This is a genomic window from Pseudomonas abyssi (assembly GCF_003444685.1).
GTDB classification, from domain to species: domain Bacteria; phylum Pseudomonadota; class Gammaproteobacteria; order Pseudomonadales; family Pseudomonadaceae; genus Halopseudomonas; species Halopseudomonas abyssi.
Genome location: NZ_LMAZ01000007.1, coordinates 1 through 56,152, shown reverse-complemented (window position 1 = coordinate 56,152; position 56,152 = coordinate 1). Strand labels below are relative to the sequence as shown.

General features: G+C 62.8%; 53 protein-coding genes. 28 read left to right on the top strand and 25 right to left on the bottom strand.

All coding sequences use genetic code 11. The annotated features are described in order from the left end of the window. Positions 1–252: 252 nt before the first annotated feature. The gene (locus ASB58_RS20085; protein ID WP_165771323.1) at positions 253–402 is read right to left on the bottom strand and encodes a hypothetical protein; all 150 of its coding nucleotides are present in this window, start codon (positions 400–402) and stop codon (positions 253–255) included. 184 nt (positions 403–586) lie between these two features. Between ASB58_RS20085 and ASB58_RS16675 the strand changes: the two genes are divergently transcribed. Both ASB58_RS16675 and ASB58_RS16670 read left to right on the top strand, forming a co-directional pair. Continuing rightward, entirely contained in the window at positions 587–1,507 is a 921-nt protein-coding gene (locus tag ASB58_RS16675; RefSeq protein ID WP_118131702.1) for a LysR family transcriptional regulator, read from the top strand. Next, positions 1,504–2,106 carry a GNAT family N-acetyltransferase gene (locus tag ASB58_RS16670; RefSeq protein WP_118131701.1) on the top strand — a complete coding sequence of 201 codons (603 nt, stop codon included), beginning with the start codon at positions 1,504–1,506 and terminating at the stop codon, positions 2,104–2,106. The genes ASB58_RS16675 and ASB58_RS16670 overlap by 4 nt, the downstream gene beginning before the upstream one ends. Here ASB58_RS16670 and ASB58_RS16665 read toward each other — a convergent pair. The 3 genes from ASB58_RS16665 to ASB58_RS16655 form a co-directional block, all read right to left on the bottom strand. Next, positions 2,091–2,846, bottom strand: a complete 756-nt coding sequence (locus ASB58_RS16665; RefSeq protein WP_118131700.1) for a siderophore-interacting protein — start codon at positions 2,844–2,846, stop codon at positions 2,091–2,093. The two genes, ASB58_RS16670 and ASB58_RS16665, sit on opposite strands and share 16 nt — an antisense overlap. 14 nt (positions 2,847–2,860) lie before the next feature. Next, positions 2,861–3,304 (bottom strand): MarR family winged helix-turn-helix transcriptional regulator, encoded by a 444-nt coding sequence (locus ASB58_RS16660; RefSeq protein WP_181977962.1) that lies wholly within the window; start codon positions 3,302–3,304, stop codon positions 2,861–2,863. A 101-nt stretch (positions 3,305–3,405) separates the two neighbouring features. Further along, positions 3,406–3,867, bottom strand: coding sequence for a carboxymuconolactone decarboxylase family protein (locus ASB58_RS16655; RefSeq protein ID WP_118131698.1), 462 nt, complete (start codon positions 3,865–3,867; stop codon positions 3,406–3,408). A gap of 105 nt (positions 3,868–3,972) precedes the next feature. Here ASB58_RS16655 and ASB58_RS16650 point away from each other — a divergent pair, with 105 nt between their 5' ends. The 3 genes from ASB58_RS16650 to ASB58_RS16640 are packed head-to-tail and all read left to right on the top strand — an operon-like array spanning position 3,973 to position 5,742. Then, complete coding sequence (locus ASB58_RS16650; RefSeq protein WP_118131697.1) at positions 3,973–4,866, top strand: AraC family transcriptional regulator; 894 nt, start codon at positions 3,973–3,975, stop codon at positions 4,864–4,866. Next, positions 4,841–5,374, top strand: coding sequence for an RNA 2',3'-cyclic phosphodiesterase (thpR, locus tag ASB58_RS16645; RefSeq protein ID WP_181977961.1), 534 nt, complete (start codon positions 4,841–4,843; stop codon positions 5,372–5,374). Before ASB58_RS16650 ends, thpR begins: the two co-directional genes overlap by 26 nt. Beyond that, positions 5,374–5,742, top strand: a complete 369-nt coding sequence (locus ASB58_RS16640; protein ID WP_096006094.1) for a cupin domain-containing protein — start codon at positions 5,374–5,376, stop codon at positions 5,740–5,742. Before thpR ends, ASB58_RS16640 begins: the two co-directional genes overlap by 1 nt. Here the strand turns inward: ASB58_RS16640 and ASB58_RS16635 are convergent. Both ASB58_RS16635 and ASB58_RS16630 read right to left on the bottom strand, forming a co-directional pair. After that, positions 5,721–6,431 carry a pseudouridine synthase gene (locus ASB58_RS16635; RefSeq protein WP_118131695.1) on the bottom strand — a complete coding sequence of 237 codons (711 nt, stop codon included), beginning with the start codon at positions 6,429–6,431 and terminating at the stop codon, positions 5,721–5,723. The two genes, ASB58_RS16640 and ASB58_RS16635, sit on opposite strands and share 22 nt — an antisense overlap. 26 nt (positions 6,432–6,457) lie before the next feature. Beyond that, on the bottom strand, positions 6,458–7,390 hold the full coding sequence (locus ASB58_RS16630; protein ID WP_118131694.1) for a sterol desaturase family protein: 933 nt from the start codon (positions 7,388–7,390) through the stop codon (positions 6,458–6,460). Between the two features lie 108 nt (positions 7,391–7,498). Between ASB58_RS16630 and ASB58_RS16625 the strand changes: the two genes are divergently transcribed. The 6 genes from ASB58_RS16625 (at position 7,499) to ASB58_RS16600 (ending at position 12,620) form a co-directional block, all read left to right on the top strand. Beyond that, a complete protein-coding gene (locus tag ASB58_RS16625) occupies positions 7,499–8,512 on the top strand; it encodes an AraC family transcriptional regulator (protein WP_118131693.1) in 1,014 nt (337 codons plus the stop codon). A 54-nt stretch (positions 8,513–8,566) separates the two neighbouring features. Continuing rightward, a complete protein-coding gene (locus tag ASB58_RS16620) occupies positions 8,567–10,138 on the top strand; it encodes a sensor histidine kinase (protein ID WP_118131692.1) in 1,572 nt (523 codons plus the stop codon). Positions 10,139–10,148: 10 nt separating this feature from the next. Beyond that, positions 10,149–10,520, top strand: coding sequence for an MmcQ/YjbR family DNA-binding protein (locus ASB58_RS16615; protein WP_118131691.1), 372 nt, complete (start codon positions 10,149–10,151; stop codon positions 10,518–10,520). A 263-nt stretch (positions 10,521–10,783) separates the two neighbouring features. Beyond that, positions 10,784–11,353, top strand: coding sequence for a CPCC family cysteine-rich protein (locus ASB58_RS20310; protein ID WP_235827324.1), 570 nt, complete (start codon positions 10,784–10,786; stop codon positions 11,351–11,353). A 97-nt stretch (positions 11,354–11,450) separates the two neighbouring features. Beyond that, entirely contained in the window at positions 11,451–11,879 is a 429-nt protein-coding gene (locus tag ASB58_RS16605) for a hypothetical protein (protein ID WP_118131690.1), read from the top strand. A gap of 60 nt (positions 11,880–11,939) precedes the next feature. Then, the gene (locus ASB58_RS16600) at positions 11,940–12,620 is read left to right on the top strand and encodes an MOSC domain-containing protein (RefSeq protein ID WP_118131689.1); all 681 of its coding nucleotides are present in this window, start codon (positions 11,940–11,942) and stop codon (positions 12,618–12,620) included. On the opposite strand, the gene ASB58_RS16595 is transcribed toward ASB58_RS16600, so the two are convergent. From ASB58_RS16595 to dksA, 13 genes are all read right to left on the bottom strand, one after another. After that, a complete protein-coding gene (locus ASB58_RS16595; protein ID WP_118131688.1) occupies positions 12,600–14,678 on the bottom strand; it encodes an enoyl-CoA hydratase-related protein in 2,079 nt (692 codons plus the stop codon). The genes ASB58_RS16600 and ASB58_RS16595 overlap by 21 nt on opposite strands. Next, on the bottom strand, positions 14,675–15,766 hold the full coding sequence (locus tag ASB58_RS16590) for an acetyl-CoA C-acetyltransferase (protein ID WP_147336852.1): 1,092 nt from the start codon (positions 15,764–15,766) through the stop codon (positions 14,675–14,677). The genes ASB58_RS16595 and ASB58_RS16590 overlap by 4 nt, the downstream gene beginning before the upstream one ends. Before the next feature lie 137 nt (positions 15,767–15,903). Further along, on the bottom strand, positions 15,904–17,085 hold the full coding sequence (locus tag ASB58_RS16585) for an acetyl-CoA C-acetyltransferase (protein WP_118131686.1): 1,182 nt from the start codon (positions 17,083–17,085) through the stop codon (positions 15,904–15,906). 117 nt (positions 17,086–17,202) lie between these two features. Further along, a complete protein-coding gene (gene acs, locus ASB58_RS16580) occupies positions 17,203–19,143 on the bottom strand; it encodes an acetate--CoA ligase (protein WP_118131685.1) in 1,941 nt (646 codons plus the stop codon). A gap of 362 nt (positions 19,144–19,505) precedes the next feature. Continuing rightward, on the bottom strand, positions 19,506–20,357 hold the full coding sequence (gene panC, locus ASB58_RS16575) for a pantoate--beta-alanine ligase (protein ID WP_096006083.1): 852 nt from the start codon (positions 20,355–20,357) through the stop codon (positions 19,506–19,508). A 4-nt stretch (positions 20,358–20,361) separates the two neighbouring features. Then, positions 20,362–21,156, bottom strand: a complete 795-nt coding sequence (panB, locus tag ASB58_RS16570; RefSeq protein ID WP_096006082.1) for a 3-methyl-2-oxobutanoate hydroxymethyltransferase — start codon at positions 21,154–21,156, stop codon at positions 20,362–20,364. A 162-nt stretch (positions 21,157–21,318) separates the two neighbouring features. Beyond that, positions 21,319–21,849: a 2-amino-4-hydroxy-6-hydroxymethyldihydropteridine diphosphokinase gene (folK, locus tag ASB58_RS16565; RefSeq protein WP_118131684.1), complete on the bottom strand. Its 531-nt coding sequence runs from the start codon at positions 21,847–21,849 to the stop codon at positions 21,319–21,321. Continuing rightward, entirely contained in the window at positions 21,849–23,219 is a 1,371-nt protein-coding gene (locus ASB58_RS16560; RefSeq protein WP_096006080.1) for a polynucleotide adenylyltransferase PcnB, read from the bottom strand. The genes folK and ASB58_RS16560 overlap by 1 nt, the downstream gene beginning before the upstream one ends. A gap of 812 nt (positions 23,220–24,031) precedes the next feature. Beyond that, on the bottom strand, positions 24,032–25,459 hold the full coding sequence (locus ASB58_RS16555; protein ID WP_118131683.1) for a sigma-54-dependent transcriptional regulator: 1,428 nt from the start codon (positions 25,457–25,459) through the stop codon (positions 24,032–24,034). Between the two features lie 34 nt (positions 25,460–25,493). Continuing rightward, positions 25,494–28,445, bottom strand: coding sequence for a sensor histidine kinase (locus ASB58_RS16550; RefSeq protein WP_118131682.1), 2,952 nt, complete (start codon positions 28,443–28,445; stop codon positions 25,494–25,496). After that, positions 28,429–28,605 (bottom strand): hypothetical protein, encoded by a 177-nt coding sequence (locus ASB58_RS16545; protein WP_090475058.1) that lies wholly within the window; start codon positions 28,603–28,605, stop codon positions 28,429–28,431. The genes ASB58_RS16550 and ASB58_RS16545 overlap by 17 nt, the downstream gene beginning before the upstream one ends. Positions 28,606–28,751: 146 nt before the next feature. Continuing rightward, positions 28,752–29,642 (bottom strand): tRNA glutamyl-Q(34) synthetase GluQRS, encoded by an 891-nt coding sequence (gluQRS, locus tag ASB58_RS16540; RefSeq protein ID WP_118131681.1) that lies wholly within the window; start codon positions 29,640–29,642, stop codon positions 28,752–28,754. Between the two features lie 54 nt (positions 29,643–29,696). Continuing rightward, a complete protein-coding gene (dksA, locus tag ASB58_RS16535) occupies positions 29,697–30,140 on the bottom strand; it encodes an RNA polymerase-binding protein DksA (protein WP_083726794.1) in 444 nt (147 codons plus the stop codon). Between the two features lie 219 nt (positions 30,141–30,359). Here dksA and ASB58_RS16530 point away from each other — a divergent pair, with 219 nt between their 5' ends. Together ASB58_RS16530 and sfsA are read left to right on the top strand one after the other, a co-directional pair. Then, positions 30,360–31,541, top strand: coding sequence for a pyridoxal phosphate-dependent aminotransferase (locus ASB58_RS16530; protein ID WP_118131680.1), 1,182 nt, complete (start codon positions 30,360–30,362; stop codon positions 31,539–31,541). Beyond that, positions 31,541–32,248, top strand: a complete 708-nt coding sequence (gene sfsA, locus ASB58_RS16525; RefSeq protein WP_202974651.1) for a DNA/RNA nuclease SfsA — start codon at positions 31,541–31,543, stop codon at positions 32,246–32,248. Before ASB58_RS16530 ends, sfsA begins: the two co-directional genes overlap by 1 nt. On the opposite strand, the gene ASB58_RS16520 is transcribed toward sfsA, so the two are convergent. After that, positions 32,238–32,579, bottom strand: a complete 342-nt coding sequence (locus ASB58_RS16520; RefSeq protein WP_096006074.1) for a Rieske (2Fe-2S) protein — start codon at positions 32,577–32,579, stop codon at positions 32,238–32,240. The genes sfsA and ASB58_RS16520 overlap by 11 nt on opposite strands. 258 nt (positions 32,580–32,837) lie before the next feature. Here ASB58_RS16520 and ASB58_RS16515 point away from each other — a divergent pair, with 258 nt between their 5' ends. The 5 genes from ASB58_RS16515 to ASB58_RS16495 all read left to right on the top strand — a co-directional run bounded on the left by ASB58_RS16515 (position 32,838) and on the right by ASB58_RS16495 (position 37,528). Then, positions 32,838–33,899 (top strand): hemin-degrading factor, encoded by a 1,062-nt coding sequence (locus ASB58_RS16515; RefSeq protein WP_407920686.1) that lies wholly within the window; start codon positions 32,838–32,840, stop codon positions 33,897–33,899. A 20-nt stretch (positions 33,900–33,919) separates the two neighbouring features. Then, on the top strand, positions 33,920–34,762 hold the full coding sequence (locus ASB58_RS16510; protein WP_118131677.1) for a heme/hemin ABC transporter substrate-binding protein: 843 nt from the start codon (positions 33,920–33,922) through the stop codon (positions 34,760–34,762). Positions 34,763–34,849: 87 nt separating this feature from the next. Further along, complete coding sequence (locus ASB58_RS16505) at positions 34,850–35,893, top strand: FecCD family ABC transporter permease (protein WP_118131676.1); 1,044 nt, start codon at positions 34,850–34,852, stop codon at positions 35,891–35,893. Further along, positions 35,893–36,657: a heme ABC transporter ATP-binding protein gene (locus ASB58_RS16500; protein ID WP_118131675.1), complete on the top strand. Its 765-nt coding sequence runs from the start codon at positions 35,893–35,895 to the stop codon at positions 36,655–36,657. The genes ASB58_RS16505 and ASB58_RS16500 overlap by 1 nt, the downstream gene beginning before the upstream one ends. Before the next feature lie 7 nt (positions 36,658–36,664). Then, on the top strand, positions 36,665–37,528 hold the full coding sequence (locus ASB58_RS16495; RefSeq protein ID WP_118131674.1) for a ChaN family lipoprotein: 864 nt from the start codon (positions 36,665–36,667) through the stop codon (positions 37,526–37,528). Here ASB58_RS16495 and ASB58_RS16490 read toward each other — a convergent pair. Beyond that, positions 37,501–38,160, bottom strand: coding sequence for a TetR family transcriptional regulator (locus ASB58_RS16490; protein ID WP_096006068.1), 660 nt, complete (start codon positions 38,158–38,160; stop codon positions 37,501–37,503). The two genes, ASB58_RS16495 and ASB58_RS16490, sit on opposite strands and share 28 nt — an antisense overlap. A 197-nt stretch (positions 38,161–38,357) precedes the next feature. Here ASB58_RS16490 and ASB58_RS16485 point away from each other — a divergent pair, with 197 nt between their 5' ends. The 3 genes from ASB58_RS16485 to ASB58_RS16475 are packed head-to-tail and all read left to right on the top strand — an operon-like array spanning position 38,358 to position 44,053. After that, a complete protein-coding gene (locus ASB58_RS16485; RefSeq protein ID WP_118131673.1) occupies positions 38,358–39,485 on the top strand; it encodes an efflux RND transporter periplasmic adaptor subunit in 1,128 nt (375 codons plus the stop codon). A 12-nt stretch (positions 39,486–39,497) separates the two neighbouring features. Continuing rightward, positions 39,498–42,635 (top strand): efflux RND transporter permease subunit, encoded by a 3,138-nt coding sequence (locus ASB58_RS16480; RefSeq protein WP_118131672.1) that lies wholly within the window; start codon positions 39,498–39,500, stop codon positions 42,633–42,635. Beyond that, complete coding sequence (locus tag ASB58_RS16475; protein WP_118131671.1) at positions 42,632–44,053, top strand: efflux transporter outer membrane subunit; 1,422 nt, start codon at positions 42,632–42,634, stop codon at positions 44,051–44,053. Before ASB58_RS16480 ends, ASB58_RS16475 begins: the two co-directional genes overlap by 4 nt. Positions 44,054–44,530: 477 nt before the next feature. Here the strand turns inward: ASB58_RS16475 and ASB58_RS16470 are convergent, their stop codons facing one another. From ASB58_RS16470 to ASB58_RS16460, 3 genes are all read right to left on the bottom strand, one after another. Next, entirely contained in the window at positions 44,531–45,328 is a 798-nt protein-coding gene (locus ASB58_RS16470; RefSeq protein ID WP_096006064.1) for a cyclic nucleotide-binding domain-containing protein, read from the bottom strand. Positions 45,329–45,503: 175 nt separating this feature from the next. Continuing rightward, positions 45,504–45,773 (bottom strand): TfoX/Sxy family protein, encoded by a 270-nt coding sequence (locus tag ASB58_RS16465; protein WP_096006063.1) that lies wholly within the window; start codon positions 45,771–45,773, stop codon positions 45,504–45,506. A gap of 186 nt (positions 45,774–45,959) precedes the next feature. Next, positions 45,960–47,504: a bifunctional aminoglycoside phosphotransferase/ATP-binding protein gene (locus ASB58_RS16460; protein ID WP_118131670.1), complete on the bottom strand. Its 1,545-nt coding sequence runs from the start codon at positions 47,502–47,504 to the stop codon at positions 45,960–45,962. Positions 47,505–47,626: 122 nt separating this feature from the next. Here ASB58_RS16460 and mrcB point away from each other — a divergent pair, with 122 nt between their 5' ends. From mrcB to ASB58_RS16445, 3 genes are read left to right on the top strand one after another with little or no spacing between them, the layout of a single operon-like run. Beyond that, positions 47,627–49,954 carry a penicillin-binding protein 1B gene (gene mrcB, locus ASB58_RS16455; RefSeq protein ID WP_096006061.1) on the top strand — a complete coding sequence of 776 codons (2,328 nt, stop codon included), beginning with the start codon at positions 47,627–47,629 and terminating at the stop codon, positions 49,952–49,954. Positions 49,955–50,011: 57 nt separating this feature from the next. Next, entirely contained in the window at positions 50,012–50,680 is a 669-nt protein-coding gene (locus tag ASB58_RS16450; RefSeq protein ID WP_118131669.1) for a tetratricopeptide repeat protein, read from the top strand. After that, positions 50,677–51,006 carry a YqcC family protein gene (locus ASB58_RS16445; protein WP_118131668.1) on the top strand — a complete coding sequence of 110 codons (330 nt, stop codon included), beginning with the start codon at positions 50,677–50,679 and terminating at the stop codon, positions 51,004–51,006. Before ASB58_RS16450 ends, ASB58_RS16445 begins: the two co-directional genes overlap by 4 nt. Before the next feature lie 27 nt (positions 51,007–51,033). Here the strand turns inward: ASB58_RS16445 and ASB58_RS16440 are convergent, their stop codons facing one another. Next, on the bottom strand, positions 51,034–51,468 hold the full coding sequence (locus ASB58_RS16440; RefSeq protein ID WP_118131667.1) for a DUF4124 domain-containing protein: 435 nt from the start codon (positions 51,466–51,468) through the stop codon (positions 51,034–51,036). 411 nt (positions 51,469–51,879) lie between these two features. Here ASB58_RS16440 and ASB58_RS16435 point away from each other — a divergent pair, with 411 nt between their 5' ends. The 4 genes from ASB58_RS16435 to pssA all read left to right on the top strand — a co-directional run bounded on the left by ASB58_RS16435 (position 51,880) and on the right by pssA (position 56,121). After that, complete coding sequence (locus ASB58_RS16435) at positions 51,880–53,610, top strand: acetolactate synthase 3 large subunit (RefSeq protein ID WP_118131666.1); 1,731 nt, start codon at positions 51,880–51,882, stop codon at positions 53,608–53,610. 1 nt (position 53,611) lies between these two features. Beyond that, complete coding sequence (gene ilvN / locus ASB58_RS16430; protein ID WP_096006057.1) at positions 53,612–54,103, top strand: acetolactate synthase small subunit; 492 nt, start codon at positions 53,612–53,614, stop codon at positions 54,101–54,103. Positions 54,104–54,108: 5 nt separating this feature from the next. Further along, on the top strand, positions 54,109–55,170 hold the full coding sequence (gene ilvC, locus ASB58_RS16425; protein WP_268877919.1) for a ketol-acid reductoisomerase: 1,062 nt from the start codon (positions 54,109–54,111) through the stop codon (positions 55,168–55,170). Positions 55,171–55,296: 126 nt separating this feature from the next. Then, entirely contained in the window at positions 55,297–56,121 is an 825-nt protein-coding gene (gene pssA / locus ASB58_RS16420; RefSeq protein ID WP_083726749.1) for a CDP-diacylglycerol--serine O-phosphatidyltransferase, read from the top strand. The last annotated feature ends 31 nt before the right edge of the window (positions 56,122–56,152 follow it).

The window sequence follows — 56,152 nt, the reverse complement described above, 5'->3', positions numbered from 1 at the left end:
GAAACATCCTGAAACTGTTTCCGGTTGGGCGAACAGACTGGTCGCATGTTTTCCGGAGGCAGTCGGTATTAGGCCGTTGTGTTCACTATATGGGGGTGACAAACTGTCGCAGTAGCGCCTTTTTTGATGATGCAGTATTTCTTTTTTGGAAACAGATGAGAGGGCTGCGACGCGATGCGGCGGAGAGACGGGGCGGGAGTCGCTTGCCCTGCCTTGCGGGTGCAAGCAGGGCGAAGCTCAGACGGGTTCGGTTTATTGCCTGTGGGGTGTACTGAGGTCTTGTTGCAGCTTGCCATGCTGCTGTTCCAGCATGTCGCTGAAGCGCTTGCTCCCATCTTCGGCCTGGGCCAGTGGTGCGGTCAGCGCGCTCAGTGCGATCAGTAACGGGAGCAGGTATTTCATGAAGGTATCTCCGAGGTGGGTGGCGGTTGTCTGCCTGAAATCACTGTTTCCTTATTGGGCTATGGTTTGCAGGGGTTTCTGTCCGCCTGGTTGATCTGTATTTATATTAGTCCCCGTTTCATAAGGCTTGTAGCCATAATGTTGGTTATTAATTGTTTCTTTTTGGAAACTATTGGCGGATGCGATGCAGGATTTGAATGACCTTTTGTGTTTTGCCCGCGTGGTGCGTTACGGCGGGTTTGCGGCGGCTGAGCGCGCCACTGGTGAGCGCAAGTCGAAGCTGAGCAAGCGCGTCGCGCGGCTCGAGAGTGACTTCGGTGCGCGATTGATTGAACGTTCGACGCGCAGTTTTCGGGTGACCGACATCGGCCGCGAGCTATACCGCGAATGCGAAGTCATTCTGCAGCGGCTGGAGGCGTCGGAGGCGCTGGCGATGACCGCGCGAGATGAGGTGCGTGGTACGGTGCGGGTGGCCATGTCCGCCGGGATGCTGGAGTACCTGGGCCGCACGACGCTGGTGGACTTTATGGCGCGCTACCCGGAGGTTCGGCTGCAGCTGCGGCTGTCGAGCCAGCGGGTAGACCTGATCAATGAGCGCATTGACGTGGCCTTTCGGGTCGCGACCCGGTTTGATACCGATCAGTCGCTGGCGATGCGCTCGCTTGGCGTCGGTGCTCGTATTCTGGCTGCCAGCCCGGCGTTGCTGCAGCGCCTGGGGGGCGCGCCTGAGATGCTGGATGATCTGGCGCGATTTCCTACGCTGTCGGTAGGCGAGATGCTGGAGCGTGACCGCTGGGAGTTTGCCAATGATCACGGCGAGACCTGTGACCACCACCATGTGCCGCATTTCAGTAGCGGCGATCTGCAGTTGATTTGTGAGGCGGCAGTGGCCGGACGAGGCGTGGTGCTGTTGCCTGAGCATATCTGCGAGGCAGAAATACGTGCTGGTCGGCTGGTGCATATCCTGCCGCAATGGCATGCGCTGGAGGGGCAGATTCACATGGTATTCACCACCCCCCGAGGCATGCTGCCGCCGGTGCGAGCCTTCATTGATCACTGCGTCGAAACCCTGGCGCAACGCGGTGGACGCGGGAGTTGGACATGACCCAATGGTTGCATGAGATCACCCTGGAGAGCGAGCTCGCGGAGCTAAGGCCCTTGCGCCGTGAGGACGCTGAGGCGCTGGTGGCTGCGGCCAGCGATGGCCGGCTGTGGGAGTTGTGGTTTACCCAGGTGCCGGATGCGCAGGGTGTCGCAGAGTACATCGACTACGCCCTGAGCGAACAAGCCGCCGGCCGCGCGCTACCCTTTGTGGTTGTTGAGCGCGAGAGCGGTGAGGTCGTTGGAACCACGCGGCTGTGTAACGCCGATAGCGCCCACCGTCGGCTGGAGATTGGCTACACCTGGTACGCCGAGCGCTGTCAGCGCTCGGCGCTCAATACCCAATGCAAGCTGGCCCTGCTGCAGCATGCTTTTGATCAGTTGGAGTGCATCGCTGTCGAGCTTCGTACCCATTGGCACAATCATCGCTCGCGTGCGGCGATCGCCCGCCTCGGTGCCAAGCAGGATGGGGTACTACGCAATCACCGCATCGAAGCCGACGGCGCGCGGCGCGACACCGTGGTGTTTTCCATTCTCGATAGCGAATGGCCGTCGGTGCGCAAGGCGCTGCTACACCGCTTGGCGCGTCATGCTGCGGGCTGATCGGCCTGTTCGGCGTCGGCGCGCTTGGCCAGCTTGTGCTGATCCTCGCTGACCCCGTTTTTCCAGTAGCTGGAAATATAGAGGTCGCCGCGCGCTACGTTGCGTTCTTCACGCAGAAACTGCCGCAGCGCGCGCATGCTGCCGAATTCGCAGGCAGCCCAGACCTGAACCCGTCCTTCTGACCAGTCCAGTTGGCGAATGCGCTCGACCAGCGGGTGGTCGTCACTGCCGGGGTGCGGATTCACCAGCCAGATCAGTTCGATACCGGCGGGTAGCCGCAGTGGTTGGATATCGGCCTCGTCGAGTATTTCCAGCACGGCCACTCCGCGGGCCTCTTGCGGCAGGTTCTCCAGGTTGACGCTGATGGCGGGCAACGCGGTCATGTCACCGGCGATGAGATACCAGTCTGGCCCCTCGTGCAGCGCCTTGCGTGGGCCCGGGCCGCCGACCTGTACGCTGTCGCCAGGCTGGCAATCGCTGGCCCAGCGCGATGCAGGGCCGCCATCATCATGCAGGACAAAATCCACATCGATCTCGTGCTCGCGTTGCGCGCGCACCGTGTAGGTGCGCATCAACTGCGGTTGCTCGGCGGTGGCCGGGAAAATCAGTTTGATATAGGCCCCGGCCTGGTCATCCGGGAAGGCGTGCATGCCGTCGCCGCCGAGGGTCACGCGCAACATGTTGCGACTGACCGGCTGTTTGCCGATGACGTGCAGGGTGCGTGGTGTAGGTCTGGCCATGGTTCAGTCTCCAATCAGTTGTCTGGTGGCAGGTCGCCTTCCAGGTTCTGGGTCATATGCCAGGCAATGCGGATAAAGTGCTCGACCTCTTCTTGGGTCAGGTCACGGGTCATACGTGTCAGCGTCTGCTGCTCAAGCCCCTGAACGCGCTGCATCATCGCCTCGCCTGCGGACGTCGGATGCAGTATCTGGCTGCGTTTGTCGGCCGGGTTACACGCCTTGAGAATCAGACCGCTGTCGAGCAGGTCGTTCAGCACGCGGGTGATCTGCGCCTTGTCGCGGCGCATGCGCTGGGCAATGCGCTGGGCGGTGCAGCCTTCCATGTAGCAGACGGCCTTGAGTGCGCGAACATGGGTGCCGGGTAGAGGCAAGTCGGCTTGGCGAATGGTTTGCGCCATGTGGCCGCGGTAGGCGTGAGCGACTTGCTGCAGGGCATGGCTGAGGGAAGGGCGCTGCATTGGTGAGGGCTCTAATAAGTTGACAGTGTCAACCATAAGTTGTTTTGGTTGACACTGTCAATCAGTTTGCCCGCAGGCGCAGGCGCAGGCGCAGGCGCAGGTCAGGTAGGGGAATAGCTGCCCACTTCTGGCTCGAAGGCAACGCCGAAGCGGTTCCAGGCATTGATGGCGCAGATGGCCAGGGTCAGGTCGCTGAGTTCGCGATCATTGAATTGGGCATGCACCTGCTCGAACAGGGCCTCTGTCACCGTGCCAGGTTCCAGCCGGGTCAGCGCCTCGGTCCAGCACAAAGCGGCGCGCTCGCGCGGATCAAAGAACGGGGTTTCGCGCCAGGCGCTGAGGGCGTAGAGGCGTTGCTCTGTTTCGCCGAGCGCGCGTGCGTCCTTGGTGTGCATGTCCAGGCAATAGGCGCACTGATTGAGTTGGGAGGCGCGGATCTTGACCAGTTCAAGCAAGCGTTTGGGCAATTTGTCGTCGCCCGTGGCTTCCTTGTTCAGGTAGCCTTCCAGGCCGATCATGGCGCGGGCTACGCCTGGTGCAGCGGTGAAGTAGTCGACTCGCATTGTGTCTCTCCAGCGGTTGAATGGGAGTCCAATCTATCCGTGTCCGCGCGGACGGTATTGTAGATTTCCGACCTGTGCCGGGCGGCGCTTTGCTATTCTGCGGGGATGACTCCCCTTTCTCTTCAGCCGCCCGGCCCGCCCGCCTGGCAACGCAGTCTGCTGGGCTTCGGCTATCGGCAACTGCCGCCTGCTCCGGCACTGGCACCCTATGTGCAGCACTACTGGGAGCTGTCGTTGCCGGCCGCCCATGGTTCGGAGCACCGGGAGTTGTTGCACCCGGACGGTGGCTCCTCCCTGCTGTTCCAGCTGCAAGGACGCTTGAGCGTCGATGCGCAGCCGGCGCGGCAAGGGGTTATCTTCAACCCGGCGGCCGCGCAGTCCGGCGCATTGGCGTTGGAGCCTGGCGTGCAGGTGTTTGCAGCGCGCTTTCGCCCGGGCATGGGCGCCGCGTTCTGGCGTGCTGCCGCCAGTGAGTTTGCTGGCGAGCTGATGGGGCTCGAATGCGCTCAATACCTGCGTTTCGACTTGGCGGCAGTGACTGAGCAACTGCTGGCGGCGGGGGACATGTCCGAGCGCGTGCGCCTGCTGGAGGTGGCGCTGGGCAAGGCGTTGGCAACCGGTGGCGGGGTTGCCGATGCCCTGCCGAGGGCGCTGGAGCTGCTGCGCGTAAGCCGGGGGATGCAGCCGCTGCCCGAGGTGTTGGCCCAGAGCGGGCTGGGCCAGCGTCAACTGGAGCGGCTTTGCAAGCGCTATCTCGGGCTGACCGCCAAACAGTACAGTCGCCTGCACCGGGTCGCTTACAGTCGTGAGCTGTTGAAGCAGTGTGAACCCGATCCGCTGGTCGAGATCGCGTATCTGGCGGGCTATGCCGATCAGGCGCACTTCAGTCATGATTTCAAAGCGGTAGTCGGTGTGCCCCCTGGCCAGTACCTGCGCCGTGCGCAGGCCCGCTATCACGATGCAGAGAGGGGCGATGCCAAGACTGTTTATCGGGCTTGAACTGCCTGCTGCGCAAGCTCGGGCTTTGCTGGCACTTGCTGAGCCGGGTCCGGGTCTGCGCTGGCAATCTGCGGCGCAGTTGCACCTGACCGTGCGCTTTATCGGCGAGTTGGGTGAGGAGCAGGCCGAGCACCTGGCCGCGGCGCTATCGGCGCTGCAGGCACCCGCGTTCGAGCTGCAGATAGGTGGCGTGGGGTATTTTGGCTCCCCGCAAAGACCCCGCATTCTGTGGGCCGGCGTTGTGGCACCGGCGCCGTTGCAGGCACTGCGTGAGCAGGTTGACCCGCTGATTCTGCCCTGGTGCGCGGTGGATCCACAGCCGTTTGTCCCCCATGTCACGCTCGCCCGCTGTGGCTCGGAGTGCGCCTCGTTGCAGCCGTTTCTGTTGGCCCAGCGCGGCCTGCGACTGGCGCCCTGGCTGGTTTCAGCGGTGTGCCTGTTTACCAGCGAGGCGGGGCCGGGCGGCTCCCGTTACTCGGTGCTGGCGCGTTATCCGTTGGAGATTTGATGAATCCGTTGATTCGCCGATTTGACCCGTCTGAAGAGTATTACTTTGAAGAGGGCTGCTATATCCACGAGTTATCCAATGACATGGACGACCCGCTGATGTCGGTTGCCCGGGCGCGCCTGCCGCTGGGTGGCCAGACGCGCTGGCATCGGCTGCACAAGGTCGTCGAGCGCTACCTGATTGAGGCGGGCGAGGGGCTGGTGGAGCTGGCTCGGCAGGCGCCGCAACGGGTCGCGGCGGGGGACGTGGTCGTGATCCCGGCCGGATGCGCGCAGCGTATTCGATGTATCGGGACGGAGCCGCTGGTGTTTCTGGCGATCTGCACGCCGCGCTTTGAGCCCGACTGCTACGAGGATCTGGAAACCTGATCAACCGAGGCAATCTCGGCAGCGGTCAGCGCGCGGTATTGCCCCGGTGCTAAAGCCGGGTCAAGCTGAATTGCGCCCATGCTTTCGCGGTGCAGTGACACCACCTGATTGCCGACGGCGTGGAACATGCGCTTGATCTGGTGATAGCGGCCTTCGTAGATGGTCAGCCGGCACGTGCATTCACCCAGTTGCAGCAGCTGCGCGGGTGAGGTGGTCAGCTGCTCGGTGGTCATATATATCCCGGCGGCAAAACGTTCGGCTGTCTCACTGCTGATCGGCCGCAGGGTGGTTACCTGGTAGGTCTTGGGTAGCTTGATCTTCGGCTCGGTCAGGCGCCGCGACCAGCTGCCGTCGTTGGTCAGCATCAGCAAACCGCTGGAGCCGCGGTCCAGGCGGCCGCCGATGTGCAGCTGCTCACGCAATTCGGGCGCAAACAGCTCAAGCACCGTGCGGTGCTGCAGATCCCTGGTCGCACTCAGAAAGCCGACAGGCTTGTGCAGCATGTAGAACAGCGCGGGTCGATCTTGCAGCAGTGCCCCGTCCAGACGGATGGCGACGAACTGATCGACGTCAAAGCGCGGATCGCAAACGCGCTCCCCGGCAACGGTTACCCGGCCGCTGGCGACCAGCAGGCGCGCTGTCTGCCGACTGTGGGGCGTGTGGTTGGCAATGAAGCGGTCGAGTTTCATGGCCGCGGAGTATACCGCGTCTGCGGTCAGTCCTTGTCGTGCGGGCGCTCCCATTCCGGTGGTCGCCACAGATGCTGCAATCTCTGGCCGAGGGGCCCCGGTTGGCGCATGTCGCGGGCAATGTCGCGATATTCGTGCAGCCAGTTCAGCAGCAGGCTATTGCTGTAGACCGGGCGGGTGATGCCATAGTCGATCGGTTGATCGGCGCGCTCGCTGGTAAAGGTGCCGAACAGTCGATCAAAGACAATAAAAACGCCGCCGTAGTTGGTGTCGATGTAGCCCGGGTTGCGGGCGTGGTGAACCCGGTGGTGGTTTGGCGTATTGAACAGGTACTCGATCGCCGGGTGCAGCTTGCCGACCAGTGTGGTGTGGATGAAAAACTGATAGACCAGTGACAGGGCGTAGCACACGCCAATCCATACCGGGTTGAAGCCCAGCAGCGACAGCGGCACATAGAACAGCCAGCCGCCGTTGAAGATGTTGGTGGCGTTCTGGCGCATGGCGGTCGAGAAGTTCATGCGCTCACTGGAGTGGTGGGTCACATGGGCGGCCCAGAACCAGCGCACCCGATGCGAGCTGCGATGCATCCAGTAGAAACACAGATCGGTCAGCACCCAGAGCGCCAGCGCGCTCGTCAGTGTCAGCGGGATGTCGAACAGCCGGTGTTGATAGGCCAGCGCATGCAGCGGAAACGCGATCAGCCCGGCAAACAGCAGCTCGGTGGTCTGATAGCCCGCGCCCAGCATGAAGTTGCGCAGCGACTCGCGGGTATCTACCAGGCGGTGGTCATGGCGGATCTTCAGATACTCCCAGATGAATACGCCGATAAACACGGGTGTCGCCAGCACGAAGATCAGCTGGCGCTCATCCAGCGCCAACCAGGCGGGCAGGCTGTCAGTCAATGTGTGCAATCCGCTGTCGGCAATCACGCGAGAGAACAGGTTGCTCAGGCTGTCCATGGTCTGCTCCGTTGTTGTTATGACGGCTATCCTGCCCCAGCTCTGGGGCTTGCCTATTGACAGTAGATGCCGCATTTTTGACCAAATACGCCAATTAGTGAGGATGCGATGGCTACTCCTGTACGGGTGACCGGTGCCTGGACCCAGTTGCTGAGTGACTGGCTGGACCAGCGTCAGCTGGTTGCGCCGGACTTGCGTTTGCGGCTGGACAGTCGCCGCCCGGATGAACCCGTGCCCATGCTGCTCTGGCAGCAAATGCTGGCCGAAGCCTTACAGCTGGTCCCGCAGGAGGTCGCCCCCGCGCTGCAGATCGGCGCCTGCGCGCAGCCACGACACGCCGGCCTGCTCGGGTATCTCAGCCTGGCGAGCGCGACGCTCGCCGAGGCGCTGCAGGCCTATCAGCGCTACGAGCAACTGCTCTACGGTGAGCAACTGGTCAGCGTGACGCTGGAGGATTCGCTGCTGGTCATGCGCTGGCCGGGGACGGCCTCCACCGGTCCGTTGGCCGATACGGTGGCGATTGCTGCGCTTTGGAGCATGTTGCAGCGCTTGCTGCCGCAGGCCCGCTTGCAGCAGGTGTGTTTTGCCTTTGCGGCGAACGCTGCGCAGCAGCAGGCTGCCGCCGCGCACTTCGGTTGTGCGGTCGCCTTCGCGCAGCGCTGCACCGCTGTGATGTTGCCGGCGGCGCTGCTGGCGTTGCCGTTGGCACACACCGATCTGGCCATGCGCGCCCTGCTGGAACAGCAGGCCAAGGCGCTGTTGCTGGCGTTGCCAGCGGCTGATGCGCTGGATCGCGCCCTGCAGCAGGCACTGGTGCGACGTCTGCCGGAGGGCGAGGTCAACCTGGTGCAGCTGGCCGCTGACCTGCACCTGTCGGTACGCAGCGTGCAACGACGCTTGCAGCGACGTGGACTAAGCTGGCGGCAGCTACTCGAGCGCACCCGCCAGCAGCTGGCGCAGACGTATCTGGCCGATAGCGGCCTGCAGCTGGGTGAAATTGCCCTGTTACTCGGTTATAGCGAGCAGAGCGCCTTCAATCGCGCCTGGCGACGCTGGTCTGGAACGACGCCACTGCAATGGCGGCGCCTGCATGGGAAGGCGCCCGCTTTGGGTATAGAGTAGGGGCGATCAGGTCATGCCTTGACTGATAGGGCTGTCGCGACGGGGAGGGAGTGAATGAATCGGGAGTTGCTGCGTGCATGTCGTGGCCTGTTGCTGACCCTGGCGGTGTTACTGCTGCTGGGCGCGGCGGCGATTGAGGTCGCCGTACGCGAGCTGGCGCGGATTGAGCGACAGGGCATAGAGCACGCGCTGGTGACCCGCGCTGCCGACGTGCGCAGCAGCCTGGAAACGCGGCTCAACCAGAGCATTTATCTGAGTCGAGGGCTGGTTTCCTATCTGCAGAGCCAGCATGGGCTGGACGACCCTCGGCGCATACGCTTGTGGATGGCCAGCATGCTGACGGGTACCAGCGATGTGCGCAACATCGGTGTGGCGCCGGACAACCGCATTGAGCTTATCTACCCGCTGCAGGGCAACGAGGCCGCGCTCGGCTTTGACTACACCAGCTCGCCACCGCAGTGGGCTGCGGTCGAGCGCATGATGGCGTCGGCACAGCCGGTGCTGGATGGTCCGTTGACGCTGCTGCAGGGTGGAAATGGCCTGATCTATCGTGAGCCCGTCTATATCAACCGGCGTTACTGGGGGCTGGTCAGTACCGTCATGGATGCAGACCGGCTGCTGGGCATGCTGGATAGCGAGCAACGCTGGCAGGATTTGCGTATCCGGCTGCTGCGCGTCCAGGCAGGGGGCGAGCCTCGGGTTATCTGGGGGACACCGCCGGTGCCTGAGCGACCCGCAGCGGTGCTGGACATTGAGTTGCCTGGCGTGGTCTGGCAGCTGCAGGTGCAATACCGCACGCCTCAGGCCGGCAGTGGTGCGCCTCGCGGCGTGCTCTACGGGGCGCTGCTGGTGGTGCTGTTGTTGATCGGTTACACCCGGAGTAACGCCATTCGCCAGCAGCGCGACCGCGACGCCGCGCGGGCCGAGAACGAGCGCCTGAAGAGCGAGTTTGTCTCGACGATCAGCCATGAGCTGCGCACACCGCTGACCAGCATTTTGGGGACCCTAGGCCTGCTGCGCGGGGGCGCCCTTGGGCCGCTGCCCGATCGCGGACAGCATCTGGTGGAGGTGGCGATGCGTAACGCTGAACACCTGCTCCGACTGATCAATGACCTGCTGGATATCGACAAGCTGGTCGCCGGTCAGATGCAGCTCAATGTGCAGCCGGAGAACCTCGACACGCTGCTGCATGCCGCCATGCAGGAAAACCAGGGCTACGCAGAGCAGCGTCAGGTGCGCTGGCGCTACCTCAACCCGCACCCGCAGGCACGCATCATGGCTGACCCGACCCGCTTCAAGCAGGTCATGGACAATCTGCTGTCCAACGCCGTCAAATTCTCTCCGCAGGGTGGTGACGTCGGTATCAGCGTGGTGGCCGACGAGCAGCAGGATCTCTGGTGTATCAGCGTCACCGATCAGGGCGAGGGTATCCCGCCTGCCTTTTACGATCGGGTCTTCGACCGTTTCACCCAGGCCGACGGCTCCAGCCGGCGGCGCAGCGGTGGTACCGGCCTGGGTCTGGCAATCACGCGGGGGTTGGTTGAGCAGATGGGCGGGCAGATTGGCTTTGTTTCCTCTGATCAGGGCACACGCTTTTTCGTCAACATGCCGCGTTTGGCAGAGTAGGAGCGGACAGGTGAAAGACAGACTATTGGCCAAACCCGAGGCGGAACTTGATTACCCCTTCGGTCCCGATGCCGCCGTGTTCAAGGTGCAGGGCAAGATGTTTGCCTTGCTGTATCAGCGCGGCGGCAGTGATTGCGTCAATCTCAAATGCGATCCACATGAGGCTGTTGGCTTGCGCGACCTGTTTGCCGCAGTAACGCCCGGCTATCACATGAACAAGCGACACTGGAATAGCGTACGGCTTGACGGTTCGGTGCCTGACGGCGAGTTGCAGAGGATGATCGACCAGTCTTACACCTTGGTAGTGAGGGGCCTGCCGGCCGCTATTCGGCGCGGCCTTGAGGCGCGCCATGGGCGTGCCCTGCTGTACGCCGAGCGATGAGTCGCTGCGCGCGCCCCGCAGTCAATGCGCCAGGGTGTTGCCAGCCAGCTTTACCTGGCTGCAGAGCCGCGTTTGCGTGGCGCGGGGTACCGCGCGTGTGGATCGAGGCGAGTCTGGCGGCATTGCTTTTTTTCAGGCCCAGGGGTTTCGTCTGATCGCCCCGTCAGATGGTGCAGCGTGATGGTGTCAGCCTGCTACGCTGTGACATGGACAAGGTGCTCATTGGCTGAGCGCTGGCGAACTGGCGCAGGGGAGGGCGTGGCATGCAAAGGGAACAGGCAAAGCAGGAATTGGCCGGCTGGTTATTGAAAGAGCTTGATGAACAGGCGCGGCGTGAGCGCATCGCCTTCTGGTTTTTTTGTGGATTCAGTGAGGCCGATCCCCAGCTCGCCGCGTTGCCGGCCGAGCTGCGCATGGCGGTGATGCGCGGTGTGGAGCCGGAGGACACCGCTGACCCGCGCCTGGACCCGCTGGTAACGGTTAGCCTGGTCGAAGACCTGTACGGGGTCACCAACGCCTACCTGGTGCAGGCGCTGAACCAGCGTGGTGTCGCGCTGGAGGAAATAGAAGGCAACCCCGAGCCGATGTTTGCCTGCCCGTGCTGCGGTTATTTCAGCCTGAGCAGCAGTGCCAGCTACGAGATCTGCTCGGTATGTTTCTGGGAAGACGACGGCGTGCGTGACGCCGACACGGTTAGCGGGCCCAACCAGCTGACCCTGGCGGCTGCGCGGCGGCATTTCGTGGAATTTGGCGCCTGCGACCTGACCTCCGTCGACCGGGTGGACAGGCAGGCGCGCGAGCGTTACCGTGCTCCTGAGGTCTCTGGAGACTGATTTCTGCCCGCAACACCGCCTGACGAAGGTAAGTCATGAACGCATCTGCACCCTGTCTGTCCGTCGTGTGCCACGTCCCTGCGTCGAGCCCCGTCGCGTGAGCGAAAGCCCGCTGCGTCGTTTGCTGCGCTCGCCGCGCCGAGTCTATCTGCTGGAGGCGGTGGTGTGCTTTGGTCCTCTGGTCGTGCTGCTTGGCTTGGGGTTGGTGCAGTTGCCCCTGGTCTTTGCCGCCGGTGAACCGCAGGCCTTCGCCTGGCTGTTTACCGGGCTGCTGGTCGGTGGCTTTTGTGGCCTCTGGGCGCTGACCAAGTTGCTGCTGATACTGACCCGGCCGCAGCGCCAGGGGGTGTCACCCAAAGCCGTTGTGCTGATGCTGCTGATCGGGCTGGGGTGTTTGCTCGGGTTCTTCTGGCGCTGGCAGCTGACCCCGTCGGCCGCGTTCATGCTGGTTTTTCTGCCGCTGGTGGGCAGTGCGCATTTTCTCTTTCTGGCGCGGCGCTATCTGACCGGTCGCCCGCCGGCTTGACAGACGGCCGCCGCTTCCGGTCGACTGCTGTCTCTCCTACCCTTTGCGAGGAGTATACCCATGAGCCAGCTCCGTCCCCCTTGTCTGCTGTCGATTAACGCCGCTCAGGCGCAAAACCTGGAGGTGGGGGTGCGCACTGCGCGTACCGGTCATTTCAAGCAGCCTCTGGATGGCCCGGTGATGGTTGAGCAGGCTGGTGTGCCAGGTGACTTTATTGGTGACCTGAAGCATCACGGGGGCCCGGACCAGGCCATCTATCTTTACAGTCAGCAGGACATCGACTGGTGGAGTGCGCAGCTGCAGCGTCCGTTGGCCGCCGGCTTCTTTGGCGAAAACCTGACTCTGTCACACTGGTGGCCTGCCTTGCGCATTGGTGATCGGCTACGCATAGGCGAACTGCTGCTGGAAATTACTGCGCCGCGTATTCCCTGCTCCACGCTGGCCGCGCGGGTAGGTGACAGCCGCTTTGCCAAGGCCTTTGTACGGGCCGAGCGTTGTGGCGCCTACGCCCGTGTACTGACCTCGGGCGAGGTCAGGGCGGGCGATGAGGTCACCGTACTGGCCGGTGACGCGGTCTTTCCGACCATCAACGAGGTGTTCCGGTACTATCACAGCAAGGGGGCGAACCCGACCTTTCTGCGCCAGCTGCTGGCCTCGCCCCTCGCCGAGAAGATGCGCGCCGAGATGCAGGCCAAGCTGAGTAAGGCCGAGCAGCAGACCTCACCCTTGCCCGGTTTCTGAGTCCTCTGCCGGCGTCCAGCCCGGGTCTGGCGCAAAGCGCGGGCCCTGGCTTTGGCTGAGGCCCTGCAGGCGGGTAATCAGCGCCGCATGTCCGCAGCTGCGCGCGTAGCGCAGTGGGCCGCCGCGAAACGCCGGGAAGTGGCCAGACAGCGTCATGGCGGCGTCGAGCATTTCATCGTCGGCCACGATGCCCTGGCGACAGGCACGCACCGCGCTGTTGAGCAAGGCCAGCAGCATGCGGTCGCCTTCTTCGGCGGGCAGGCGTGGCTGCTTGCGTCCCGGTAGCGCCCAGCGCCCCGCCTGACTCGGGCGGATACGCTCACGACCCTGTTCCACCCAATTGCGCAGCAACGCTGGCGGCTCTATCGGTGGCGTGTCTCGTTCGCTATGCAGTTGCTCGAACAGCTGCAGGCTGTCGGCCAACCCCCAGTCATCGAGTAACGCCAACGGGCCCTTGTCGAAGCCAAAGTCCAGTGCCGCCTGGTCGATGGCGCTGGCCTCGTGGCCTTCTTCGAGCAGCAGCAGGGCTTCGAGCAGCATGGGCGCCAGCACCCGGCGCAGCAGCAGACCGGGTTGGCTGCTTACCGCAACCGGCAGGCAGCCCAGCTGGCCGAGTAATTGCCGTGCGTGCTGTTGGCTGATGGTGCGCCCGGTGCTATGGCTGGCCAGCTCTGCCAGCGCGCCGCGTTGTGCCGGCCCGGCAAAGCGCACACCCAGCAGGCGACCGGCGTCGCCGAGTGCGCTGCGTAACGGCTCCAGCGCATCGTGCAGGCTGAGCAGCAGGGCCTGTGGTCGCATCTGCGGCTCCAGCCGGGCCAGCGTGGCACGACGCGCCTGCAGATCACCGGTCTGGGCGTCGATCAGCACGTCAGCGAGGGCGGCGCCATGGTGCTGTGGGTCAAAAACAAGTCGGTCCAGGTTGGCCTGCAGGTCCTCTGTACCGGCCAGTTGGCGAATGCACTGCGTCATCGCCTGCTGGTCGCCGATGCTTACTCGCAGGCCGCGTTGCGCCGCGAGTGCCGCCAGCTCCACCCCCACCTGACTGGCGCCCAGCAGATGCAGATGGTTGGCGCGGCGACGAGGGTCGGGGGCGCCTTGGGCCTTCAGTCGCTGGCGCAGGAAGAACAGGTGAATCAGGTTGCCGCTGGTGCCGCTCGCCAGCAGGCGGGCGAAGGAATATATCTCGCGGTGCAGCATCAGGTCCGGTTTGCCGCCGTGTCTGCGCCAGAGGTCGATCAGCGCGCTGGGGGCGGGGTAATGCGCCGGGTCCACCAGCGCGTCGGCGCGGCGCTGCAGGCCAAGAGCGGCCAGTCGGCGCACCCAGTCGAGGCGGTAGGGGCGGGCGCGCAGATTGCGGCGCTGCAGGGTAAGGCGACCATTGACGGCGTCATCGATCAGCGCCGGCAAAGCGTGCTCGGGGGCTACCTTGTCGACCAGTCCGGCCTGTGTCGCCGCCTCGGCCTTCAGCGGCTTGCCGCTGAGCATCATGCGCATCGCCAGCAGTGGGTCGATCAGATCGGGCAGGCGTGCGGTGGCACCAAGGCCGGGGTGCAGGCCAACCAGTACTTCCGGCAGGCCCAGCCGGGCGTCCGGGGTGGCCAGGCGCATGTCGCAACACAAGGCCAGCTCCAGACCTCCGCCGAGGGTCTCGCCATGCAGCACGGCCAACGTCGGGCAGGGCAGGTCGACCAGCTGCTGGGCCAGCAGATGCGCGTCGACCAGCTGGCGGACGGCGTCCGCTTCGTTGTCGACAGCAGCAAAGTCATGCAGGTCGGCGCCCAGACAGAAGCTGGCCGCCTTGGCCGAGCGCAAGACCAGTGCGCGGGGCATTTCGCGGCGCAGGCTGGCGAGCACATCACCCAGCTCCTGCAGGGCGGCGCGGCCCAGCAGATTGGCCGATTGTCCTTGCTGGTCAAACAGCAGCCAGGCGACATCGCTGTCGTCGCGGCGCAGACGCCAGTGCTGCCATGGCCCTTCGTTCGGCTGCTCGAGGTCTTGCTGGCAAAAGGGGCCGTTGCAGCGCTCGCGCTGCATCAGGTCGTCAAGCGCGTCCATCATGCCGGCGTCTCCTCTGCGCGGGTCAACAGCCAGGCCTGGGCCTGATCTGCAGCTTGTTGCTCACACACCAGCGCCCGGCCAAGGGCGTGACGATGCAAGGTGTCGGCCTGTTGCAGTAGCTGGCGGCAGCCGCCACTGACCGGCAGGGCGCCTAGCGCCAGACTGCCGCCCAGTGGGTTGAGGCTGGTCGGGTCCAGGCGGCCCATGGGGTGTTCCAGCGCCAGCTGCCGCTCGCAAAAGCGCGCATCCTGCCAGGCGGCCAGGTTGGCGAGCAGTGCCAGGGCTGGTGCGTCGGGTAATTCCCAGAGATCGATATCGTTCAGGCCAAGCTGCTCGGCTTGTAGCAGTCGGGTGCTGGCCAGTAGCGGAGCCAGGCTGGGATAGTCTGACGGCGCGCGCGCCAGTGCCTGCCTGCTGAGCCGGGCCAGTGGGTGTCGTTTTAGCTGTGCGCAACCGCTGGCAGATGCCAGCAGCAGGGCGCAGGCGCCACTGTCGGGGGTATGCTGGTCGGTGTCGTATGCCTCGCCGTGGCGATCAAACAGGGTAATGCGGTAGGGGCTGAACAGGCCGCTCTGCTCTGCCTCGCTGCTGCGCTGGCGGCAGGCTTGCTCGTAGGCCTCGGCGTCCTCCTCGTCCACCTCGAACAGCGCCGCCAGGCGCTTGGCTGATTCGCTCATGGCGGTCGAGTCAGGCTGGGTAGCTGCGTCGCTGGCGATCACCAGCAGCAGATCGGCGTCGCCGCTGCGGATCTGCTGGCTGGCGCGGGTGATCGCATCCAGCCCCTGCGAACACTGCTGCAGCGGGGTGAGTGAACCGAGCTGCAGACGCTGGCGTACCTGGTCTGCTGCCTGGCTGGCGCCAGTGGCCAGCACCACGCCGTCCAGTGCGCCGGCAGCCAAGCCGCTGCGCAGCAGCAGGGCATGGGCGCTTTGCACTGCCAGGTCCAGTGCGCTGAAGCCGGCGCGCGCTCGGCTGGCGTTGTTCAGGCCGGGCGTACGGGTGCCCTCCAGCAGGTAGGTGCCGGTCGGCAGAGTGACGGATGGGCTGTTCTGGCTGTCCATGCAGGGCTCGCAAGATTGAAGTGACACGGGTAAGCACCTGCGACAGGTGCTGCGCAGGCTATGACCGGTTTGCGGGCGGTCAGTTCAACAGTGTAGGGGGCAGCGCGGGGGCTTGCGAGCAAGCAAGGCAATGGCGCCGGGCGGCGCCATTGCAGGTGGGGAGGTCAGTCGCGAGCCAGCGCCAGAGCGACGCCCTGGCCGCCGCCGATGCACAGGGTCGCCAGACCCTTCTTGGCATCACGACGCAGCATTTCGTGCAGCAAGGTGACCAGTACGCGGCAGCCGGAAGCGCCAATCGGGTGGCCAAGGGCAATGGCGCCGCCGTTGACGTTGACCTTGTCGGCGTCCCACTGCAGCTCCTTGCCGACCGCCAGTGCTTGCGCGGCAAAGGCCTCGTTGGCTTCGATCAGGTCCAGGTCGGCGACCTGCCAGCCGGCTTTGGCCAGACAGCGTTGGGTGGCGGAGACCGGGCCAATACCCATGATCGCCGGGTCAACGCCGGCATTGGCGTAGGAGGCGACGCGGGCCAGCACCGGCAGGCCCAGTTCGGCGGCCTTGCTGGCGCTCATCATCAGCACGGCAGCGGCGCCATCGTTCAGGCTGGAGGCGTTGCCGGCGGTGACGCTGCCGTCTTTCTTGAACGCGGGCTTGAGGCTTCCCAGGCTCTCGGCGGTGGTGCCTGCACGGGGCTGCTCATCCTGGGTGATCAGCAGGGCGTCGCCCTTGCGCTGGGGAATGCTGACCGGGGTGATTTCCTGATCGAATACGCCAGTCTCGCGTGCGGTCACTGCTTTCTGCTGGGAGGCCGCGGCAAAGGCGTCCTGTTCCTCGCGGGTGATGCCGTACTTGTCGACCAGGTTTTCGGCGGTAATGCCCATGTGATAGTTGTTGAAGGCATCCCACAGGCCGTCCTGAATCATGGTGTCGATCATCTGGCCGTGGCCCATGCGCTGGCCGGTGCGGGAAGTGGGGATGATGTGGGGCGACAGGCTCATCGATTCCTGACCACCGGCAATCATGATCTCGGCGTCGCCGCAGCGGATCGCCTGGGCAGCAAGGTGCAACGCCTTGAGGCCGGAGCCGCAGACCTTGTTCAGTGTCAGTGCAGGGACGCTGTGCGGCAGGCCAGCATGGATGGCAGCCTGACGGGCTGGGTTCTGGCCGCAGCCAGCGGTGAGTACCTGGCCGAAGATGACCTCGTCAACCGACGCCGGGTCAATTTCGGTCTCGTCCAGCAAGCGGCGGATAACGGTCGCACCCAATTCGTGGGCGGGCACTTTGGCAAACTGGCCCCCGAAACTGCCGATGGCGGTACGGGTGGCGGCAACAATCACGACCTCTTGCATGAACAGACTCCTCTACACAGGCACTATTTTTCGAGTGCACAAGCATAGAGGGGTGGTCTGGTCAGAACAAGCTGTCTCGACACTGGTACAGCCGGGCGGCTGCACCAGTGCCTGATCTCAGGCGTGAGCGATGCGGTTGCTGATCAAATCCTGCACAACACTGGGGTCGGCCAGGGTCGAGGTATCGCCCAGGCTATCCAGCTCATTGCAGGCAATCTTGCGCAGGATGCGGCGCATGATCTTGCCCGAGCGGGTTTTTGGCAGGCCCGGCGCCCATTGCATGAACTCGGGACGGGCAAAGGCGCCGACCTGATCGGCAACAAAGGCCTTCAGCTCCTTGACCAGCTCCTCGCTCGGCTCGACACCGTTCATCGGGGTGACGTAGACATAGATGCACTGGCCCTTGATGTCGTGCGGGCAGCCCACCACGGCGGCTTCGGCAACGGCGTCGTGCAGTACCAGCGCGCTCTCCACCTCGGCGGTGCCGATGCGGTGGCCGGAGACGTTGAGTACGTCGTCGACGCGACCGGTGATCCAGTAGAAGCCGTCCTCGTCACGGCGTGCGCCGTCACCGGTGAAATACACGTCCTTGTAGGTGCTGAAATAGGTGTCGACCAGGCGCTGGTGGTCGCCGTACACGGTGCGGATCTGACTGGGCCAGGAGCGCTTGATGACCAGGTTGCCACTGGTCGGCCCCTGCAGTTCGTTGCCTTCGGGGTCGTACAGCGCTGGCTCCACACCAAAGAACGGACGGGTGGCCGAGCCGGGCTTGAGGGTGGTGCTGCCCGGCAGCGGGGTGATCATGGCGGCGCCGGTTTCGGTTTGCCACCAGGTGTCGACGATCGGGCAGCGTTGTTCGCCGACCACGTGGTAGTACCACTCCCAGGCTTCCGGGTTGATCGGCTCGCCAACAGTGCCGAGCAGGCGCAGGCTGGCGCGTGAGGAGGATTTGACCGGCTCGTCACCCTTGGCCATCAGTGCGCGCAGGGCGGTAGGGGCGGTGTAGAAGATGTTGACCTGGTGCTTGTCGATAACCTGCCAGCAGCGCGAGGCGTCCGGATAGGTCGGCACGCCCTCGAACAGCAGCGTGGTGGCGCGATTGCACAGCGGGCCGTAGACGATATAGGAGTGGCCGGTGATCCAGCCCACGTCGGCGGTACACCAGTAGACTTCGCCGGGCACGTAGTCGAATACGTAGTAGTGGGTCATCGCGGCCATAAGCAGGTAGCCGCCGGTGGTGTGCAGCACACCCTTGGGTTTGCCGGTGGAGCCGGACGTGTAGAGGATGAACAGCGGGTCTTCGCTGTCCATCGGCTCGGGCGCGCAGTCGGCACTGACGTTGGCGGTGGCCTCGTCGTACCAGACGTCACGGCCTTCGGTCCAGGCGACATCGGCACCGGTGCGCTTGACGGTAATCACGGTGTGGACGTTGGGGCATTCCTGCAGCGCTTTCTCGACGTTGACCTTCAGCGGTACGCGCTTGCCGCCGCGTACGCTTTCATCGGCGGTGATCACGGCCTGGCAGTCGGCATCCAGAATGCGGTCACGCACGGCATCCGGCGAGAAGCCACCGAACACCACCGAGTGAACCGCGCCGATGCGCGCGCACGCCAGCATGGCGTAGGCTGCCTCGGGAATCATCGGCATGTACAGACACACCCGGTCGCCCTTCTTGACGCCGCGTGCCTTGAGCACGTTGGCCAGGCGGCATACCTTGTCGTGCAGCTGCTTGTAGCTGATGCGCTGGGCATCGCTTGGGTCGTCGCCTTCCCAGATGATGGCGATCTCATCGCCGTGCTCGGCCAGGTGACGGTCGATACAGTTGACACTGACGTTGAGCTTGCCGTCGATGAACCAGGCGGCCTGGCCCTTGCTCAGATCACTCTCGTGAACTTTGCTCCAGCGCTTGTCCCAGGTCAGAAAGCGTTCGGCCTGCTCGGCCCAGAACTGATCGGGCTGTTCAAGTGACTGCTTGTACATGCGCTGGTAGCCGGCGTCATCCAGGTGCGTATGCGCGCGGGCAGCGTCCGATACCTTGTGGTTTTCAATCTTGTACATGGGAATTCCCCTCTTGTTATTGAATCAGGCAGTCTCTTGTCAGCCGGCCCTGCGGGGGTATCCGGTACTGCAGTAGAGAATCTGGAGCGACGAAACCGCGTGGGGTTGGTCGGTCAGTTTAGGCTAATTAGCGTCGGCCATCAGAGGGGGGCAAGACAACCCTTCTTTGGTATGAGAGGGTAGCGTCTTATTGGTGGGCGGGTAGACTGCACTCGGCGTCGTGATTTCTCGACAACGCCAGACATGCCTTTGAAATCACGCGGTAATTGCGGCCCAGCCGAATGCGGCCCAGCCCGAACGCCAGAAGGCGTGCGGAATGAATCGGTGCTTGCCACGCTCGCGCAGCAGAGAGGGGCAGCCGCTCAGGTGCGGCTGAATTCCAGATTGTCGATCAGGCGGGTGGTGCCCAGATACGCTGCTGCCAGCACCACCAGATCGGTGCTGTCATCGCTCGCCGGCGCGAGGTTCTCGGCGTTACGCAGATCCAGATAGTCGGGTCGCAAGCCGGCTTCGCTGAGGCGCAGGCTGGCTTCGTTGATGATCTGGGCGTAGTCCGTGCGACCGCTCTGCACGGCGCTGGCGATCTGTTGCAGGGTTTGCTGCAGCACCGGTGCAATGGCCCGCTGCTCAGCACTCAGGTAGCCGTTGCGCGAGGACAGCGCCAGGCCGTCTTCGGCGCGCACGGTGGGGTGGCCCATGATCTGTACCGGCAGGCTCAGGTCCTGGGCCATCTTGCGGATCACTGCCAGCTGCTGGTAGTCCTTCTGGCCGAAGACGGCGACGTCTGGCCCGACTATGTTGAGCAGCTTGCTGACCACGGTGGCCACACCTTCAAAATGCCCCGGGCGGCTGGCCCCACACAGGCCCTCGGAGACCACGGGCACGCTGATGCGTGTGTGGCCGTCCATGCCATCGGGGTACATTTCGTTGGCGTTGGGGGCGAATACCAGGTGAGCACCTACCTCCAGCAGTTTTTTCTGGTCTTCTGCCAGAGTGCGCGGGTAGCTGTCCAGATCTTCGCCCGGGCCGAATTGCATCGGGTTGACGAAGATGCTCACCACCACGTAATCGGTGCGTTGCAGGGCCTTTTCTACCAGGGCAACGTGACCGGCGTGCAGGTTGCCCATGGTGGGCACCAGACCAATGCGCTTGCCTTCCTGGCGGGCACGACCAACCGCAGCGCGCACTTGCGCGATGGTATGCAGGGTGTTCATGGGTTCAGAACTCGTGTTCGGCTGCTGGGAATTCGACGTTCTTGACCGCCGCGACGTAGGCGCGAATTGCCGCCGGGATGTCTGGCTGGCCGGACATGAAGTTTTTCACGAAGCGCGGCACACGTCCACTCAGAGACAGGCCCAGCATGTCGTGGACCACCAGCACCTGACCGTCGGTACCACTGCCGGCGCCAATGCCGATGACCGGCACCTTGACCGCCTGGGTGATGGCGTTGGCCAGCGCCGGGGGCACGCACTCAAGCAGCAGCATGGCCGCGCCGGCGGCTTCCAGCGCCTTGGCGTCTTCGATCATCGCGCGGGCCTGAGCCTCGTCGCGGCCTTGTACCTTGAAGCCGCCCAGCACGTTCACGGTTTGCGGCGTCAGCCCCATGTGGGCACAGACCGGGATGCCGTTGCGGCTCAGCACCTCAATGCTGTCAGCCAGCCAGCGACCGCCTTCCAGCTTGACCATGTGCGCGCCGGCCTGCATCAGCGTGGTGCTGTTGCTCAGTGCCTGTTCCAGGGTGGCATAGGCCATGAACGGCAGATCGGCCATGATCAGCGCGCCCTTGTTGCCGCGTTTGACCGCCGCGGTGTGGTACGCCATGTCATCGACGCTGACGGGCAAGGTGCTGTCGTGACCCTGCAGAACCATACCCAGGGAGTCGCCGATCAGCATCACCTCGACACCGGCTTCGCTTTCAACATGGGCGAAGGTCGCGTCGTAGGCCGTCAGACAAACGATCTTTTCGCCGCTTTGCTTGAGCTTGTTCAGTGTGGTCAGAGTAACGTCAGGCATGGCTGTTTCCAGTGTGTGGCCTTTGCTGTGCGCAACTGCAGGGCAGCGGCGCCGTTGAGTCCGGACTCCCGCGCAGGGTCACTGCTGCGAGAGTATAGCCTTGGTAAGGCGGCTGTCCGTCAGAGCCGGGGTAGAGCCCTGCCGGAATCGGCATCCTACGTGTCAGTCATGGGGTGTCAAGTCTGATCGCGCATCAGGCTGTTGTATAAAAAAGGGCAATGTCTGCAGATCACCACGCGGGCAGTTCTGCAGCAGGGTGTCGAGGTGTGTGCCGTCGGGCATCTGCAGTGCGGGCGCTATCTCGGCCAGCGGGTACAGCACGAAGGCGCGGGCATGCATGTGGTAGTGCGGTACCTGCAGCCGTGCGGTGCGGATCACCTCGTCGCCGTACAGCAGGATGTCCAGATCCAGCGTACGCGGCCCCCAGCGTTCGGCTTTGCGCACGCGGCCGTGTTCCTGCTCGATTGCTTGCAGGTGGTCCAGCAGCGCCTCTGCGGCCAGTTCTGTCTGCAGGCAGATCACGGCATTGACGTAGGAAGGCTGGTCCTGCGGCCCCATGGGGGCGCTGCGATAGAGCGACGAGCAGGCCAGCAGGCGGCTGCCCGGCAGGGCGGCCATGGCCTGGCAGGCGGCGCGCACCTGTGCAAGGGAGTCGCCCTGGTTGCTGCCCAGCGCGATATAGACCTGAGGCATCAGTCGGTCGACTGTGGCTTGCGAGGTTTGCGGCGCGAGCGTGAACGGCCGCGCTTGGCGCCGCTCTTGGGCGCGTCACCCAGCTCGCGGATCATCTGGCGGCGCTGATCTGCGCTGGCATCCTGGTAGAGCGTCCACCATTGGCCGAGGCCGTCGGTCTGCTCGCCGGCTTCTTCACGCAGCAACAGAAAGTCGTACGCCGCGCGAAAGCGTGGGTGCTCCAGCAACTGGTCGGCGCGGCGTCCACTGCGTCGCTCCAGGCGCGGTTGCATGTCCCAGATTTCGCGCATGGGAATACTGAAGCGCTTGGGGATGGCGGTGTGCAGGCACTGCTCGGCGAGCAGCTCGTGCGCCGCTTGCTGGTAGGCCGGAATCGGTGGAATGCCTTGCTCTTCCAGAGCGGCGACGCGTGCGGGCAGGGCTGGCCAGAGGAACGCCGCAAACAGGAAGGCGGGGGTCACCGGCTTGTCCTGGGCGATGCGCGCGTCGGTGTTGTCCAGTGCCTTGCGTACCAGGCGCAAGGTGTATTCCGGGTTCTCCAGAATCGCCTCATCGGTGTCCGGGAACAGCGGTGCGATCAGGTCGTACTGATAGAGCAGGTCAAAGGTGGCCTTGCCCTGGCCGCTCATCAGCAGCTTGAGGGACTCGTCGAACAGGCGGGCTGCGGGAATGTCGTGCAGCAGCGGCGCCAGCGTCTCGATCGGGGCGGCGGTGTGCGGTTCGATCTCGAAGTCCAGTTTGGCGGCGAAGCGGATGGCCCGCAGCATGCGTACCGGATCTTCCTGGTAACGCTGTTCGGGGTGACCGATAAGGCGGATCAGACGGTTACGAATGTCGTGTATGCCGTGGGCAAAGTCATGGATCTGCCCGGTAGTGACGTCGAAGTAGAGGGCATTGATGGTGAAGTCGCGGCGTTGGGCATCCTGCTCGAAGGTGCCGTAGACATTGTCACGCAGCAGCCGGCCGGACTCACTCTGGCGGGACTGCTCCTCCGAAGCCTGTGCTTCGTGGTTGGCGCGGAAGGTCGCCACCTCAATGATCTCGCGACCAAAGTGCACGTGGACCAGCTTGAACCGGCGGCCGATCAGGCGCGCATTGCGGAAGGTGGCGCGCACCTGCTCTGGCGTGGCGCTGGTGGCGACGTCGAAATCCTTGGGTGTGATGTCCAGCAGCAGGTCACGTACACAGCCGCCAACCAGAAAGGCATCAAAGCCCGCCTGTTGCAGTTTTTCCACTACGCTCACCGCGTGTCGACTCAGGCGCTCTCGCCGCACCTGGTGCTGGCTGGCGGGAATGACGGACGGGGTGGTGCGTCGGCGCTGGGGTAGGCCGAAGGGAGAGGGCATTTTCTGCAACAGCTTTCGAATCATAGATGGCAGTGTTTCCGGCGGCCGTGCGGAGATGCGGCAGGGTTGTCAGCATGCATCGTTACGGCAGCGCAAGGTGAGTGGGCAGGGTTGGCGGTATGCCTCGCCTGGCACGCAGGTGGCGACAGGCCACGGTTGCCGAGCATTCTAGCTTGATTTGTGAGCAAAGGTAAGGAAAGGGGGGATGTTGCAGGAGAAGGAAAGCTCAAGGGGAGTAGGACACTCCCCCTAATGGTTTTTTATTATTGTTGTTATGAGAGCTATTCTTTTTTTGTTCAAAGCGGCAAATGCCGCTTTTCGACTGACCCATCTCGGGTTGTCAAAACCAAACGGATTGCTTTGGAAGCGTAGGTTCAGCTCGGCCTGCGTATGGCTTTGAATGGCGGGTTGCTTGGGCAACTTTTATTCTTCTTCATCCAACTGAGCATCCTGCTCACGATCTGACTGCTATTCTCCAAAAAAATCAGTTTGCTGCGTCTCTCACGTCTTGTTTTTATTGTGTGTGGAGTCGAATGTTATTTTTGTTATGTGTTTTGGTTTTTATTGTTGTTGTGCCAGATATAAAGCATTCCGCGTGCCAACTTTTTAAATTCCTTTAAAATCAGTAGCTTGGCTTTTTTGCTTATTTTCTTACCCCTGTGTTACCCCAAGGTGTTACCTCCAATTGGACTAAAGTGTTACCGCGGGGTGGGGGTGCGGTAACAGTTTTGCGGGAACTTTCCCGGTAACAGGTAACACATGACGGCGTCGGAGGCGGTACAGCGGTCGAGCAGAGGCGGCGATTCCCGCCTGAGCCTCTGCTGCGAGGGGAAGGATCAGGTGCTGGCGGTTTTCTTGCGCGGGATGCCCAGGCGCTGACGGCGCTCCCACAAGCACTTGCGGCTGATGCCAAGCTTGTGGGCGAGCTGGGTCTCGGTCATGTGGTCCTGATGCTCAAGCACGAAGTGCTGGAAGTAGTCCTCCAGCGACAAGTCCTCTGCAGGCTCCTGGCCGGCGGTCACCTCATGCTGCATGGTCTGCAACGCGTTGGCGGCCTCTGACGCGCGTTCAATCTCTGCATCCAGCTCGATACCCAGCAGGTCGGCGGTGATTTCTTCGTGGTCACAGAGAATGGCTGAGCGCTCGATGGCGTTTTCCAGTTCACGCACGTTGCCGGGCCAGCTGTAGGCCAGGATGGCCTGCTCGGCGTCCTTGCTGAAGTGCAGGCCTTCCATGTTCATGTTGTCGGCGGCGCGTTGCAGCAGGGCCTCGGCGATCAGCATCACGTCGCGGCCGCGTTCGCGCAGCGGCGGCAGGCGCAGCTCAATCACGTTCAAGCGGTAGTAAAGGTCCTCGCGGAACAGGCCCTGACGCGCCATGGTCTTGAGGTCGCGGTGGGTGGCTGCGACCAGGCGCACATCGACCTTCTGCGATTGCACCGAGCCGACCCGGCGGATCTCCCCCTCCTGCAGTACGCGCAGCAGGCGGGCCTGCGCTTCGAGCGGCAGTTCGCCAATCTCGTCGAGGAACAGGGTACCGCCGTCGGCGGCTTCAACCAGCCCTGTGCGGTTGCTGGTGGCGCCGGTAAAGGAGCCCTTTTCGTGACCGAACAGCTCGGACTCGATCAGGGTTTCCGGAATAGCTGCGCAGTTGACCGAGATCAGCGGTGCCTTGGCGCGCTGGGATTGCTCGTGCATGGCCCGGGCGACCAGCTCCTTGCCGGTGCCGGATTCGCCTTGAATCAGCACCGTGGAGTCGGTGGGGGCGACCTTGCGAATGCGTTTGAACAGCGTGAGCATGGTGTCGCAGCCGCCGATGATGCCCATCTGCTTGCGAATCTCTTCGTCCGGGACTGGCTGCGGCGTCTGCTTGCCTGCGGGTTGTTCGGGCGCGGCCGCTTGCTGCTTGCGTGCGCTGCCGCTGGCAATGATGCGTTGCACGGTTTCGACCATCTCGTCATGGTCGAAGGGCTTGGCAATATAGTCGACAGCGCCGAGCTTCATCGAGTCGACGGCCGAGCGCAGGCTGGCGTAGCTGGTCATGATCAGCACCGGCGTGTTGGCGGCGCGGCGAATCAGTTCGGTGCCGGGCTCGCCTGGCAGGCGCAGGTCGCTGATGATGAGGTCAAAGTTGTCGAGGTTGTGGCGTTCGCAGGCCTCGCTGACCGATCCGGCTTCCGCTACCTGGTAGTGGTGGCGCTCCAGCAGCCGCTTGAGTGCCGTGCGGATGATGGCTTCGTCTTCAACAACCAGAATATCTGACATAGTTACCTCGTGCGTGACGGCGCCTTGATACAGCTCAGGCAGGGGCGCCGTTAGCGCTCATACTGTAGCGCGGCAATGTAATGGTGAAGCGGGTGCCGCGCTGGTTTGTCTGGTCGACCGGGCTGTCGATGGTAATCTGCCCATAATGCTCTTCGATGATGGAGTAGACCAGTGCCAATCCGAGCCCGGTCCCTGTCCCTGGTTCCTTGGTGGTGAAGAAGGGCTCGAACAGGCGATCCTTGATGTCCTTGTCGATGCCGCTGCCCTGATCTTCCACTTGCAGCAGCACCTGATGCTCGTTTTCCTGACTGGCGATGGTGATGCTGTCGCCGCTCTGGCTCGCGTCCCGCGCGTTGCCGAGCAGGTTGATCAGCACTTGTACCAAGCGTTGCGCGTCGCCGGCTACCACGTGCTCAGGTCGGCAAAGGTTAACATACTTGACCTCCGGCCCCTTGCGGTTGAGCGACAGCAGGTGGATGGCCTCGTTGGTGCAGGCGGCCAGGTCGACCGGCTCGTTGGGGTTGTGATGGCGGCTGCCAACGTGGGCGAAGTTGACCAGCGACTGCACGATACGCGAGACCCGGCGGGTCTGTTCCAGAATCTGTTCGCTGGCTTCGCGCGCTTCCGGTTGCTCGGATTCCTCCCGCAGGTTCTGCGCCAGGCAGGCAATGCCGGTAATCGGGTTGCCGATTTCATGGGCCACACCGGCGGCCAAGCGACCGATTGAGGCCAGCCGCTCGGAGTGCATCAGCTCTTCTTCCAGCATCTGCGTGTCGGTTTGATCTTCGATCAGCAGCACCAGGCCGCTGCCGCCGACGTAGCCCGGCTCGTCGATGGCTGCCTTGTGCAGGCTGAGCCATTGGGTATGGCCGTTGATGCTGAGCTTCTGTTTGTGCAGGTGGGCCGACTGGTCCTCGACAAAGCGCTCGAGCAGCTCGCGCCAGGGTTCGGGCAGGCTGTGCAGGCGTGAGCCCACCACCGTGTCCGCCTGGATGCCGGTCAGTACCTGCATGGCGCGGTTCCACATGAGAATCTCGCTGTCCTGACCCAGTGAGCAGACGCCCATCGGCAAGTCCTGCAGGGTCTGGCGGTGATAGCGGCGCAGAGCGTCCAGCTCGGCGGCCAGACCGGTCAGGCGGCTGTGATAATCCTCCAGCCGGTTCTCGATAAAGTGAATGTCCTCGGTCATGTAGCCGTCGCGTCCCATCTTGAACGGCAGAAAGGTCTCGATGATGTCCTGTGCGACCGAGGGGCCCATCAGACCGGACAGGTTGGCCTCCAGACGGTCGCGCAGACGGCGCAGGGCGTAGGGGCGGCGCTCGTCAAAGGGGAGTTTGAGATCGCGCAGGGCCTGTTCGACTTCGTACTGTGCGGTCTTGTTACCCAGCGGCTTGGCCAGTTGCTGGGCAAACTCCTGCGGCGAGGACGCCATCAGCTGCATGCGCTGCGGACGGCTGACGTTGTCCACCGAGCAGGCTTCGGCGGCGCTTTGCTCTTCGCTGGAGCGCTGGGTGAACAGCGAGACCACCGCCAGCACCAGCACGTTGGCAGCCAGTGAACTGATGGCGGCCAGATGCCAGGTGTCGGCGTTGAAGGCCAGGGTCAGGCCGAACAGCTGCAGGCCCGGCAGTTCGGTCACCAGCGGCAGCAGCAGGGTAATACTCCAGACCAGCATGCCGGCCATCACCCCGCCGATAAAGCCGCGGCGATTGGCCTGCGGCCAGTAGAGCACCGACAGGGTGCCAGGCAAAAACTGCACCGTGGCAACGAAGGAGGCGATGCCCAGGTTGGCCAGATCCTGTTCGGCGCCGAGCAGGCGGTAAAAGCCGTAGCCTGCCATGATGATGGCGGCAATCAGGGTGCGTCTGGTCCACAGCAGCCAACGATAGATATTGTTGTCGGCGCTGGGCTGGTACAGCGGCAGTACCACGTGGTTGAGTACCATGCCCGAGAGCGCCAGCGTGGTGACAATGATCAGGCCGCTGGCCGCCGACAGGCCGCCAACAAAGGCCAGCAAGGACAGCCATTCCGACCCGGCCGCCACCCCCAGACCAAGGGAGAAATACTCCGGATTAGTGCGCACACCCAGGTGCAGGCCGGCCCAGAGAATCGGCGGTACAGCCAGGCTCATCAGCAGCAGGAACAGCGGCAGTCCCCAGCTGGCGGTACCCAGGGCGCGGGGGTTGAGGTTTTCGGTAAAAGCCATGTGATACATGTGTGGCATCACAAAGGCGGCGGAAAAGAACACCAGCAGCAGGGTTCGCCAGGGACCTTCCTGCAGCGGCGTGTGCAGCGTGATCAGGGCCTCCTGATTGCTGTTCAGCCACAGCTGCAGGCCCTGCGGTCCGTCAAAGACCACGTACAACGCATACAGGCCGATGGCGGCAATGGCGACCAGTTTGACCACCGACTCGAAGGCAATCGCCATGACCAGGCCTTCGTGCTTTTCCCGCGCCGAGATGTGCCGCGCGCCGAACAGGATGGCAAACAGAATGATCAAGACGCAGAAGCCCAGCGCGACGGTGCCTTGTCCGGGCTCGGCGGTCAGAATCTGCACCGAGTCGGCCACCGCCTGTATCTGCAATGCGAGCAGCGGCAGTACGCCGATCAGCATGAACAGGGTGGTCAGGGTGCCGGCCCAGGTGCTGCGAAAACGAAAGGCAAACAGATCGGCCAGCGACGACAGCTGATAGGTGCGGGTAATGCGCAGGATGGGGTTGAGCAGTACCGGAGCCAGCAAAAAGGCACCGCACACGCCGAGGTAGTAGGTGAGAAAACCGTAGCCATACTGGTACGCCAGCCCCACGGTGCCGTAAAACGCCCAGGCGCTGGCGTACACCCCGAGTGACAGCGTGTAGATCGCCGGGTGGCGCAGCAGGCCGCGGGGAATATGGCCGTTCTCGGTGGCCCAGGCCACGCCGAACAGCAGGATCAGGTAAACGATACTGATCAGCAGCAGCTGACTCAGGTCAAAGCTCATCGGCATCTTTCGGGCTCTGCAGCAGCATGCCGGCGATGATCAGAATCAACCACAGCACGTAGGGGCGGTACCAGGCACCCTGGGGTTCTATCCACCAGTCCATGATGGCCGGGGAGAACAGGTAGATGCCGATGACCAGCAGCAATACCAGGCGATAGATATACATGGGTGTCCGTAATCCGGGGAGCGCGCCGACAGGGTGGTGTCGCTCGGTCGGGGCGTCAGGTTCAGGACACCGATGGTAGCCAGCCAGGCAGTGCTTGCCAAGCGACGCGCCGGTTTATTGCGCCGGCAGCATGGCGGGCGCCGGCGTCAGTCGCACAGGCTGTGTTCCATGATGTGCGCGGTTGCTGGCAGCCGGTCCGGTTGCCAGTGGGCGATGGCCCAGGCTAACTGTTGCGCCACTGGCGCGCCGCACAGATCGGTGGGGATTGGCTGGGCCAACGCGCGCAGGGCGCGCCACAGGGTGTGCGGCGCCTGGTCAGCCCGCAGCGGCGCCGAGCCCAGGCGCTTGCTCAGCTTCTCGCCGTCCTCGCGCATGATCAGCGGCACATGCAGGTAGCGTGGTGCCGGTTGCCCGAGCAGCCGGTACAGCCATATCTGACGGGGCGTTGAGTCGAGCAGGTCGGCTCCGCGCACCACATCGGTGATGGCCTGATCGATGTCGTCCAGCACCACTGCCAGCTGATAGGCGTAAACGCCGTCGCGCCGGCGGATGATGAAGTCGCCCAGCTCGCGGGCGAGATTCTGAGTCAAGGGTGGCTGCAGGCGGTCGTGACAGGTGATGGGCTGATCGTCGACGCGCACGCGCACGGCGTGGTCCGCGCTGGCGCGGAGATGCCGCCGGGAGCAGGTGCCTGGGTACACGGGGCCTTGCTCGAGCAGTGCGCGCCGTGGGCAGTCGCAGTAGTAGGCCAGCCCCTGCTCCAGCCAGCGCTCGGTCTGTGCACGGTACAGCTCCAGGCGTTCGCTCTGGCGTACCGGAGTGCCGTCGTACTCCAGTCCGAAGTCTTCCAGTGCCTGCAATATCTGGCGTTCGGCGTCGGGTTGGCTGCGGGTTTGATCCAGGTCTTCGATACGCAGCAACCATTGGCCATCGGCGTGGCGCGCATCCAGGTAGCTGGCCAGTGCGGCTACCAGCGAGCCGAAATGCAGCAGGCCGCTGGGGGTGGGGGCAAAGCGCCCGATATAGGAGGTGGTCATGCGGGGAGGGTAGCAGCAAGCCCGCCAGGCGGGCTTGCTGAACAACAGGGCGGCTTAGCTGCCGACCTGTTTTTCCTTGATTTCAGCCAGGGTCTTGCAGTCGATGCACAGGGTGGCCGTGGGACGTGCTTCCAGACGACGGATGCCGATCTCGACGCCACAGGAGTCGCAGAAGCCGTAGTCGTCGTCTTCGATGCGCTGCAGGGTCTGGTCAATTTTCTTGATCAGCTTGCGCTCGCGGTCACGGGTACGCAGTTCCAGGCTGAACTCTTCTTCCTGGCTGGCGCGGTCGGCCGGGTCGGGGAAGTTGGCCGCTTCGTCCTGCATGTGATGCACGGTGCGGTCGACTTCTTCCATCAACTCCTTTTTCCAGGTGTTGAGAATGTTGGTGAAGTGCTCGAGCTGCTGCTCGTTCATGTACTCCTCGCCCTTCTTTTCCTGGTAAGGGACGAAGCCGCGGATCAACATGGATGTTTTCTGCTTGGCATTGCTGGGCATGAGGACCCCTCACTTTTCTCTCAATCTTCCTGTTTCAGGTCCGGCGCACGCACATTGGCGGGGGCCGACCAAAATCCTGCAAGCGGGCAAAGCTACCAGAACCTTAAGGCCCGCGCTACTGTTTGACGCTCGATGGTACGGCACGGTGGATCGGGCCGCTGCGGCAGGGGCTCTGGCAGGGTATGATCGGCGTTTTTGCGGTAATGGCGAGAGAATTTCATGGCGCAGCAACGCTGGACCAAGCGGGTGCAGGATATCCAACCCTTTCATGTCATGGCCGTGCTGGCGAGGGCCAGGGCACTGGAGGCCGCCGGGCGCGATGTCATTCATATGGAGATTGGCGAGCCGGACTTCACCACCCCGGGGCCGATCATTCAGGCCGGCCAGCGGGCGCTGGCTGATGGCTGCACGGGCTACACGCCGGCATTGGGGTTGCCGGCGCTGCGCGAGGCTATTGCAGGGCTCTACGCCGAGCGCCACGGCCTGGCGCTCGACCCGGAGCGCGTGGTGGTCACGCCGGGCGGCTCGGCGGCTTTGTTATTGGTCAGTGCACTGCTGGTCGAGCCGGGCAAGAAGATACTCATGGCTGACCCGGCTTACCCGTGCAATCGGCATTTTTTGAGGCTGGTCGAAGGGCGCGCGGTGCTGGTGCCGACCGGTCCCGAGACGCGTTACCAACTGACGCCGGAGCTGATCGAGCAATACTGGGACGCTGATTGCGTTGGTGTGCTCGCGGCCTCACCGGCCAACCCGACCGGCACCTTGCTGTCACGCGCCGAACTGCAGGCGCTGGCGAGCTGCTGTCGGCGTCTGGGTGGTCAACTGATTGTCGATGAGATCTATCACGGCCTGACCTATGGCCTGGAGGCGCCCTCGGTGCTGGAGATCGCAGACGACGCCTTTGTTCTCAACAGCTTCTCCAAATACTTTGGCATGACCGGCTGGCGCCTGGGCTGGCTGGTGGCGCCCAAAGACGCGGTACCGGCGCTGGAGAAGCTGGCGCAAAACCTCTATATCTGCGCGCCGCACATGGCTCAGCAGGCGGCGCTGGCTGCGTTCAGCGAACAGAGTCGGGAGATCTGTGAACTGCGCCGGCGTGCCTTTCAGGTGCGCCGCGATTTCCTGCTGCCAGCGGTACGCGAGTTGGGCTTTTCGGTGCCCGTCACTCCCGAGGGGGCCTTCTATCTATACGCTGACATGCAGGTGTTGGGCGGCGATAGCGCGGCCTTTTGTCAGCATGTCATCGAGCGTGAGTTTGTTGCCCTGACGCCGGGGCTGGATTTTGGGCAACACCGCGCCGATCAGCATCTGCGCCTGGCCTACACGACATCGCTGGAGCGCCTGGAACAGGCAGTCGAGCGTCTGCAGCGGGCATTGGGCAGTTGGTCTCCGACATGTTGATCCCTTTTGCGCCGGCCTTGCAGGAAGCGGTGCTGCTGCGCCGCTACAAGCGGTTTCTCACCGATATCCGTCTGCCAGGCGGTCAGGAGCTGACCGTGCACTGCCCCAATACCGGCTCGATGCGTCACTGCGGGCAGCCGGGTGATCGCGTCTGGGTCAGCCTGGAGCACAAGCCCGGGCGTAAGCTGCCCGGTACCTGGGAGCTGGTTGAGGTGGCGCCAGGACAGCTGGCCTGCATTCACAGCGCCCGTGCTAACCGGGTGATAGGCGCCGCGCTGGCCGAGGGCAGGATCACACCGCTGGCGGACTATCCGCAGCAGCGGGCGGAGGTAAAACTGCCAGACCTGGCCAGCCGCTTTGACTTTCTGTTGTCCGGCGCTGAGCAGCCGGATTGCGTGGTTGAAGTCAAAAGCGTCACGCTGGCGCTGGGAGAGGGCGTCGGTGCCTTTCCCGACGCGGTAAGCCAGCGAGGTCAGAAGCACCTGCGCGAGCTGATCGAGGTGGTACGCGGTGGGCGCCGGGCCTGCCTGCTGTTCTGCGTCATGCACTCGGGCATCAGCCAGGTACGGCCCGCCGATGAAATCGACCCGGAGTATGGGCGGCTGTTGCGCGAGGCTGCGGCTGCGGGGGTAGAGGTGCTGGCCTGGTCGGTCTGGCCGGAGCCTGAGGGGCTGCGGGTGCGCGGCGCCCTGCCGGTCAGTCTGTAGACGTCAGGTAAATCCCTCCTTCACGCACTTCACAGGCAAAGGCACGCAGCGACTGGCCAACACACGGGCCGGCGATGCACTCGCCCGACTCGGGCAGAAAGAGCGCGCCGTGGCTGGCGCACTGGATCAGTCGGCCGGACTGGTCCAGGAACTGATCCGGCACCCACTCCAGCGGTATGCCCCGATGCGGGCAGCGATTCTCGTAAACATGCACCTGCGCGCCCTGGCGCACCACCATGAGATGACGACCGTCGTGCTGCACGCCCTTGCTGCCGCGTATGGGCAGATCGCTGAGCAGGCACAGGGGGGAGGGGGGAGTGTTGTTGGGCATGGCGCATTATCGGCCGGGCTGGCAGGGAATGGCCAGCCCTTGCTCGGACCTGTGTGCTCGCATCACTAGCGTACTTGCCACAAGCGCTTTGGTTAGCCCATAATCGCCGCATCAGATGAGAATGATTATTGTTTGATTTGGTAGTGCGGTTGAAAGGCCGCACCTGAGGCGTCTGAGCAGCACAGCAATAGGTTTTGCACCGGTCGCGCCAGCGCTGCCGCAGGACGCATTGATGACAGGGGAGGTGCGGTTATGACGATGCAACAGCCAATCCCGGTATTTGCCGGTGCCGATCTGCTGGGCGCCTGGCAGCATTTGCGTCAGAGCCAGCCGGGGCTGCGCATACGCGACGGCGCGGCGCTGCTTAATGTCAGCGAGGCCGAGCTGGTCTATGCCTCGCTGGGGCGTGGCGTGCAGCGTCTGCGGTCGGACTGGCAGGCACTGCTGCATGGCTTGAAGGGACTCGGGCAGGTCATGGCGCTAACGCGTAACGCGTCTTGCGTACACGAGTGTCATGGCCTGTACGACAACATCAGCATCGGCGGCAGCGGCCGGCTTGGGCTGGTGGTCAACGGCGCGATCGATCTGCGCTTCTTCATGCGTGAGTGGTCCAGCCTGTTTGCTGTCAGCGAGCCGCAGAGAGACGGCAACATGCGTCGCAGTCTGCAGATCTTTGATCGTCAGGGCGTGGCCGTGCACAAGATCTATCTGACCGAGCACAGCAACGCGGCCGCTTGGTTCGATCTATGCGACAGCCTCATTGACGAGTCGCTTGAGCCGTTGACCATTTCGCCGCGGCCGCCCGAGCAGGGCCTGCTCGACGACGTGGCGGTGGACGAGCCAGCCCTGCAGGCTGATTGGGCCGCGCTGCAGGATACCCATCATTTTGTGGCACTGCTTAGACGCCACGGTGTCGACCGTCTGCAGGCCTTGCGGCTGGCGGGTGAGCAGTGGGCTCAGCGGCTGCCGGAGGCAGCGTTGACCGACACGCTGGAGCAGGTGGCCGCCTGCGGCCAGTCGATTATGGTCTTCGTCGGCAACCATGGCTGCATCCAGATTCATACCGGCCCGGTACAGCGGGTGGGGCGGCTGGGTGAGTGGTTCAATGTGCTGGACCCGGACTTCAGTCTGCATCTGCGCGAGACGGATCTGGCCTCTGTCTGGCGGGTACGTAAACCCACCGCAGATGGTATGGTCACCTCGGTGGAAGCCTATGACCGCCAGGGTGAACTGGTTATTCAGCTGTTCGGTGAGCGCAAGCCGGGGCAGCCCGAACAGAGCTGGTGGCGTGCGCTGGTAGAACGTCAGCCGGCGCGTTGATACGGAATAAGGAGAGGGTGATGAAAGTGTGGATGCAGCGTTGCCTCTGGGTGTTGCTGTTGGGCAGCACCTGGTCGATGGCGGCCGAGCCGTTGCGGGTGGTAACCGCCGGTGCGAGTGTCACGGCCATCGTGCAGGAGCTTGGCCTTGGTGATCAGGTGGTCGGTATCGACAGCACCAGCGTGCCGCTGCTTGAGGAGCGCGGATTGCCGAATGTGGGTTATCAGCGTCAGCTCAGCGCCGAGGGCGTGCTGTCGCTCGAGCCGGACGTATTGCTGGGCACCGAGGAAATGGGCCCGCCGCCCGTGCTCGCGCAGTTGCGCGAGGCTGGGGTTGATGTGGTGGTCCTTAGCGCCAGCCCCAGCCTTGAGACGCTCTACGCCAATATCGCCGCCGTCGGCGAGCGTTTTGGACAGGGCGCGCAGGCAGCGGATCTGACCCAGCGCATTCAGGCGGACATCGCTGCCTTGCCGGCATCGCCAGAGCCAGCGCCGCCCGCGATCTTTGTCCTGACCCACAGCGCCAACGGCATGCTGGTGGCGGGTGAGGGTACGGTCGGCGATAGCCTGATTCGCCTTGGCGGCATGAGTAACCCGGCCGCTGACAGCTTTGCGCAGTATCGTGTGCTGTCGGCCGAGTCGTTGCTGAGCCTGGCACCGCAGTGGATTCTGACGACCACCAAGGGGTTGGAGATGGTCGGCGGTGTTGACGGCTTGCTGAGCCAGCAGCCGGCGCTGGCGGCGACACCGGCAGGTTTGGCGCAGCAGGTTATCGACATTGATGACAGTCTGTTGGTCGGTGGCTTTAGCCCGCAGATCGCGCCGACGCTGCGCGAGCTGCGTGAAACTGCGGCTGACCAGTAGCGCAGGCGACAGTGCAACGCGCCAGCGTCTTTGCTGCGGTGACGCGTTGTTGTTCTTCAAGCCCGGTCGTGTCTGAATAGGATTCCCATGTCAGTACCGGCAGTAAAACGCACCATCCTCTTGTCGCTCGGCCTGCTGTTGCTGCTGGCCATCGTGCTGTCGCTGGCCCTGGGGCCGGTATCCATTCCTTTCACTGACGCGATCAGCGCCTTGCTGCGTCCGATTACCGGCTGGCCGGTGGCTGCGGACACCCAGTTGATCGTTGAGCATATTCGCCTGCCGCGAACGCTGATGGGCATCCTGATTGGCGCAACCCTGGCGCTGACGGGCGCCGCCATGCAGGGCCTGTTTCGCAATCCGCTGGCTGATCCGGCACTAATTGGTGTCTCCAGCGGCGCTGCCCTGGGGGCGGCGATGGTGATTGTGTTGGGTGGGGTCTGGCTGGCCGCGTTACCGGCGGCGCTGACGCCCTATACCCAGGCTGCGGGTGCCTTCGCCGGGGCGTTACTGACAACCTGGCTGGTCTACCGCCTGGGCAGCTCGGCGCAGGGTGTTTCCATGGCCAGCATGTTGCTGGCTGGCGTGGCGATTGCTGCGCTCAGTGCCGCGGTGGTGGGCTTGCTGACCTACATTGCCGACGACGCCATGCTGCGCGCGCTGACCTTCTGGAATCTGGGGAGTCTGGGTGCCGCCAGTTACGACCGGGTCGGCATGCTGGTGCTGTGTTGCGGCCTGGTCTGGTGGCGTCTTCCGCGCCAGGCCCGGGCACTGAATGCGCTGTTGCTGGGGGAGTCCGAGGCGCGCCACCTTGGAGTTGAGGTTGAGCGCGTCAAGCGTGAGCTGGTGCTGCTGACCGCGCTCGGGGTCGGCGCGGCGGTGGCGGCGGCGGGGTTGATCGGCTTTGTCGGGCTGGTGGTGCCGCATCTGGTGCGTCTGATGCTGGGCCCGGACCATCGCCAGTTGTTACCCGCCTGCATGTTGCTCGGCGCCGCCTTGCTGCTGCTGGCGGACGTGGCGGCGCGTCTGCTGGTGGCGCCGGCAGAGCTGCCGCTGGGCATTCTCACCGCGCTGCTGGGCGCCCCTTTCTTTATCGCCTTGCTGATGCGCATGCAGCGCCGGGGAGGTCTGTGATGTTGCAGGCATTGCAGTTGTGCTGCCAGCGTGAGCATCGTCGTATTCTGGAGCAGGTCGAGCTGGCACTTGAGCCGGGTGAGGTGCTGGTGGTGTTGGGTACTAACGGTGCGGGCAAGAGTACCCTGCTGGCGACCCTGACCGGTGAGCTGGTGCCCAGCGCCGGGCAGGTGTTGCTGGATCAGCGCCCGTTGGCAAGCTGGTCGGCGCAGGAGCGCGCGCGGCGTATGGCGGTGTTACCGCAGAGTTCGGTATTGGCTTTTGCCTTTCAGGTCGAGGAAGTGGTGGCCATGGGGCGCATGCCCCACGCCAGCGGTCAACGGCGCGATGCCGAGATTCTGCGCGAGGCTATGGCGGCGGCGGATGTCAGTCACCTGGCTGCGCGCAGCTACTTGTCGCTGTCTGGCGGCGAGCGTCAGCGCGTACACCTGGCGCGGGTGCTGGCGCAGGTGTGGGACAGCGCCGAGCAGGGTTGTCTGCTGCTGGACGAGCCGACCGCCTCGCTTGACCTGGCCCACCAGCATCTGACCCTGCAACAGGCGCGCGAGATGGCCGCCCGCGGGTTGGCGGTGCTGGTGGTGCTGCACGACCTGAATCTGGCCGCGCGTTACGCTGATCGCTTGCTGTTGTTGCATGAGGGGCGGGTGTGCGCCCAAGGCTCGCCCTGGGAGGTGTTGCAGGTCGAGCGGCTGGAGCAGGTCTTCAAGGTGCCGGTCAGGGTGCAGCCGCATCCGCTGCACGATTGTCCGCTGGTATTGAGTTGAGATTGTCATGAAACCGATGTTGCTGGTGTTGCTGCTGAGCTTGTCGGCGTGTGGTGCCTCTTTGCCGTCTTGGCAGGGCTCAGAAGGGCTGGCCGACCCGCATCTGGGTCAGGTCTGGGTGACCGCCGAGCAGCGCTGGATCACGCCGCAGGCGCTGGTCGAGCGGCTTGCCCCTGCTCCCTACGTGGTGGTTGGTGAGCAGCACGATAATCCCGATCATCACGCTTTGCAGCTGTGGCTGCTGCAGCGCCTGCAGGCAGCCCGGCCGCAGCGGTCGCTATTGCTGGAAATGCTGCAGCCGGCCCAGCAGGCCAGGGTGGCGGCGCTGAAAGGCACATCGTTACCTGGGGATGCTGCCCTGCAGGAGCAGCTGGACTGGCAGCCCGGCTGGGACTGGGCGATGTACGGCCCGCTGGTGCGCTGGGGGCTGGATGTCCCGGCGCAGCTGCTGGCAGCCAATCTGGACGGCGATACCATGATGGCGCTGTATCGCCGCCCGCCGCCACTGTCGCCGCGCTACAGTGCCGAGGCCTTGCGGCGGCTGCGCGATACGATTGAAGCCAGCCATTGCGGCCGTATCGACGAGCAACAGGTAACCGCCATGCTGGCGATTCAGCAGGCGCGAGACCAAGCCATGGCAGCGGCCCTGGCGAACGCTCCGACGCCAGCACTGTTGCTGGCCGGTAATTATCACGCCCGGCGTGATCTGGGGATGCCGGTGCACTGGCCACAAGCCTCGGCAGCGCCGGTGATTGTGCAGCTGCAGGGGGGGAGCGCAGGCGCCCTGCCGGGAGCGCAGCAAACCGACTACCTCTGGCTGACCCCGGCGACGCCCGAGCGAGATTATTGCGCCGACTGGGAGTCTGATTGAGCACTGCGCAGGTGCGGGCTGTTGCGCAGCATGTCCAGCAAGGTGGCGGCAACCTCATGGGCCCGCTCGACCAGGCTCAGGCGCGTCGGGTGCATCAACCACTGATGCAGTACGCCGTAGATGAATCCGTGCGCGCAGAACAGGGCCAGCTCCAGGTCGAGGTCCGCAGGTAATTCACCGGAGGCGATGGCCAGGTGCAGGGTGTTGCGCAGGTTGTCGTCGTGGTGCTGGCTCATTCGTTGCAGGTGACTCTGCTGTCCGCAGGGCTCCTCAATATAGTCACACTTGAGCAGCAGAATTTCGTTGACCCGCCGTGCAGACGGATCGGCCTCCAGCCGCTGGAGCACGGTGATCAGCAGTTTGCTGAAGCGTTCCAGCGGGTCGCTGGCGCTGGCATCCTGGCTTTTCTGGCTGAGCTCTTCCAGTGGCATCTGAATGCGCTGAAACAGAGCATCCAGCAGGTCAGCCTTGTCATGAAAGTGCCAGTAGATGGCGCCACGGGTGACGCCGGCCGCCTGGGCAATATCGCTCAGAGAGGTGCGCGAGACGCCTTTGGCATGAAAGCACTGCTCGGCAGCGTCGAGAATGCTTTCACGGGTTTCAAAGGCTTCTTCTTTGGTGCGTCTTACCATGGCGAATCTCACAGGGTGGGAGGCCTTTGGCGGCCTGCCCGGGATCAAGTTGTGAGCTAATGTTAGCGTAGGACCAAATTGATTTACAAACAGGTGTGAATGTAATTATATTGTGCGCCAATCACTCGTGCCTCTGCGTGATCCCGGGGGCATATGAAAACAGTCAGTCATAACCGGTTTCCCCACGAGGTCTTTCCATGCCGATGAAGCCCGCGCGCCTCGCGCTGCTCCCGCTCCTTGTCTCTACTCTGCTGCTCGGTGCCTGTCAGGAGTCGGAACAGCAGGCCGAGCAACAGCAGCAACAGCAAACTCCGACTGTGGGCGTGGTGACGCTCAAGGCCGAGCACTTCCTGCTGACCAACGACCTGCCGGGCCGCACCACGGCCTACCGCATCGCCGAAGTGCGTCCACAGGTCAACGGCATCCTGGAGAAGCGTCTGTTTGAAGAGGGCGCAGAGGTCGAAGAAGGGCAGCAGCTTTACCAGATTGACGACGATGTCTATCAGGCGGCCCTCAAGAGCGCGGAGGCCAGCAGCATCTCTACCCGCTCGCTGGCAGAGCGCTACGGCATCCTGGTCAAGGAAAACGCCGTCAGTCAGCAGGAGTATGACGAGGCGCGTGCAGCCGGCCTGCAGGCTCAGGCAGCCTTGGACGAGGCGCGCATCAATGTGCGTTACACCAAGGTGCTGGCGCCGATCAGCGGCCGCATTGGCCGGTCTGCTGTCAGTGAAGGTGCGCTGGTGACCAGCGGCCAGAGCCAGCAGCTAGCGACCATTCAGCAGCTCGACCCCATCTACGTTGACATTACCCAGTCCTCCCGCGAAATGCTGAACCTGCGCCGCGATCTGGAGGCCGGACGTCTGCAGAAAGCCGGCGACAACGCCGCCGCAGTGACCCTGACGCTGGAAGACGGCAGTACCTACAGCGAGCAGGGCAAGCTGGAGTTCTCCGAGGTGAGTGTGGACGAGGGCACGGGTTCGGTGACCTTGCGGGCGGTATTCCCCAACCCGGATCGCCTGTTGCTGCCGGGCATGTTTGTGCATGCCGAACTGGTGGCCGGGTCCAAGAGCGATGCCATTTTAGCGCCGCAGCAGGGTATTACCCGTACACCGCGTGGTAACGCGACAGCGCTGGTAGTCAACGACGAAGACAAGGTGGAGAGCCGTGACGTGGTGACCGAGCGCACGGTCGGCAATCGCTGGCTGATTCGCTCCGGCCTGAACGAGGGTGACCGTCTTATCACTGAAGGGCTGCAATACGTCCGCGCGGGTGTCAGCGTGAATGTTGAGCCCGCCGGCAATGTTGCCGAGCCCGCCGCCCAGTAAGGAATCTTATTTATGTCGCGCTTCTTTATTGACCGGCCGATCTTCGCCTGGGTGATCGCGCTGGTCATCATGCTGGCGGGTGGTCTGGCCATCCTCAAGCTGCCTATCAACCAGTACCCCAGCATCGCGCCGCCGGCCGTTGGTATTTCGGTTTCCTACCCGGGTGCGTCTGCGCAGACCGTGCAGGACACGGTGGTGCAGGTCATTGAGCAGCAGCTCAACGGTATTGACGGTCTGCGTTATATCTCGTCGGAGAGTAACTCTGACGGCAGCATGAGCATCACGGTTACCTTTGATCAGGGCGTTGACCCGGACATCGCCCAGGTGCAGGTGCAGAATAAACTGCAGCTGGCTACGCCACTGCTGCCGCAAGAGGTGCAGCAACAGGGTATCCGCGTGACCAAGGCGGTGCGTAACTTCCTGATGGTCATCGGTGTGGTGTCCGAAGACGGCAGCATGGACCGTTTCGACCTGGCCGACTACATCGTTTCCAACATCCAGGACCCGATCTCGCGGACTCAGGGTGTCGGCGACTTTCAGGTGTTCGGTGCGCCTTACGCGATGCGTATCTGGCTGGATCCGGCCAAGCTGAACAGCTTCAAGCTGACCCCCGGCGACATCAGCGCCGCCATTCAGGCGCAGAACGTTCAGGTGTCTGCCGGTCAATTTGGTGGCTTGCCGGCAGTACCCGGCCAGCAGCTCAACGCAACCATCCTCAGCAAGACCCGGCTGCAGACCCCCGAGCAGTTTCGCGAGATTTTGCTGAAGGTCGAGGCCGATGGCTCCCAGGTCCGCCTGGGTGACGTCGCTCAGGTCGAGCTGGGCGCGCAGGACGCCAGCATCTCTGCCCTGTATAACGGCATGCCGGCATCGGGCATGGCGATCAAGCTGGCGACGGGCGCCAACGCACTGGACACCGCGCGCGGTGTGCGTGAAACCATTGCCGAGCTGGAACCCTTCTTCCCCGAGGGGATGAAGGTGGTTTTCCCTTATGACACCTCACCGGTGGTCTCCGAGTCCATCATGGGCGTGGTGCACACGCTGTTTGAAGCGGTCGTGCTGGTCTTTCTGGTGATGTACCTGTTCCTGCAGAACTTCCGTGCCACGCTGATTCCGACCCTGGCTGTGCCGGTGGTTCTGCTGGGCACCTTCGGCCTGCTGTCGGCCTTTGGTTTCAGTATCAACATCCTGACCATGTTTGCCATGGTGCTGGCCATCGGGCTCTTGGTGGACGATGCGATTGTCGTGGTCGAAAACGTCGAGCGGGTGATGGCCGAGGAGGGACTGTCGCCACTGGAAGCAACCCGGCGCTCGATGGGGCAGATTCAGGGCGCGTTGATCGGCATCGGTCTGGTGCTGTCGGCAGTATTCCTGCCGATGGCCTTCTTTGGTGGCTCGACCGGGGTCATCTACCGGCAGTTCTCCATCACCATCGCCTCGGCCATGTTGTTGTCGGTGCTGGTGGCATTGATCTTCACGCCGGCGCTCTGTGCCACCATTCTCAAGCCGATTGAGAAAGGCCACACACACGAGAAGCGCGGCTTCTTCGGCTGGTTCAACAGGACCTTTGATCGCGGGGTGAAGCGCTACGAAAACAGCGTCGCTTCCATTCTGCAGCGCAAAGCGCCTTATCTGCTGCTCTACGTGGTGATTGTTGGCTTGATGGCCTTCCTGTTTACCCGTCTGCCCACCTCCTTCCTGCCAGATGAAGACCAGGGCGTGTTGTACGTGCAGGTCCAGGCGCCGGTTGGCTCGAGTGCTGAGCGTACTCAGCAGACGGTTGATGCCATGCGTACCTACCTGCTGGAGCAGGAATCCGACACGGTCAGTTCGGTATTCACGGTCACCGGTTTCAACTTTGCTGGCCGTGGTCAGAGTGCGGGCCTGGCGTTTGTTGGCCTGAAGCCATGGGAAGAGCGTCAGGCGCCTGAGCTAAGTGTGTTTGCCCTGCAACAGCGGGCGCAACAGCACTTCGCCGGCTTCCTTGATGCGATGGTGTTTGCCTTTGCCCCGCCCGCCGTGATGGAGCTGGGTACGGCCACCGGTTTCAACCTGTTCCTGCAGGATAATGCTGGGGTTGGCCACGACACGCTGATGCAGGCGCGTAATCAGTTGCTCGGTATGTCTGCGCAAAGCGACATACTGGCCAACGTGCGTCCCAACGGCCAGGATGACCAGCCGCAATTCCAGCTGCTGGTCGACGATGAAAAGGCCAGTGCGCTTGGGCTGTCGCTGAGCGACATCAACCAGACGCTGTCGATTGCCTGGGGCTCCAGCTACGTCAATGACTTCATCGACCGTGGCCGGGTGAAGAAGGTCTATATGCAAGGTCAGGCTGAATCGCGGATGAACCCCGAGGACCTGCAGAAGTGGTACGTGCGTAACAGCAGCGGCGAGATGGTGCCGTTCAGCGCCTTTGCCACCGGCGAGTGGGTGTACGGCTCACCCAAGCTGTCGCGCTACAACGGCGTGCCGGCGATGGAGATCCAGGGCGAACCGGCGCCGGGCTATAGCACTGGTGACGCCATGGCCGAGATCGAGAAGCTGGCGCAGCAACTGCCGAAAGGCATTGGTGTCTCCTGGACCGGGCTGTCTTACGAGGAACGCTTGTCAGGTGACCAGGCACCCGCGCTCTACGCCCTGTCGCTGATCGTGGTCTTCCTCTGTCTGGCGGCATTGTATGAGAGCTGGTCGATCCCGATGGCGGTGATGCTGGTAGTGCCGCTGGGTGTGATTGGTGCGCTGCTGGCCACCTTGGGGCGCGGGCTATCCAACGACGTCTTCTTCCAGGTTGGCCTGTTGACGACGATCGGCCTGACGGCGAAGAACGCGATCCTGATTGTGGAGTTTGCCAAGGACCTGCACGAAGAGGGCATGGGCATCGTCGAGGCAGCGGTGGAAGCCTGCCGCCTGCGTCTGCGCCCGATCATCATGACCTCGCTGGCCTTTACCCTGGGTGTGGTGCCGCTGGCTCTGGCCTCCGGTGCGGGGGCTGGCAGCTCCCACGCCATTGGTACCGGCGTTATCGGCGGCATGCTGAGCGCCACGGTGCTGGCGATATTCTGGGTGCCGCTGTTCTATGTACTGGTGACTACCCTGTTTACCGAGCGCAAAGGCGCGAAAGCAACAACGACGGAGGACGCACAGTGAAACGCAGCGTATTGAGCCTGGCGGTATTGGCAGCGCTTAGCGGCTGCTCGCTGATCCCCGAATACGAGCGCCCAGCGGCGCCGGTGCCCGCCAATTGGACTGAGGGTGTTGAAAGCAACCTGCAGGAAACCCACGTGATCAGCTGGCGCAGCTTCTTCAAGGATCCGGAGCTGCAGCGCTTGATTGGTCAGGCCCTGGAGAACAACCGTGATCTGCGCGTGGCGGCATTGAACGTGGAGGCCAACCGCGCGCTGTACGACATTCAGGGCGCCGAGTTGTATCCGCAGGTGGATGTCAACGGCAACGGCACCCGCACCCGGATGCCGGCGGATTTGTCCAATGGTGGTGACAGCACGATTAACAGCCAGTACTCAGCGACCCTCGGCCTGTCCTGGGAGCTGGACCTGTTTGGTCGTATTCGTAGCCTGCGCGAGCAGGCGCTGCAGGACTTTCTTGCCAGCGACGAGGCCCGTCGTGGGGTGCAGATCAGTCTGGTCGCCGATGTTGCCAGTACCTATCTGACGCTTCAGGCGGACCAGGCCTTGCTGGATATGACCGCCGACACCCTGAAGACCTACGAAGAAAGCTACGCGCTGACCAAGCGCAGTAACGAGGTGGGCGTCGCTTCCAGTCTGGAACTGGCCCAGGCCCGCACGGCGGTTGAATCTGCCCGAGCGAGTCTGGCGCGCTATCGTCGTCAGGTGGCTCAGGATCGTAACGCGCTGACCGTTCTGGTCGGTCAGCCCTGGTCGGCGACGGCGGCTAATCCGATGTTGCTGGATGAGGACGTGCTGGCCGAGCTGCCGGTCGGTCTGTCGTCCGAGGTGCTGTATCAGCGTCCGGACGTGCTGCAGGCCGAGCATCAGCTGCTGGGTGTCAACGCCAGTATCGGCGCGGCCAAAGCTGCCTTCTTCCCGAGCATCAGCCTGACCGGTGCGGCCGGTAGTGCCAGCAGCGACCTTGATGAGCTGTTCGGCAGTGGTTCGGAGTACTGGACGTTCTCGCCGAGCATCAGCGTGCCGATCTTCCGCGCCGGGGCGCTCAAGGCGAGCCTGGACTATGCCGAGATCAGCCGCAATCAGCAAATTGCCCAGTACGAAGGAGTCATTCAGAACGCCTTCCGGGAAGTGGCAGACGGCCTGGAGGCACGCGAGACCTATGTCGAGCAGTTGAACGCGCAACGTGCGCTGCTGGAGGCCTCGGAGGACTACTTCCGCCTGGCTGACCGGCGCTACAACATCGGTGTCGATAGCTATCTGACGCTGCTGGACGCGCAGCGGCAGTTGTTCGAGGCGCGTCAGGGGGTCATCTCTGATCGCCTGAGCCAGCTGCTGAGCGAGATCACGCTGTACCGTGCGCTGGGTGGCGGTGATTTTGCCAATCAGACTGCAGGGCGCCGGGAGGCTCCTGAAGCCTGACCTTGCAGCTGATGTACAGAACGCCGCAGCGGGTAACCGCTGCGGCGTTTTTTGTTGGTCACGTTTTTGTCGGGCAAAAAAATGCCCGCTCATTGAGCGGGCGAAATCCGTGATTAGCCTGATGAGGAGATAACCGTTTGTCTTGCGACAAGCTGTTATCCGAAGCCATCTCGCGATGACTTGTTGCTAATGATAGCGGTTATCATTTTTGCGTCAATAGCAAATGGGAATTATTTTTATTTGGTGCGCGACGGAATGAGAACGCCTAGACATTTTCGGCCGCGAAGTGGGACTCGGGAGCGGAGCGTGCCTGTTGCAGGCAAAAAAATGCCCGCTCAATGAGCGGGCAAAAATCCGTGATTAGCCTGATGAGGAGATAACCGTTTGTCTCGCGACAATCTGTTATCAACAGCCATCTCGCGATGACTTGTTGCTAATGATAACGCTTATCATTAGCGGGTCAACCCCTTTGTTGAATTATTTTTCGTTCAGCTGCTTGTAGTGGGTTAGTTCCTTGTTCATCAGGTCAATGCGGCGCGCCATGCTTTCAATCAGGCTATGAGCGATCCGCGGGTTGCTTTGCATCAGCGCGAGAAATTGTTCCTTGGGAATCATCATCACCGTGGTCGGCACGCTGGCGATGACGGTCGCTGAGCGCTTCTCACGGGTGAACAGAGCCATGGCACCGAAGATCTCGTCCTTCTGCACATCGCCAACCTTGATACCTTCAACAAAGGCTTCGGCGTGTCCTTCGGTAATAATGAAAACGTGATCGGCGTCGTCGCCCTGACGGATCAGCTCGGCACCGGGGGCAAAGTGCTGGAAGCCGGTCACCGGACGGACTTCCGGTTGTTTGGTGTGCGCCAGAGCATCCGACATCAGCGCGGCCTGGCCGAGAATGTACTGGGTAAACTGTTCCTGCTTGCGGCTGTCGGAATGGATGTGCTTGAACAGCGCTTCACGGTCATAGGGAATCAGCACCAGCGGCTCTTCACTGAGGTAGGTGCAGGGCGCCGCGTTCAGGCCCTGGCGCAGGCCGATCAGGTCACCTTCCTGGATGTAAAACAGCGGCTTGCCGTCAATCTGGGCGTGCAGCAGGCCACTTTTGAGCAAATACAGGCGAGCGGGGCTGATATGGTTGTAAAGATCGGCCACTGCATCCAGCTCAATGGCGGCGTCGCAGGGTTCGAGATCCTCGAGCAGTTGCTGAGGGATGCTCTGAAGCGTGTTGATCAGCTTCTCGGCGTAAGGTGGCTGGTCGCCTATCAGATACATGGCAGAATTCCTTTTTTTGTAGTCCTGACCTACTGCAGGGTTGGCATGGAGTACCGTCTGCGCCGGTGCGGCAGGTATCGGCTTACATTACCTCAGCGGGGCAGGCTGTCGTCAACATAAAAGCCTGTCTGCAACGCAGGCAAGCGAGTGGCTGCGGCTGTGTGAGCCAGGTCGCTTAATCTCGCCTGCCGGACTGCAGAAGTTGCTCCAGCAGCTTTTGCTTGTAGGCGGGGTCAAGGTCTTTCCAATGGGTGTCCTGGAGTGCGCCGGCGATCGCAAAAAGTAGCGCCTTGGAGGCGTTGAAGCCGCGCGCACGTACGGCGCGGTAAGCCTCGACGGGGCCAAGCTGGCGGAGTTGTTCAGGGGTGTGGATGCCGGTGGCATGCAGCCACTGGCTGGAGGTTTTGCCCAGGTTGCGTAGGCCGAGTAGCTCATCTGGCTCCATGCCGGGCTCCTCCTGATGGCTGCAGGGTGCATGTTGGCAGGTGGGCAGGTGGCTGCGCGGGGCCCGTTCGTGCGATCGGGCGCAGGTCTGTGTGCGGCATGGCGTCGGGTCTGCTGTTGTTATTGGTGTCCCGACCACCAGTGTAGTAGGCGCTGCCGTATCCGTACAGCGCCCGTCTGGCGCGGCCTACAGGCGCTTTTTCAGCTGCTCCGACAGGTCGCTCATGGCTGTTTCGCTGGCCGTGTCCACGCGGATGCTGAGGGCGGCCTCATCGGCGTCCAGCGGCTCCATCTCCTGCAGTTGATGGCGCATAACCTCGATACCTGCATCCGAGATGTCTGTGCCGGCTTGCTGGCGCTCGCTCAGCCACCGCTCGATACTGGCCTGGGGGGCGTCGCAGTGCAGGATCAGGCAGGGCGCGCCCTGATCTTCGATGGCATCGCGCATCAGCTGGCGCTGGGCCTGCTTGAGGTGCGTGGCGTCGACGATCACCGGGTAGCCGTTGGCCAGGGTTTGCGCGGCCAGACAGGCCAAGCGCTGGTAGGTTTGTTCGCTGCGCTCGGGTGCATACAGGCCGGAGTCCAGGCTGGGATTGTCGTCGCTGCCGAACAGGCGCTTGCGCTCAACGTCCGAGCGCAGGCGAATAGCGCCCAGCTGCTCGACCAGTTTGACCGCCAGCGTGCTCTTGCCGCTGCCGGACACGCCAAAGGTCAGCAGGCCAAAGCGCGGCGCCACCTCGGTGTAGCTTTCGGCCAGTGCCGCGTAACCGTAGTAGCGCTGCATGACGCTGGCGCGCTGTTCGGCGCTCATCTGCTCGTTCAGGCCGAACAGCGCTACCTTGGCGCGTACCATGGCGCGGTAGGCCTTGTAGTAGTTGAGAACAGCGAGGCCCTGATAGTCGCCAGTGTGCTCCAGATAGGCGCTGACAAAGCGGCGGGACAGGGCATGCAGGCCGCGATCTTCCAGGTCCATGCTCATGAAGGCGACGTCGGCCATGACATCGGTCCAGCGGAAGGCGTCGTTGAACTCGATGCAGTCGAACAGGGTCACCTGACCGTCAACCAAGGTGACGTTATCCAGGTAGATATCGCCATGGCATTCGCGGATCAGGCCGGCGGCCTTGCGTTCATTGATTTGGGGAATCAGCCGTTGGTGGGTAGTATTCGCCCACTGTTCCAGGGCGTCGAGCTGTTGCAGGTCGCTTGCGCCGCTCAGAAACGGCCGAATCTGCTCGAAGTTCTGGGTGACTGGGGCATGTACTTGCTGCGGTGTACCGAACGGCGTATTGAGACCGGCATGCTCGATCTGGCCGTGGAAGCGGGCCAGCACGCCGGCCAACTCGTCAATGTGGCCGGCGGTGAGGCCGCCATCGCGCTGCAGGTTGCCGAGCAGATCCTGCTGCCGGAACTGGCGGGTCTTGACCAGGTATTCGATGGCTGGGCCGTCGCCGCCCAGCACGGGCGCCTCGGCGCTGCCGGTGACAGTGATGACATCCAGGTACAGCTCGGGTGCCAGGCGGCGGTTCAGGCGAACTTCTTCCTGGCAGAAATGCTGGCGCTGTTCCAGCGAGGAATAGTCGAGAAAGCCGAAGTTGACCGGTTTCTTGACCTTGTACACATAGTCGCCGGTCAGCAGCACCCAGGAAATATGGGTTTCGATCAGAGTAAAACCGCTTACCGGGTGGTCATACAGGTCAGGGTTCTGCAGCGCAGTTAACAGGGTCAGGCTCACGACGTTTCCTTGTTTGGTCGGCAATGCGAACATTATGCGGTCTGGCGGGTCACAGGCCAACCGTAGCAAAGGGCCGTGCGTGAGTGCATGCCGGCATCAGAAGGGTAACGACGTGAGGAAACATGGCTAACAAACGCAAGTCGCGGGGCAAGGGAAAGTCCCGTGGTCGCAGTCGCATCTGGGGCTGGCTGCTCAAGCTCGGGCTGGTTGGCCTGGTGCTGGTAGGAGCGCTGGCGGTTTATCTCGACGCTATCGTACAGGAGAAGTTTTCCGGCAAGCGCTGGGCCGTGCCGGCCAAGGTGTTTGCGCGTCCGCTGGAGCTGTACGCCGGCCGCCCTTTGAGCCGCGACGACTTTCTCACGGAGTTGAAGGCGCTGGGCTATCGGCAGAGCAACGCGGCCAACGGGCCAGGGCAGATGGCCGTGGGAGGCAGCCGCATCGACGTCTACACGCGTGGCTTCCAGTTTTTTGAAGGTGCTGAGCGCGCCCAGCGCGTCAGTGTGCGCTTCGACGGCAACCGGGTTGCTAGCATCAGTGGTGCGCAGGACCTGATCATGGCGCGGCTCGAGCCGCTGATGATCGGGGGCATTTACCCCGCGCACAACGAGGACCGTATTCTGATTCGTCTGGATCAGGCTCCTCCTTACCTGGTGGATTCACTGGTGGCAGTGGAAGACCGCGAGTTCTTTCAGCACTTTGGCGTGTCGCCCAAAGGCATCGCCCGCGCGATGTTCGTCAACCTGACCACCGGCAGTTTGCGTCAGGGCGGCAGTACCCTGACCCAGCAGTTGGTGAAGAACTTTTACCTGACGGCTGATCGCAACATTATCCGCAAGGGCCTTGAGGCCATGATGGCGGTGCTGCTGGAGCTGCATTACAGCAAGGAAGAGATTCTCGAGGCCTACCTCAACGAGGTCTTCCTCGGCCAGGACGGCAATCGCGCAGTGCACGGTTTTGGCCTGGCCAGTCAGTATTACTTTGCCCAGCCGCTGCAGGAGCTGCAGCTGCACCAGGTGGCTCTGCTGGTCGGCATGGTCAAGGGCGCTTCCTACTACAACCCGCGTCGCAACCCTGAACGAGCCACCACGCGCCGCAATCTGGTGTTGGATCTGATGGCCGAGCAGGGCATGATCAGCCAGCAAGAGGCCACCGACGCCAAGAACAAGCCGCTGGACGTGACCCAGGGCGGCAGCCTGGCCAACACCAGCTACCCGGCGTTCATGGATCTGGTCAAGCGTCAGCTGCGTGCCGATTACCGCGACGAGGATCTGACCAGCGAAGGGCTGCGGATTTTCACCAGCTTTGACCCATTGCTGCAGCACAAGGCTGAAACCGCAGTGCAGGGTACGCTCAAACGCTTTGGCGAGACCCCGGACAAGAAGCCGCTGGAGGCCGCCATGGTGGTGACGGGCGCGCAGACCGGCGAAGTGCTGGCGGTCGTGGGTGGCGCCAATCCGCGCTTCTCCGGCTTCAACCGCGCGCTGGATGCATCGCGGCCGATTGGCTCGCTGATCAAGCCGGCGATCTACCTGACGGCGCTGGAGAAACCGGAGCGCTACTCGCTGATTACGCCGATTGATGATGACCCGATCACTCTGGAGGCAGAGCCCGGCAAGACCTGGTCGCCGCAGAACTATGATCGTCAAAGCCACGGGCGGGTGCCGCTGTACCTGGCGCTGGCCAAGTCCTATAACCAGGCTGCGGTGCGACTGGGCACGGAAGTGGGCGTTGATAGCGTGCTGAATACGGTACGCCGGCTGGGTGTTGATCATGACTGGCCCGCTTACCCGGCGATGCTGCTGGGCTCGGGTGCGATGACGCCAATGCAGGTGGCTGACATGTACCAGACCATTGCCAATGGCGGCTTCAATACGCCACTGCGCGCCATTCGCAACGTGTTGACGGCGCAGGGCGAACCGCTCAAGCGCTATCCGTTTGAGGTTCGTCAGCGCTTTGATTCGGCGACCATCTACCTGACTCAGCAGGCGATGACCCATGTGATGACCGAGGGGACCGGCCGCTCGGCCTATAACCATGTGTCTTCAAATATTCGCCTGGCCGGCAAGACCGGGACCACCAACGATCTGCGTGACAGCTGGTTCGCCGGCTTCTCGGATGACCTGGTCGCCGTGGCCTGGGTCGGACGTGACGATAACGACCGCACTCGCCTGACCGGCGCTACCGGTGCGTTGCAGGTCTGGAACGGCTTTATGGGCGCAGCGCATCCGCAAAGTCTGGCCGACGTGCCGCCGGCGGAGATTGTCACCGCCTGGGCCGATCCGCTGACCGGCCTTGGCAGCGATCCATCCTGCGAGGGCAGTGTCGAGATCCCGTTCCGGGCTGGCTATGAGCCGCTGCCGGGGCCCGGTTGCAAGCCGGTGATCGACACCGAAGTGATTCGCGACGGCGCCAATCGGGTGCTCGACACCATTCGCGACTGGCTGCGCTGAGGCGCTGCCAGTATGCTGTCGCCTTCGTCGCATAACGGATGAGAGAGGATTGAACAGATGGGCATCAGACAAGTCGCGCTGCTGGGCGCCGTGATCGCCGTGCTGTCGGGTTGCGCAGGCTCCGGCGGCGCGATTCCGGTAGTGGATTCCGGTCGCCCGGTCTCCAATGAGGACATGCGGACCGGTGCCGGACGTGTGGGCACCTCGACACCGCAAGCCCCGGCGACGCAGCAGGACAGCGGCGTGGTGGTCATGGTGCCGGACGGGCAGGGCGGCTCCAGTGCGGTGCAGTCCTACCCGCTGGATAACCAGCCCTCGATTTCCAGTGGTGGTATCACCTCGTCGCCGGCTGTCGGCTCCGGCCCCGGCTCCTCTAACGGAGCACTGCAGGCCGATGAGCAGCTCGACGGACCGGTGCTGGCCTTGCTGACCACGGCGCGTCAGCAGGAAAGCAATGGTGACCTCAATGGCGCCAACGCCAGCCTGGAGCGCGCCATGCGCATCGCGCCGCGTGAGCCGCAGGTGTTGTACCGTCTGGCGCAGGTACGTTTGAGCCAGGGTGATGCAGCGCAAGCCGAGCAGCTGGCGCGCCGTGGCTTGGCCTATGCCTCGGGCCGTCCGTCTTTGCAGGCCGGTTTGTGGGAGTTGGTCGCGCAGGCACGCGAACAGCAGGGCGATGCGGCGGGTGCCGAGCAGGCGCGCCAGCGGGCACGCGTTTCCTTGTGAGCGGCTCGGCGGCGCTTGCCGCTGCCTTGCAGGACCTTGAAGGCGAGTTGCGCCGGTGGGGGCTATGGTCGTTGGAGTCGCCGTCGGCAGAGCAGCTCGCCAGTCAGCTCCCGTTCTGCGCTGACACCCTTGCCTTTGAGCAGTGGTTGCAGTGGGTGTTTATCCCGCAGGTTGAGCAGTTGCTGGCAACCGGGGCGCCATTGCCCGGTCCCTGTGCGCTGCGGCCGATGGGGGAGCAGGCCTTTGTGCACCTGGGTCGTCGCCAGGTAGATTTGCTGGCGGTGCTGGCACGCATTGATCGACACGCCAGCACGTTGGTCGATTGACAATGGGGCGCAACGCCCCGTTGATGCTTACTGGCAGTGCTCCTGCAGATCTGCCTGTGCCTTGGCAATCATCGCCTGGCGCTCATCTTCACCAATTCGCTCTACTGTCCCGTCCTCCAGCGTACGACGCAGGCGCGGGTTGTTCTGCATGGTGGTCAGGTTGGCGCGCAGCGCGTCGCACTGCTCGGCCAGCTTAGCCTGCTGCTCCGGCGTCGGCTGCGGGGCCGCGGCTGGCTCAGTTGCCTCGGTCTGCTCCTCGGCAGAGGCGTCGGGGGCGGGCGCGAGGCTGCCGGTTCCGAGCTCCGGGGCCGGCTTGACCTGCAGGCGTTGATACTGGTCTTCGGCAGGCGGCTGCTGGCTGAACTGGGTGACGCCGTTTTCATCCACCCAACGGTACAGCTGGGTGGCCATGGCGCTGGTGCAAACCAGGCTCAGGGCGGCGGAAATGACGATCTTGCGCATGGCGTTTCTTCCTTGTTCTGTCACGGTGAGCGGGCGCGACTCTGAAGTGCGATAGCGCGCCTGTAGCACAGGTATATCCCTTGGTAGGGGTTTTCTGCAACTTGGCTTGACTTGTCAGTCTCGAGTGTAAACAATTCGAGGTTCTCATAAACCGCTGCAATCGGTGCTCACCCCGCATCGACGCACGCGGTTTTGTTGCTCATTCCGGGAGACGAAACCCGTCAACGCCCGGCCTGGCACCCGCACGCGCTACCTCGCGCTGGGTGAGGCTACTCCGCAACAGTAGGAGCCGGCCTCCAAGCACGTAGTCAAGCTGATGCAGCACAACCACCGTTGTTCTGCGCTGCCGAGCAGTAAACAGGTACCCTGCTGCCCGCCGCTGGTGGGTGGCAAGCTAGAGGTGATTCTAAAGTGGAGCTTTTATCCGGCGCTGAGATGGTCGTCCGCTCATTGCGTGACGAGGGTGTTAAATATATTTACGGGTATCCGGGCGGTGCCCTTCTGCATATCTACGATGCCATTTTCCGGCAAGACGACGTAGAGCATATTCTGGTCCGTCACGAGCAGGCTGCTGCCCACATGGCAGACGGCTACGCGCGTGCCACCGGCAAGCCGGGTGTGGTGCTGGTGACCTCCGGTCCCGGCGCGACCAATACCGTGACCGGTATTGCGACGGCGTATATGGACTCGATCCCGATGGTCGTGATTTCCGGCCAGGTTGTGAGCAACATGGTCGGCTCCGATGCCTTCCAGGAAACCGACATGGTCGGCGTTTCCCGTCCCATCGTGAAGCACAGCTTTATGGTCAAGGACCCGCGCGAGATTCCCGAGATCATCAAGAAAGCCTTCTATCTGGCGCAGAGCGGCCGTCCGGGTCCGGTTGTGATCGATATTCCCAAGGACATGACCAACCCGGCCGACAAGTTCGAGTACAGCTACCCGAAGAAGGTCAAGCTGCGCTCCTACAACCCGGCTACCCGTGGTCATTCCGGGCAGATCCGCAAAGCGGTAGAGATGCTGCTGGAAGCCAAGCGTCCGGTCATGTACTCCGGTGGTGGCGTCATTCTCGGTGGTGCCTCGCGCCCGCTGACCGAGCTGGCTCGCGCGCTCAATCTGCCTGTGACCAACACCTTGATGGGTCTGGGCGCGTATCCGGGTACCGATCGTCAGTTCGTCGGCATGCTGGGTATGCACGGCAGCTACACCGCCAACCTGACCATGCATCACGCGGACGTGATCCTGGCCGTCGGTGCGCGCTTTGACGACCGCGTCATCAATGGCGACGACGCCAGCAAGTTCTGTCCGAATGCCAAGGTCATCCATATCGATATCGATCCGGCGTCCATTTCCAAGACTGTTAAGGCCGATATTCCGATTGTTGGTCCGGTTGAAAGCGTGCTGACAGACATGCTTGCTATCTATAAGGAGATGGGCGAGAGCCCGGATGCCGATACCCAGGCCTCCTGGTGGAAGCAGATCGACGAATGGCGCGGTGATGGTGACCTGTTCCCTTACGACAAGGGCGACGGCAGCATCATCAAGCCGCAGGCGGTTATCGAGGCGCTGTGGGAAGTGACAGGTGGCGACGCCTTCATTACCTCCGACGTTGGGCAGCACCAGATGTTTGCAGCCCAGTACTACCGCTTCGACAAGCCCAATCGCTGGATCAACTCCGGCGGCCTGGGCACCATGGGCTTCGGTTTTCCGGCGGCCATGGGCGTACAACAGAACTTCCCGGACGCAACGGTTGCCTGTGTCACCGGTGAAGGCAGTATTCAGATGAACATTCAGGAGCTTTCTACCTGCCTGCAGTACGACATGCCGGTGAAGATCGTCAACCTGAATAACGGTGCGCTGGGCATGGTTCGCCAATGGCAGGACATGCAGTACAACAGCCGCTACTCGCACTCCTACATGGAGTCGCTGCCGGACTTCGTCAAGCTGGCCGAGGCCTATGGTCATGTCGGTATCCGTATCACCGATCCCAAGGAACTCAAGAGCAAGATGGCCGAAGCCTTTGCGATGAAGGATCGCCTGGTGTTCCTCGATATCGCGGTGGATACCAGCGAGCACGTATACCCGATGCAGATTCGTGGTGGTGCGATGCGAGATATGTGGCTGAGCAAAACGGAGCGCACCTGACATGAGACATATCATTTCCGTTCTTCTGGAAAACGAACCGGGCGCGTTGTCTCGGGTGGTTGGGCTGTTCTCGCAGCGCAATTACAATATCGAGACCCTGACAGTGGCACCGACCGAGGATCCGACATTGTCGCGTCTGACGCTTACCACGGTTGGTCAGGATGAGGTGATCGAGCAGATCACCAAAAACCTCAACAAGCTGATTGAGGTAGTCAAACTGGTCAATCTGTCTGAGGGTGCTCACATCGAGCGCGAGCTGATGCTGATCAAGGTCAAGGCCACTGGCGCCCAGCGCGCAGAGGTCAAGCGCACTACCGACATCTTCCGCGGGCAGATCGTGGATGTATCGGCAAGCGTCTATACCGTGCAGCTGACTGGCACCAGCGACAAGCTGAACAGCTTCATAGAGGCCGTTGGGCCGACCTCGGTGCTCGAAGTGGTACGTACCGGTGTGTCGGGCATTGCCCGCGGTGAAAAGGTTTTGAGTATCTAAACTAATTGGTCGCGGGCCAGGCGGTCCGCACAAGTAAGCAGGGGAACTTCATGCAAGTCTATTACGATAAAGATTGTGATCTGAGCATCATCCAGGGCAAGAAGGTTGCCATCATCGGTTACGGTTCGCAGGGCCATGCCCACGCCTGCAACCTGAAAGATTCCGGTGTAGACGTGACTGTCGGTCTGCGTCCTGGTTCCAGCTCCATCGCCAAGGCCGAAGCACACGGCCTGAAAGTCAGCGATGTACCGGCCGCTGTAGCAGCTGCCGACGTGGTCATGATCCTGACCCCGGACGAGTTCCAGTCTCAACTGTACAAGGGTGAGATCGAGCCGAACCTGAAGCAGGGCGCTACGCTGGCGTTTGCGCACGGTTTCGCCATCCACTACAACCAGATCGTGCCGCGCGCCGATCTGGACGTCATCATGATCGCTCCCAAGGCGCCGGGCCACACTGTGCGCTCCGAGTTCGTCAAGGGCGGCGGTATCCCCGACCTGATCGCGATCTTCCAGGACGCGTCCGGCAATGCCAAGAACGTTGCCCTGTCCTACGCCAGCGGCGTGGGCGGCGGTCGTACCGGCATCATCGAAACCACCTTCAAGGATGAGACTGAAACCGACCTGTTCGGCGAGCAGGCTGTTCTGTGTGGTGGTGCGGTTGAACTGGTCAAGGCCGGCTTCGAAACCCTGACCGAAGCAGGTTATGCGCCGGAAATGGCTTACTTCGAGTGTCTGCACGAGCTGAAGCTGATCGTCGACCTGATGTACGAAGGCGGCATCGCCAACATGAACTACTCCATCTCCAACAACGCCGAGTATGGTGAGTACGTGACTGGCCCGGAAGTCATCAACGATGAGTCCCGTGCAGCTATGCGCAATGCCCTCAAGCGCATCCAGAGCGGTGAATACGCCAAGATGTTTATCGCTGAAGGCGCACACAACTACCCGTCCATGACCGCTGCCCGTCGTAACAACGCCGCGCACCCGATCGAGCAGGTAGGTGAGAAGCTGCGTGGCATGATGCCGTGGATTGCTTCCAACAAGATCGTCGACAAGTCCAAGAACTGAGTCGATTGAGCTTGAAGAAAACGCGGCTTCCAGCCGCGTTTTTTTATGCCTCGAGGTTGAGCTGGCTGGTCATTTGCCCGCCAACTTGCCACACTGTTGGGCCCGGCATTGTTGCAAGGTAACCCTATGACAGAGCATCAGAATACCCCGAAGGACACCGACGCAGAGGGCGCACATACCCTGCTGCCGATTGACGAGCACGTTGAGGAAGTGCCCGGGCCGGATGGCAACAAGGTCCGCCACAAAGGCATCTACCTGCTGCCCAACCTGTTTACCACGGCGGCGCTGTTTTCCGGCTTCTACGCCATTGTCAGTGCAATGGATGGCAACTTTACCCATGCGGCGGTCGCCATTTTCATTGCCATGGTGCTTGATGGCCTGGATGGTCGCGTCGCGCGCCTGACCAATACCCAGAGCGCATTCGGCGCCGAGTACGACTCGTTGTCGGATATGGTCGCTTTCGGCATTGCGCCGGCGGTTGTCGTGTTCAGCTGGGCGTTGACCGATCTGGGCAAGGTCGGTTGGGTGTTCGCTTTTATCTACGTCGCGGGTGCCGCTCTCAGGCTGGCGCGCTTCAATACGCATATTGGTGATGACGATAAGCGCTACTTTACCGGCTTGCCGAGTCCGTCTGGTGCCGGTCTGGTTGCTGGCATGGTCTGGTCGCTCGCGGACTTTGGTATCGATGGCGGCAATATCGCGCTGCTGGTTGGCATCCTGACTGCGCTGGGTGGCCTGCTGATGGTCAGCAACGTACGTTATTACAGCTTCAAGGACCTGGACTTCAAAGGGCGCGTGCCGTTCTTCGCCATTCTGGTTGTGGTGCTGGTGTTTGCGGTGATCTCGTCGGACCCCTCGCGGATCCTCTGGGCCATCTTTGTCTGCTACACGCTGTCCGGGCCGTTGCTTGCCCTGTGGCGGCGGCGTAAAAGCCCGGCTGCAGCCGAGTAAATTCGGTGCGGGTAATAAATCTGCAAGAAAA

Bases quoted from the DNA above. Each gene is read 5' to 3' on its own strand.
- ASB58_RS20085 (WP_165771323.1), bottom strand. From the start codon at position 402: ATGAAATACCTGCTCCCGTTACTGATCGCACTGAGCGCGCTGACCGCA.
- ASB58_RS16675 (WP_118131702.1), top strand. From the start codon at position 587: ATGCAGGATTTGAATGACCTTTTGTGTTTTGCCCGCGTGGTGCGTTAC.
- ASB58_RS16670 (WP_118131701.1), top strand. From the start codon at position 1,504: ATGACCCAATGGTTGCATGAGATCACCCTGGAGAGCGAGCTCGCGGAG.
- ASB58_RS16665 (WP_118131700.1), bottom strand. From the start codon at position 2,846: ATGGCCAGACCTACACCACGCACCCTGCACGTCATCGGCAAACAGCCG.
- ASB58_RS16660 (WP_181977962.1), bottom strand. From the start codon at position 3,304: ATGCAGCGCCCTTCCCTCAGCCATGCCCTGCAGCAAGTCGCTCACGCC.
- ASB58_RS16655 (WP_118131698.1), bottom strand. From the start codon at position 3,867: ATGCGAGTCGACTACTTCACCGCTGCACCAGGCGTAGCCCGCGCCATG.
- ASB58_RS16650 (WP_118131697.1), top strand. From the start codon at position 3,973: ATGACTCCCCTTTCTCTTCAGCCGCCCGGCCCGCCCGCCTGGCAACGC.
- thpR (WP_181977961.1), top strand. From the start codon at position 4,841: ATGCCAAGACTGTTTATCGGGCTTGAACTGCCTGCTGCGCAAGCTCGG.
- ASB58_RS16640 (WP_096006094.1), top strand. From the start codon at position 5,374: ATGAATCCGTTGATTCGCCGATTTGACCCGTCTGAAGAGTATTACTTT.
- ASB58_RS16635 (WP_118131695.1), bottom strand. From the start codon at position 6,431: ATGAAACTCGACCGCTTCATTGCCAACCACACGCCCCACAGTCGGCAG.
- ASB58_RS16630 (WP_118131694.1), bottom strand. From the start codon at position 7,390: ATGGACAGCCTGAGCAACCTGTTCTCTCGCGTGATTGCCGACAGCGGA.
- ASB58_RS16625 (WP_118131693.1), top strand. From the start codon at position 7,499: ATGGCTACTCCTGTACGGGTGACCGGTGCCTGGACCCAGTTGCTGAGT.
- ASB58_RS16620 (WP_118131692.1), top strand. From the start codon at position 8,567: ATGAATCGGGAGTTGCTGCGTGCATGTCGTGGCCTGTTGCTGACCCTG.
- ASB58_RS20310 (WP_235827324.1), top strand. From the start codon at position 10,784: ATGCAAAGGGAACAGGCAAAGCAGGAATTGGCCGGCTGGTTATTGAAA.
- ASB58_RS16600 (WP_118131689.1), top strand. From the start codon at position 11,940: ATGAGCCAGCTCCGTCCCCCTTGTCTGCTGTCGATTAACGCCGCTCAG.
- ASB58_RS16595 (WP_118131688.1), bottom strand. From the start codon at position 14,678: ATGATGGACGCGCTTGACGACCTGATGCAGCGCGAGCGCTGCAACGGC.
- ASB58_RS16585 (WP_118131686.1), bottom strand. From the start codon at position 17,085: ATGCAAGAGGTCGTGATTGTTGCCGCCACCCGTACCGCCATCGGCAGT.
- acs (WP_118131685.1), bottom strand. From the start codon at position 19,143: ATGTACAAGATTGAAAACCACAAGGTATCGGACGCTGCCCGCGCGCAT.
- panC (WP_096006083.1), bottom strand. From the start codon at position 20,357: ATGAACACCCTGCATACCATCGCGCAAGTGCGCGCTGCGGTTGGTCGT.
- panB (WP_096006082.1), bottom strand. From the start codon at position 21,156: ATGCCTGACGTTACTCTGACCACACTGAACAAGCTCAAGCAAAGCGGC.
- folK (WP_118131684.1), bottom strand. From the start codon at position 21,849: ATGCCTCAGGTCTATATCGCGCTGGGCAGCAACCAGGGCGACTCCCTT.
- ASB58_RS16560 (WP_096006080.1), bottom strand. From the start codon at position 23,219: ATGATTCGAAAGCTGTTGCAGAAAATGCCCTCTCCCTTCGGCCTACCC.
- ASB58_RS16555 (WP_118131683.1), bottom strand. From the start codon at position 25,459: ATGTCAGATATTCTGGTTGTTGAAGACGAAGCCATCATCCGCACGGCA.
- ASB58_RS16550 (WP_118131682.1), bottom strand. From the start codon at position 28,445: ATGCCGATGAGCTTTGACCTGAGTCAGCTGCTGCTGATCAGTATCGTT.
- ASB58_RS16545 (WP_090475058.1), bottom strand. From the start codon at position 28,605: ATGTATATCTATCGCCTGGTATTGCTGCTGGTCATCGGCATCTACCTG.
- gluQRS (WP_118131681.1), bottom strand. From the start codon at position 29,642: ATGACCACCTCCTATATCGGGCGCTTTGCCCCCACCCCCAGCGGCCTG.
- dksA (WP_083726794.1), bottom strand. From the start codon at position 30,140: ATGCCCAGCAATGCCAAGCAGAAAACATCCATGTTGATCCGCGGCTTC.
- ASB58_RS16530 (WP_118131680.1), top strand. From the start codon at position 30,360: ATGGCGCAGCAACGCTGGACCAAGCGGGTGCAGGATATCCAACCCTTT.
- ASB58_RS16520 (WP_096006074.1), bottom strand. From the start codon at position 32,579: ATGCCCAACAACACTCCCCCCTCCCCCCTGTGCCTGCTCAGCGATCTG.
- ASB58_RS16515 (WP_407920686.1), top strand. From the start codon at position 32,838: ATGCAACAGCCAATCCCGGTATTTGCCGGTGCCGATCTGCTGGGCGCC.
- ASB58_RS16510 (WP_118131677.1), top strand. From the start codon at position 33,920: ATGAAAGTGTGGATGCAGCGTTGCCTCTGGGTGTTGCTGTTGGGCAGC.
- ASB58_RS16505 (WP_118131676.1), top strand. From the start codon at position 34,850: ATGTCAGTACCGGCAGTAAAACGCACCATCCTCTTGTCGCTCGGCCTG.
- ASB58_RS16500 (WP_118131675.1), top strand. From the start codon at position 35,893: ATGTTGCAGGCATTGCAGTTGTGCTGCCAGCGTGAGCATCGTCGTATT.
- ASB58_RS16495 (WP_118131674.1), top strand. From the start codon at position 36,665: ATGAAACCGATGTTGCTGGTGTTGCTGCTGAGCTTGTCGGCGTGTGGT.
- ASB58_RS16490 (WP_096006068.1), bottom strand. From the start codon at position 38,160: ATGGTAAGACGCACCAAAGAAGAAGCCTTTGAAACCCGTGAAAGCATT.
- ASB58_RS16485 (WP_118131673.1), top strand. From the start codon at position 38,358: ATGCCGATGAAGCCCGCGCGCCTCGCGCTGCTCCCGCTCCTTGTCTCT.
- ASB58_RS16480 (WP_118131672.1), top strand. From the start codon at position 39,498: ATGTCGCGCTTCTTTATTGACCGGCCGATCTTCGCCTGGGTGATCGCG.
- ASB58_RS16470 (WP_096006064.1), bottom strand. From the start codon at position 45,328: ATGTATCTGATAGGCGACCAGCCACCTTACGCCGAGAAGCTGATCAAC.
- ASB58_RS16465 (WP_096006063.1), bottom strand. From the start codon at position 45,773: ATGGAGCCAGATGAGCTACTCGGCCTACGCAACCTGGGCAAAACCTCC.
- mrcB (WP_096006061.1), top strand. From the start codon at position 47,627: ATGGCTAACAAACGCAAGTCGCGGGGCAAGGGAAAGTCCCGTGGTCGC.
- ASB58_RS16450 (WP_118131669.1), top strand. From the start codon at position 50,012: ATGGGCATCAGACAAGTCGCGCTGCTGGGCGCCGTGATCGCCGTGCTG.
- ASB58_RS16440 (WP_118131667.1), bottom strand. From the start codon at position 51,468: ATGCGCAAGATCGTCATTTCCGCCGCCCTGAGCCTGGTTTGCACCAGC.
- ilvN (WP_096006057.1), top strand. From the start codon at position 53,612: ATGAGACATATCATTTCCGTTCTTCTGGAAAACGAACCGGGCGCGTTG.
- pssA (WP_083726749.1), top strand. From the start codon at position 55,297: ATGACAGAGCATCAGAATACCCCGAAGGACACCGACGCAGAGGGCGCA.